Origin of the sequence: Bradyrhizobium sp. Y36, from assembly GCF_002531575.1 — a bacterium.
Lineage (GTDB): Bacteria > Pseudomonadota > Alphaproteobacteria > Rhizobiales > Xanthobacteraceae > Bradyrhizobium.
Map to the genome: position 1 here is coordinate 222,915 of NZ_NWTI01000008.1, position 46,455 is coordinate 269,369.

The 46,455-nt window shown below is 64.7% G+C and carries 43 protein-coding genes (1 of these 43 cut by a window edge); 29 read left to right on the top strand and 14 right to left on the bottom strand.

The window, feature by feature from the left end; translation table 11 throughout:
- The 8 genes from CO669_RS16880 to CO669_RS16915 all read left to right on the top strand — a co-directional run.
- A protein-coding gene (locus tag CO669_RS16880) for a cysteine desulfurase family protein (protein WP_097660919.1) crosses the window boundary here: on the top strand, positions 1–998 show its 3' portion. It extends 142 nt beyond the left edge of the window; only the last 998 of its 1,140 coding nucleotides appear in the window; the start codon falls outside the window, past its left edge; its stop codon occupies positions 996–998.
- 113 nt (positions 999–1,111) lie between these two features.
- Positions 1,112–2,608 carry a Fe-S cluster assembly protein SufB gene (sufB, locus tag CO669_RS16885; protein ID WP_097660920.1) on the top strand — a complete coding sequence of 499 codons (1,497 nt, stop codon included), beginning with the start codon at positions 1,112–1,114 and terminating at the stop codon, positions 2,606–2,608.
- Positions 2,609–2,740: 132 nt separating this feature from the next.
- A complete protein-coding gene (gene sufC, locus CO669_RS16890; protein ID WP_097660921.1) occupies positions 2,741–3,493 on the top strand; it encodes a Fe-S cluster assembly ATPase SufC in 753 nt (250 codons plus the stop codon).
- A 12-nt stretch (positions 3,494–3,505) separates the two neighbouring features.
- Positions 3,506–4,810 carry a Fe-S cluster assembly protein SufD gene (sufD, locus tag CO669_RS16895; protein ID WP_097660922.1) on the top strand — a complete coding sequence of 435 codons (1,305 nt, stop codon included), beginning with the start codon at positions 3,506–3,508 and terminating at the stop codon, positions 4,808–4,810.
- Complete coding sequence (locus CO669_RS16900) at positions 4,807–6,054, top strand: cysteine desulfurase (protein ID WP_097660923.1); 1,248 nt, start codon at positions 4,807–4,809, stop codon at positions 6,052–6,054. Before sufD ends, CO669_RS16900 begins: the two co-directional genes overlap by 4 nt.
- Positions 6,051–6,422 (top strand): SUF system Fe-S cluster assembly protein, encoded by a 372-nt coding sequence (locus tag CO669_RS16905; RefSeq protein WP_018323035.1) that lies wholly within the window; start codon positions 6,051–6,053, stop codon positions 6,420–6,422. The genes CO669_RS16900 and CO669_RS16905 overlap by 4 nt, the downstream gene beginning before the upstream one ends.
- Positions 6,423–6,485: 63 nt before the next feature.
- Entirely contained in the window at positions 6,486–6,896 is a 411-nt protein-coding gene (locus CO669_RS16910) for a HesB/IscA family protein (protein WP_097660924.1), read from the top strand.
- 182 nt (positions 6,897–7,078) lie between these two features.
- Positions 7,079–7,501 (top strand): TfoX/Sxy family protein, encoded by a 423-nt coding sequence (locus tag CO669_RS16915; protein ID WP_198964065.1) that lies wholly within the window; start codon positions 7,079–7,081, stop codon positions 7,499–7,501.
- A 92-nt stretch (positions 7,502–7,593) separates the two neighbouring features.
- Here CO669_RS16915 and fabA read toward each other — a convergent pair whose 3' ends face one another.
- The 4 genes from fabA to CO669_RS16935 form a co-directional block, all read right to left on the bottom strand.
- A complete protein-coding gene (gene fabA / locus CO669_RS16920) occupies positions 7,594–8,127 on the bottom strand; it encodes a bifunctional 3-hydroxydecanoyl-ACP dehydratase/trans-2-decenoyl-ACP isomerase (RefSeq protein WP_097660925.1) in 534 nt (177 codons plus the stop codon).
- A 211-nt stretch (positions 8,128–8,338) separates the two neighbouring features.
- Positions 8,339–9,406, bottom strand: coding sequence for a GGDEF domain-containing protein (locus CO669_RS16925; protein ID WP_097660926.1), 1,068 nt, complete (start codon positions 9,404–9,406; stop codon positions 8,339–8,341).
- Between the two features lie 167 nt (positions 9,407–9,573).
- On the bottom strand, positions 9,574–11,097 hold the full coding sequence (locus tag CO669_RS16930; RefSeq protein ID WP_097660927.1) for a DEAD/DEAH box helicase: 1,524 nt from the start codon (positions 11,095–11,097) through the stop codon (positions 9,574–9,576).
- Between the two features lie 298 nt (positions 11,098–11,395).
- Positions 11,396–12,367, bottom strand: coding sequence for an AraC family transcriptional regulator (locus CO669_RS16935; protein WP_097660928.1), 972 nt, complete (start codon positions 12,365–12,367; stop codon positions 11,396–11,398).
- 199 nt (positions 12,368–12,566) lie between these two features.
- On the opposite strand from CO669_RS16935, the gene CO669_RS16940 reads away from it, so the two are divergent.
- The 5 genes from CO669_RS16940 to CO669_RS16965 all read left to right on the top strand — a co-directional run bounded on the left by CO669_RS16940 (position 12,567) and on the right by CO669_RS16965 (position 17,987).
- On the top strand, positions 12,567–14,081 hold the full coding sequence (locus CO669_RS16940; RefSeq protein WP_097660929.1) for a caspase family protein: 1,515 nt from the start codon (positions 12,567–12,569) through the stop codon (positions 14,079–14,081).
- A 612-nt stretch (positions 14,082–14,693) separates the two neighbouring features.
- On the top strand, positions 14,694–14,894 hold the full coding sequence (locus CO669_RS36350) for a hypothetical protein (protein WP_097660931.1): 201 nt from the start codon (positions 14,694–14,696) through the stop codon (positions 14,892–14,894).
- Between the two features lie 418 nt (positions 14,895–15,312).
- Positions 15,313–16,560 carry an FAD-dependent oxidoreductase gene (locus CO669_RS16955; RefSeq protein ID WP_097660932.1) on the top strand — a complete coding sequence of 416 codons (1,248 nt, stop codon included), beginning with the start codon at positions 15,313–15,315 and terminating at the stop codon, positions 16,558–16,560.
- Between the two features lie 179 nt (positions 16,561–16,739).
- Positions 16,740–17,507 (top strand): outer membrane protein, encoded by a 768-nt coding sequence (locus CO669_RS16960; RefSeq protein WP_097660933.1) that lies wholly within the window; start codon positions 16,740–16,742, stop codon positions 17,505–17,507.
- Between the two features lie 120 nt (positions 17,508–17,627).
- Positions 17,628–17,987 (top strand): outer membrane protein, encoded by a 360-nt coding sequence (locus CO669_RS16965; protein ID WP_097660934.1) that lies wholly within the window; start codon positions 17,628–17,630, stop codon positions 17,985–17,987.
- Here CO669_RS16965 and CO669_RS16970 read toward each other — a convergent pair.
- The 4 genes from CO669_RS16970 to parE all read right to left on the bottom strand — a co-directional run bounded on the left by CO669_RS16970 (position 17,938) and on the right by parE (position 22,656).
- The gene (locus CO669_RS16970; RefSeq protein ID WP_097660935.1) at positions 17,938–18,708 is read right to left on the bottom strand and encodes an SDR family NAD(P)-dependent oxidoreductase; all 771 of its coding nucleotides are present in this window, start codon (positions 18,706–18,708) and stop codon (positions 17,938–17,940) included. The two genes, CO669_RS16965 and CO669_RS16970, sit on opposite strands and share 50 nt — an antisense overlap.
- Before the next feature lie 21 nt (positions 18,709–18,729).
- On the bottom strand, positions 18,730–18,915 hold the full coding sequence (locus CO669_RS16975; RefSeq protein ID WP_063194318.1) for a hypothetical protein: 186 nt from the start codon (positions 18,913–18,915) through the stop codon (positions 18,730–18,732).
- A gap of 325 nt (positions 18,916–19,240) precedes the next feature.
- Entirely contained in the window at positions 19,241–20,029 is a 789-nt protein-coding gene (locus tag CO669_RS16980) for an outer membrane protein (protein WP_198964066.1), read from the bottom strand.
- A 584-nt stretch (positions 20,030–20,613) separates the two neighbouring features.
- On the bottom strand, positions 20,614–22,656 hold the full coding sequence (parE, locus tag CO669_RS16985) for a DNA topoisomerase IV subunit B (protein WP_097660937.1): 2,043 nt from the start codon (positions 22,654–22,656) through the stop codon (positions 20,614–20,616).
- Positions 22,657–22,929: 273 nt separating this feature from the next.
- Between parE and CO669_RS16990 the strand changes: the two genes are divergently transcribed.
- The 5 genes from CO669_RS16990 to CO669_RS17010 all read left to right on the top strand — a co-directional run bounded on the left by CO669_RS16990 (position 22,930) and on the right by CO669_RS17010 (position 27,011).
- A complete protein-coding gene (locus tag CO669_RS16990) occupies positions 22,930–23,460 on the top strand; it encodes a DedA family protein (protein WP_097660938.1) in 531 nt (176 codons plus the stop codon).
- Positions 23,461–23,686: 226 nt separating this feature from the next.
- Entirely contained in the window at positions 23,687–24,352 is a 666-nt protein-coding gene (locus CO669_RS16995) for an FMN-binding negative transcriptional regulator (protein ID WP_097660939.1), read from the top strand.
- Entirely contained in the window at positions 24,349–25,332 is a 984-nt protein-coding gene (argC, locus tag CO669_RS17000; protein ID WP_097660940.1) for an N-acetyl-gamma-glutamyl-phosphate reductase, read from the top strand. The genes CO669_RS16995 and argC (CO669_RS17000) overlap by 4 nt, the downstream gene beginning before the upstream one ends.
- 26 nt (positions 25,333–25,358) lie before the next feature.
- Positions 25,359–26,405, top strand: coding sequence for an N-acetyl-gamma-glutamyl-phosphate reductase (argC, locus tag CO669_RS17005; protein WP_097660941.1), 1,047 nt, complete (start codon positions 25,359–25,361; stop codon positions 26,403–26,405).
- Positions 26,406–26,417: 12 nt separating this feature from the next.
- Entirely contained in the window at positions 26,418–27,011 is a 594-nt protein-coding gene (locus CO669_RS17010; RefSeq protein WP_097660942.1) for a class I SAM-dependent methyltransferase, read from the top strand.
- 13 nt (positions 27,012–27,024) lie between these two features.
- Here CO669_RS17010 and CO669_RS17015 read toward each other — a convergent pair whose 3' ends face one another.
- Both CO669_RS17015 and CO669_RS17020 read right to left on the bottom strand, forming a co-directional pair.
- Positions 27,025–27,423: an MAPEG family protein gene (locus tag CO669_RS17015; protein ID WP_097660943.1), complete on the bottom strand. Its 399-nt coding sequence runs from the start codon at positions 27,421–27,423 to the stop codon at positions 27,025–27,027.
- Positions 27,424–27,488: 65 nt separating this feature from the next.
- On the bottom strand, positions 27,489–29,294 hold the full coding sequence (locus CO669_RS17020) for a PHA/PHB synthase family protein (RefSeq protein WP_198964067.1): 1,806 nt from the start codon (positions 29,292–29,294) through the stop codon (positions 27,489–27,491).
- Between the two features lie 253 nt (positions 29,295–29,547).
- On the opposite strand from CO669_RS17020, the gene CO669_RS17025 reads away from it, so the two are divergent.
- The 5 genes from CO669_RS17025 (at position 29,548) to CO669_RS17045 (ending at position 34,559) form a co-directional block, all read left to right on the top strand.
- The gene (locus CO669_RS17025; protein WP_097660945.1) at positions 29,548–29,823 is read left to right on the top strand and encodes a hypothetical protein; all 276 of its coding nucleotides are present in this window, start codon (positions 29,548–29,550) and stop codon (positions 29,821–29,823) included.
- A 215-nt stretch (positions 29,824–30,038) separates the two neighbouring features.
- Positions 30,039–31,259 (top strand): LL-diaminopimelate aminotransferase, encoded by a 1,221-nt coding sequence (locus CO669_RS17030; RefSeq protein ID WP_097660946.1) that lies wholly within the window; start codon positions 30,039–30,041, stop codon positions 31,257–31,259.
- Positions 31,260–31,288: 29 nt separating this feature from the next.
- Positions 31,289–32,605 (top strand): homoserine dehydrogenase, encoded by a 1,317-nt coding sequence (locus tag CO669_RS17035; RefSeq protein WP_097660947.1) that lies wholly within the window; start codon positions 31,289–31,291, stop codon positions 32,603–32,605.
- An 81-nt stretch (positions 32,606–32,686) separates the two neighbouring features.
- Complete coding sequence (glpX, locus tag CO669_RS17040; RefSeq protein ID WP_097660948.1) at positions 32,687–33,688, top strand: class II fructose-bisphosphatase; 1,002 nt, start codon at positions 32,687–32,689, stop codon at positions 33,686–33,688.
- 151 nt (positions 33,689–33,839) lie between these two features.
- Positions 33,840–34,559 (top strand): haloacid dehalogenase type II, encoded by a 720-nt coding sequence (locus tag CO669_RS17045; RefSeq protein WP_097660949.1) that lies wholly within the window; start codon positions 33,840–33,842, stop codon positions 34,557–34,559.
- Positions 34,560–34,566: 7 nt separating this feature from the next.
- Here CO669_RS17045 and CO669_RS17050 read toward each other — a convergent pair whose 3' ends face one another.
- Positions 34,567–35,160 (bottom strand): TetR/AcrR family transcriptional regulator, encoded by a 594-nt coding sequence (locus CO669_RS17050; protein ID WP_097660950.1) that lies wholly within the window; start codon positions 35,158–35,160, stop codon positions 34,567–34,569.
- Positions 35,161–35,432: 272 nt separating this feature from the next.
- On the opposite strand from CO669_RS17050, the gene CO669_RS17055 reads away from it, so the two are divergent.
- From CO669_RS17055 to CO669_RS17065, 3 genes are all read left to right on the top strand, one after another.
- Positions 35,433–36,635 carry an efflux RND transporter periplasmic adaptor subunit gene (locus tag CO669_RS17055; protein ID WP_097660951.1) on the top strand — a complete coding sequence of 401 codons (1,203 nt, stop codon included), beginning with the start codon at positions 35,433–35,435 and terminating at the stop codon, positions 36,633–36,635.
- 5 nt (positions 36,636–36,640) lie between these two features.
- Complete coding sequence (locus CO669_RS17060; protein ID WP_097660952.1) at positions 36,641–39,787, top strand: efflux RND transporter permease subunit; 3,147 nt, start codon at positions 36,641–36,643, stop codon at positions 39,785–39,787.
- Between the two features lie 62 nt (positions 39,788–39,849).
- Complete coding sequence (locus tag CO669_RS17065) at positions 39,850–40,743, top strand: LysR family transcriptional regulator (protein ID WP_097660953.1); 894 nt, start codon at positions 39,850–39,852, stop codon at positions 40,741–40,743.
- 8 nt (positions 40,744–40,751) lie between these two features.
- On the opposite strand, the gene CO669_RS35645 is transcribed toward CO669_RS17065, so the two are convergent.
- From CO669_RS35645 to CO669_RS17075, 3 genes are all read right to left on the bottom strand, one after another.
- A complete protein-coding gene (locus tag CO669_RS35645) occupies positions 40,752–40,910 on the bottom strand; it encodes a hypothetical protein (RefSeq protein WP_158228772.1) in 159 nt (52 codons plus the stop codon).
- A gap of 219 nt (positions 40,911–41,129) precedes the next feature.
- The gene (locus CO669_RS17070; protein WP_097660954.1) at positions 41,130–42,113 is read right to left on the bottom strand and encodes an MBL fold metallo-hydrolase; all 984 of its coding nucleotides are present in this window, start codon (positions 42,111–42,113) and stop codon (positions 41,130–41,132) included.
- A gap of 225 nt (positions 42,114–42,338) precedes the next feature.
- Positions 42,339–43,004 carry a GntR family transcriptional regulator gene (locus CO669_RS17075; RefSeq protein ID WP_097660955.1) on the bottom strand — a complete coding sequence of 222 codons (666 nt, stop codon included), beginning with the start codon at positions 43,002–43,004 and terminating at the stop codon, positions 42,339–42,341.
- Positions 43,005–43,122: 118 nt separating this feature from the next.
- Here CO669_RS17075 and CO669_RS17080 point away from each other — a divergent pair, with 118 nt between their 5' ends.
- From CO669_RS17080 to CO669_RS17090, 3 genes are read left to right on the top strand one after another with little or no spacing between them, the layout of a single operon-like run.
- The gene (locus CO669_RS17080; RefSeq protein WP_097660956.1) at positions 43,123–43,917 is read left to right on the top strand and encodes an enoyl-CoA hydratase/isomerase family protein; all 795 of its coding nucleotides are present in this window, start codon (positions 43,123–43,125) and stop codon (positions 43,915–43,917) included.
- Between the two features lie 10 nt (positions 43,918–43,927).
- Positions 43,928–45,181, top strand: a complete 1,254-nt coding sequence (locus CO669_RS17085; protein ID WP_097660957.1) for a CaiB/BaiF CoA transferase family protein — start codon at positions 43,928–43,930, stop codon at positions 45,179–45,181.
- Between the two features lie 57 nt (positions 45,182–45,238).
- Positions 45,239–46,231 (top strand): Bug family tripartite tricarboxylate transporter substrate binding protein, encoded by a 993-nt coding sequence (locus CO669_RS17090; protein ID WP_097660958.1) that lies wholly within the window; start codon positions 45,239–45,241, stop codon positions 46,229–46,231.
- Positions 46,232–46,455: the final 224 nt, after the last annotated feature.

The window sequence follows — 46,455 nt, forward strand, 5'->3', positions numbered from 1 at the left end:
AGGAGGCCCGCGCTCTCCTTGCCGCGGCCGTGGGGGCCCTGCCGCGGAACGTGACCTTTACCTCGGCCGGAACCGAGGCCAACGCGCTGGCCCTGTCTCCGGGGCTGCGGGGGCCGTCCGGCGGACCGGTGGAGCGACTGCTGGTCTCTGCGGTCGAGCATGCCTCGGTGCTGGCGGGGGGCCGGTTCACGGGCGCCGCAATCGGTCAGATCCCGGTCACCCGTTCCGGCGTGGTCGACCTCGAGCATCTGAGAGCCCAGCTCAAGGACGGTCCGCCGGCGCTGGTTTCGATCATGGCCGCCAACAACGAGACGGGCGCAATCCAGCCGGTCGCCGAGGCGGCAACGATTGTTCACGAGGCCGGCGGCCTGCTGCATGTCGATGCGATCCAGGCGTTGGGCAAAATCCCGTTCGACATCAAGACTGTAGGCGCCGACCTTGCGACCTTTTCTGCGCACAAGATCGGCGGTCCCAAGGGTATTGGTGCACTGGTCGTGGCCGAGGGAATCGCCGGGCTGGAGCCGGTGCTGCGGGGCGGGGGGCAGGAGCAGAGCCGCCGCGCCGGAACCGAGAACGTCGCCGGCATCGCCGGCTTCGGGGCGGCGGTGAAGGTCGCGCTTCAGGCTCTCCCGGAGGATGCGGAGCGCATGGTAACCAACAGGAATCGCTTGGAAAATGGCGTCCGAGGGATCGCTGGCGCGACGATCTTCTCAAGCGAGGTTGAGAGGTTGCCAAATACCGTTCTGTTCACCGCGCCCGGCCTCAAGGCCGAGACGGCCGTGATCGGCTTCGACCTCGAAGGCATCGCCGTCTCCTCCGGTTCGGCCTGTTCCTCGGGCAAGGTCCAACCGTCGCACGTTTTGTCCGCCATGGGCTTCGATCCAACGGTCGCCCAGGGAGCGGTGCGCCTCAGTCTGGGCTGGTCCACGGAACCAGAAGACATCAACAGGGCGTTAGAGGCTTGGCGAAAGCTCGGTAATAGCCTACTTAAGACTTAAGCGATGAAACACGGCTTGAACGGTTCTAAGCCCGTGCTTTCCGCACAGAAACATCGTAATAGTCGTCCGAGATTGATCCACCGCGGTCCTTGAAACCGCGAGCGGAGGATGGAATGCCAGCCGTACAAGAGACGGTCGAGCGCGTGAAGCGCATCGACGTCGACCAGTATCGTTATGGGTTTGAGACCCTGATCGAATCCGACAAGGCTCCCAAGGGGCTGTCGGAAGACACCGTTAAGTTCATCTCGCAGAAGAAGAACGAACCCGACTGGATGCTCCAGTGGCGGCTGGAAGCCTATCGGCGCTGGCTGACCATGCAGGAGCCGACCTGGGCGCGCGTCGACTATCCCAAGATCGACTTCCAGGACCTCTATTACTATTCGGCGCCGAAGCCGAAGAAGACGGTCACGTCACTGGACGAGATCGATCCGGAAATCCTGAAGACCTACGAGAAGCTCGGCATCCCTTTGCGGGAAGTCGCCATGCTCGAAGGCGTCGAACCCAAGCCGGGCGAGGAAGATCCGAACAAGCGCAAGATCGCGGTCGACGCAGTCTTCGATTCGGTCTCGGTCGCGACCACCTTCAAGGCGGAGCTGAAGAAGGCCGGCGTGATCTTCATGCCGATCTCTGAAGCCATCCGCGAGCATCCCGAGTTGGTGCAGAAGTATCTCGGCTCGGTGGTTCCGACCTCGGACAATTTCTACGCGACGCTGAACTCGGCGGTGTTCTCCGACGGCTCGTTCGTCTACGTGCCGCCGGGCGTGCGCTGCCCGATGGAGCTGTCGACCTATTTCCGCATCAACGAGCGCAACACCGGCCAGTTCGAGCGCACGCTGATCATCGCCGACAAGGGCGCGTACGTCTCCTATCTCGAAGGCTGCACCGCGCCGCAGCGTGACGAGAACCAGCTGCACGCGGCCGTGGTCGAGCTCGTCGCGCATGACGATGCCGAGATCAAATATTCGACGGTGCAGAACTGGTATCCCGGCAATTCGGAAGGTAAGGGCGGCATCTACAATTTCGTCACCAAGCGTGGCGACTGCCGCGGCGACCGCTCCAAGATTTCCTGGACCCAGGTCGAGACCGGCTCAGCCATCACCTGGAAGTATCCGAGCTGCATCCTGCGCGGTGACAATTCGAGCGGCGAGTTCTATTCGATCGCGATCTCGAACGGCTTCCAGCAGGTCGATTCGGGCACCAAGATGATTCATCTCGGCAAGAACACGTCGAGCCGGATCATCTCCAAGGGCATCGCGGCCGGCAAGTCGCAGAACACCTATCGCGGCCTCGTCACCGCGCATCGCAAGGCGACCGGCGCACGCAACTTCACCGCCTGCGACTCGCTGCTGATCGGCGACAAATGCGGCGCGCATACCGTGCCCTATATCGAGGCCAAGAACTCCTCGGCGACGTTCGAGCACGAGGCGACGACGTCGAAGATCTCCGAGGACGTGCTGTTCTACTGCATCCAGCGCGGCCTTTCGCAGGAGGAGGCTGTCGGCCTCGTCGTCAACGGCTTCGTCAAGGACGTGCTGCAGCAACTGCCGATGGAATTCGCGGTGGAAGCGCAGAAGCTGATCTCGATCTCGCTTGAAGGATCGGTCGGCTAGCTCGGACCTCATCCTGAGGAGGCCGCGCAAGCGGCCGTCTCGAAGGACGGATCCCGGAAAGATTGTTGGCCTCAATCCTTCGAGACGCGCCTTCGGCGCTCCTCAGGATGAGGGGATAGATGGAAAAACATTATGGCTTTGCTTGAAGTGAAAGACCTCAAGGTTCGTGTCGAGGAGCGTGAGATCCTCCACGGGCTGACGCTCACCGTGAACGAAGGCGAGATCCACGCGATCATGGGGCCGAACGGCTCCGGCAAGTCGACGCTGTCCCACGTCATCGCCGGCAAGCCCGGCTATGAGGTCACCGATGGCCAGATCCTGTTCAAGGGTGAAGATCTGTTGGAGATGTCGCCGGACGAGCGCGCCGCCAAGGGCGTGTTCCTGGCGTTCCAGTATCCGGTCGAGATTCCCGGCGTCGCCACCATGAACTTCCTGCGCACCGCGCTGAACGCGCAGCGCAAGGCGCGCGGCGAGGATGAATTCTCGACCCCGGACTTCCTCAGGAAGGTCCGCGAGGTCTCGAAGTCGCTGAACATTCCGCAGGACATGCTCAAGCGCGGCGTCAATGTCGGCTTCTCCGGCGGTGAGAAGAAGCGCAACGAGGTGCTGCAGATGGCGCTGTTCGAGCCCAGCCTGTGCATCCTCGACGAGATGGATTCGGGCCTGGACATCGACGCGCTGCGCATCGCGGCCGACGGCGTCAACGCGCTGCGTTCGCCCAAGCGTTCGATGGTCGTCATCACCCACTATCAGCGGCTGCTGAACTACATCGTGCCCGACGTCGTGCACGTGATGTCGAAGGGCCGTGTCGTGAAGAGCGGCGGCAAGGAACTGGCGCTGGAGCTGGAAGCGTCCGGCTACGCCCAGTTCGAGGATGCCGCGTAAGGATTGTTTGCAATGAACGTTGCTGTGGCAAAGACCGGAAAGGGCCGCGCGGTGAGCGATCTCTTCACCAGCGCCGAAGGCCGGCTGCCAGGTTCGCCTGGGGTCACCGCCGTGCGACGCGAGGCGTTCGAGACCTATGAGCGTCTCGGCCTGCCGCACCGTCGGATCGAGGAATGGAAATACACCGACCTGCGCGCGCTGGTCGGCGAGGTGCTGCCGCTGGCAGCCGCGCCCGACGCGGCTGCGCTGAAGCGGGCTGCGGACGCCGTGAAGGCGCATGCGATCGACGGCGCCCGCAAGCTGGTGCTGGTCGACGGCGTGTTCGCGGCCGACCTGTCCGATGCGAAGGCGCTTGCCGTCGAGGTAGGCTTCAAGACTCTGCGAGAGACGCTGGAGAAGGACGCTGGTCTCCTGAAGACCGCAACCGTTGATGCCGTGATCGCGCTGAACGCGGCGATGGCGACGGACGGTGTCGTGCTGTCGATCGCCGACGGCGCCCAGCTCTCCGCGCCGATCCAGATCATTCATATCGCGACCGCCGCGTCGGCATCGGCATTCAGCCGGTCACAGGTGACGATCGGGAAGGGCTCGCGCGCCACCATCGTCGAGACCTTTGTCGCGGCGGGCGCCACTGCCTACCAGATCAACGATGCCGTCCTCGTGTCGGTCGCTGATGATTCCGACGTCGCCTACATCCGCCTGATGGACGATGCGCCCGACGCGGTGAACGTGACCTCGCAGTTCGTCACCATCGGCGCCAACGTGAAGTACAATTTCTTCAACATGACCACCGGCGCTGCGGTGAGCCGCCTGCAGGGCTTCATCACGCTGGCGGGCGAGGGCAGCGAGCTCTCCGCCAACGGCGTCAACCTGTTGAAGAAGACCGAGCATGGCGACACCACGCTGGTGGTCGATCACGCCGTGCCGAACTGCGTCAGCCGCGAAGTCTTCCGCGCCGTGCTCGACGATCGCGCCCATTCGGTGTTCCAGGGCCGCATCATCGTCCGTCCCGACGCGCAGAAGACCGACGGCAAGATGATGACCCGCGCGCTGCTGCTGTCGGACGAGGCCGAAGCCGACAACAAGCCCGAGCTCGAGATCTTCGCCGACGACGTCTCCTGCGGCCACGGCGCCACCGCCGGCGCGCTGGACGACAGCCTGCTGTTCTATCTGAAGGCCCGCGGCCTGCCGGAGAAGCAGGCTCAGGCGCTGCTGATCCAGGCTTTCGTGGGCGAGGCGATCGAGCAGATCGCCGATGACGGCCTGCGCGAGCACGTGATCGGCATTGCCGAGCGCTGGCTGGAGCGTCGCCAATGAGCACGCATCCGGCAGTCAAGAACGGCGCCTATGACGTCGCGCGCGTGCGCCAGGACTTTCCGGCGCTCGCCATGCAGGTGTACGGCAAGAAGCTGGTCTATCTCGACAACGCAGCCTCCGCGCAGAAGCCGAGCGCCGTGCTCGAGCGCATGACGCAGGCCTACCAGTCCGAATACGCCAACGTGCATCGCGGCCTGCATTACCTCGCCAACGCGGCGACGGAAGCCTATGAGGGCGGCCGGACCAAGGTGGCGCAGTTCATCAACGCGCCCCGGACCGAAGAAGTGATTTTCACCCGCAACGCGACCGAGGCGATCAATCTCGTCGCCTCGTCCTGGGGCGGGCCGAACATCAAAGAGGGCGACGAGATCGTCATCTCGATCATGGAGCACCACTCCAACATCGTGCCTTGGCATTTCCTCAGGGAGCGCCAGGGGGCGGTCATCAAGTGGGCGCCGGTCGACGATGAGGGCAATTTCCTCATCGACGAGTTCGAGAAGCTGCTGACGTCGAAGACCAAGCTGGTCGCGATCACCCAGATGTCCAATGCGCTCGGCACCATCGTGCCGGTCAAGGACGTCGTGAGGATCGCCCATGCGCGCGGCATTCCCGTGCTGGTCGACGGCAGCCAGGGCGCCGTGCATCTGCCGATCGATGTCCAGGACATCGGCTGCGATTTCTACGTCTTCACCGGCCACAAGGTCTATGGCCCCACCGGCATCGGCGTGCTCTGGGCCAAGTACGACCATCTCGTCGCGATGCGTCCCTTCAATGGCGGCGGCGAGATGATCCGCGAGGTCTCGCGCGACGTCGTCACCTATGGCGATCCCCCGCACAAATTCGAGGCGGGCACGCCGGCGATCGTCGAGGCCGTCGGCCTTGGCGCGGCCATCGACTACGTCAATTCGATCGGCAAGGAACGCATCGCCGCGCACGAGGCCGATCTCACGGCCTACGCCCAGGAGAAGCTGCGCGAGATCAACTCGCTGCGGCTGATCGGCACGGCGCGGGGCAAGGGTCCGGTGATTTCCTTCGAGCTCAAGGGCGCGCACGCCCATGACGTCGCCACCGTGATCGACCGCCAGGGCATCGCGGTGCGCGCCGGAACCCATTGCGTGATGCCGCTTTTAGAGCGGTTCAACGTGACGGCCACCTGCCGGGCCTCGTTCGGCATGTATAATACGCGGGAAGAAGTCGATCATCTGGCACAGGCGCTGTTGAAGGCGCGGGATTTGTTCGCATGAGTGACACGGCCGAAATCAAAGCTAGTCCGATGGAGACCCATTCGGCGCTTCCGCCGGAGGAGACCGAGCGCCTGACCACGGAGATCATCGCCGGGCTCAAGACCGTGTTCGACCCGGAAATCCCGGCCGACATTTACGAGCTCGGCCTGATCTACAAGGTCGAGATCAAGGACGACCGCTCGGTCGACGTCCAGATGACGCTGACGACGCCGAACTGTCCGGCCGCCGGCGAGCTGCCGACCATGGTCGAGAACGCCGTTGCCAGCGTGCCCGGCGTCGGCGTGGTCGACGTCAAGGTCGTCTGGGAGCCGCCGTGGTCGCCCGAGCGCATGAGCGACGAGGCCCGCCTCGTCCTCAACATGTGGTGACGCGTAACGCTTGCTTTGAATCCTCGGCATTGAATTCGCGCCGCAACGGACCACATCATTGACATGACCCAGATTTCGTCAGGCTCGACCCCAGCATCCACTCCGAAGCCGCGGCGTCCGCGCCCGCAGGTGATGCGGCTGACGGATGCTGCCGCCCAGCGCATCAGCGAGCTGACGAGCCGCGCTGATTCCGAGATCGTGGGCCTGCGCGTCGGCGTGAAGAACGGCGGCTGCGCCGGTCAGTCCTATACGGTCGAATACGCCCACGAGATCCGCCCGACCGACGAGGTCGTCGAGGACAAGGGCGTCAAGATCCTGGTCGACCCGAAGGCCGTGCTGTTCCTGCTCGGCACCGAGATGGACTACAAGGCCGACAAGATGCAGGCCCAGTTCGTCTTCAACAACCCCAATCAGATCTCCGCCTGCGGTTGCGGCGAGTCGGTCGAGCTGCGACCGGCCAAGATCGACGGGTAAGCCGATTCTCGCAGCTTGCTCCGCTGTCGTCCCTGCGAACGCAGGGACCCATAACGCGTGATCCCCTGGTGATGGGCGGTGTTCGCACCGAAGCTGGCGCGATGAAAAGTCTTCGTTAAACTCCTCCCTGTGGTTATGGGTCCCTGCGTTCGCAGGGACGACGCCGGGGAGAGAGTTGGGCCATGGACCGCGAATTCCTGATTGACCTGTTCGCCGATTTCGGGCCCGTCACCATCCGCAAGATGTTCTCCGGCTACGGCATCTCCGCCGACGGCATCAACTTCGCGCTGTCGCTCCGCGCCGGCCTGTTCTTCCGCGCCGACGAGGTGACCATTCCCGATTTCGAGGCGGAGGGCTCTAAGCCGTTTCAGTATTCGACCCGCGCCAAGACGGTGGTGGTCAATTCCTATTGGGAGCTGCCGGCGCGGCTGTTCGACGAGTCCGAGGATTTCGTGCAGTGGGCGAGGGCGGCGCTCGCGGCCGCCCAGCGCGCCAAGGTGAAGACGCGGCCGAAGGGTAAGAAGGCGGCGAAGAAAGCGGTGCCGAAGAAAGCCGCTGGGAAGAAGCGGTTGGTCAAGAAGGCAATCACGAAGACGGTGCGGTAGGGTGGGCAAAGCGAAGCGTGCCCACGATTGGGATTGTCATCGCGAGGAGTCGTGGGCACGGCGCGATGCGCCTTTGCCCACCCTACGAGACCTTACTCCACCGCCTGGGTCAGGCCGACCCGCATGTCCTTGGCCGTGAACACGCAGACGCCGTCCGCGAGCACGCGGCCGTCGGCAATTCCGAGTACCAGCTTGCCGCGCCTGACCATGCGCATTGAGACTTCGTAGCGCACGCTCTTTGTAGCAGGCGTGACGGTGCCGGTGCACTCCACGTCGCCGACGCCGATGGCGCGGCCCTTGCCCGGTGAGCCCGACCAGCCGAGCCAGTAGCCGACCATCTGCCACATGGCGTCGAGCCCCAGCGTCGGCGGCATCATCGCGTCGCCGCGATAGTGGCAATCGAAGAACCAGTGGTGAGGCGTGAGATCCAGCTCGCCGACGACGTGGCCTTTGCCATACGCGCCGCCGTCCAGGCTGATGTCGGTGATGCGATCCATCATCAGCATCGGCGGCGCCGGCAGTTGCGCGTTGCCGGGGCCGAAATAGCCGCCCTCGCTCGATCTCAGCAGCTCGTCCCTGGTGTATGACGGTTGCGGCGTGTGGAAGTCACGAGGGTTGTTGGGCACGACGACACGTCCTCGATGTTCAGACAGCGAGGAAGATGTTGCTCGCCACCGAAGAATGTCAAGCGGCGGTGCCGTAGGGTGGGCAAATCGACTTGTCCGCCGTAGCTCGCAGAGCGAAGGCGGAAGCGTGCTCACCATCCGGCTCGATCATGCCGAGGTCGTGGCACGGCGCTTATGCGCCTTTGCCCACCCTACGGCAGTTAGCGAAAGCCTACGCCACGCGGCTGTGGGTCTCGACCGCGTATTCCGGATCGGCTTCGCAGATCACGCGGTTGCGTCCGTTACGTTTGGCGGCGTAGAGGCAGGCATCGGCGCGCTCGATCAGGGCGTCGGGATCGTCGCCGGGCTTGAGCATGGAGACGCCGACCGAGATGGTGACGCGGCCGAGGATCTCGCCGGTGGATTTCTTCTTCAATTCTTTGGCCATCACCGCGCGGCGGATGTGGTCGGCCACCGTGAGGGCCTGACGCAGTGCGGTGTTGGGCAGCACGACCGCGAACTCCTCGCCGCCGTAACGCGCGGTGATGTCCTGGCCCTTGATGGTCTGCTTCAGCGACAGGCCGACGAGCCGCAGCACCTGGTCGCCGGTGAGATGGCCGTAGGAATCGTTGAACGACTTGAAGTGATCGATGTCGAACAGCAGCAGCGACAGCGGCTCGCCCGAGGCGAGTGCGTTCTGCACGGCCATGCCGATCATGCGGTCGAAATATTTGCGATTGCCAAGACCCGTGAGTGGATCGGTCAGGCTCTCGGCGCGGATCGCCTCGAGGCTCTGCTGGAGATTGCTGATCTCGTTCTTCGACAGCGTCAGGCGGTCTTCCAGCGCCTTGTTGGTGTCGCGCATCTCGCTGGTCGAGCGCAGCAGGGTCTCGACGATCGCCTTGATTTGGTCGCGGCTCTTGGCCGCGGACAGTTTCGCGGTCGCGCCCGACAGGCTGGCATCGTAGGAGCCGGTCATGCCGAGTGCATCGCCCAAGACCCGCATGACGTCGTCGATCTCGCCGATGACGCGCGCGCCGACCTTGTCGATGCGATCGGTGGTCTTGATATGGGAGAGATAGGTCTCGTAGATCTGCTCGAGGTCGGCTTCAGTCAGCTTGCCGCTGCGCGCCAGCGTCTCGTTGATGATCTTGTTCAGCGGCGCGTTGTAGCCGGTGGCGTAGACGTACCAGATCTCGTAATTGCGGGGAATCGCCGTCTGCCGAAGCGATCGGATCTGACCGAGCGCTACTTCAGCGAACGCCATTGTGCGTTCGTGTTCGTCGAGCACCTTGACCACGGAACATACCCCACAGCGGTCGGTGCGCCGACGACCGCAGCAATGCTTAAATTATGTTCGTAGGCTAACGGACGATCGTGAACGCCCCGTAAATATACGTCCTCGAAACGTCTAAAAACGTGTGCCTTCCATTTCCGCAACTGAAACCTGGAGCGCGCTTGCGCGCGTCAGGCACCGGCGGGAGACGAGCGCACGGGTCGGAGCAGGAACGCCGGCAGATGCGAATGATCGCCCGGCTCGGTGTCAGCCTCGCGCTGGCGGCGCGGTTCGGGACGGCCGATCGACGGCACATGCGATGCATTCGCCTGCGGACGCGAGCCATGACGCGGCTCGGATGACTGCCTGGCTTCGCGCGAAGGCCTCGGTTCACGCGCAGGCTTCGCCTCGGCGGCGGGCCGCGCTTCCGCTGCAGGACGCTCGCCACGCGGTTCGCGCGGCTCATGGCTGCGCTCACGATCGCGGCCGCCGCGCTGCGGCTTGCCGCGTCCGCCGCGGGAGCGTTCCCGATCGCGACCGCGCGCCTCGCGCGGACGGTCACTCTGCTCGCTTGCGTCGGCATTGACCTCGTAGTCGCCTTCGGCGCGCGGAATGCTCTGGCCGATCAGCTTCTCGATCGCCACCATCGACTTCTGGTCGAGCGGCGTCACGATCGAGATCGCGGTGCCGGTGCGGCCAGCGCGGCCGGTGCGGCCGATGCGGTGGACGTAATCGTCGGCGTGATGGGGGACGTCGAAATTGAAGACGTGGCTGACCTCGGGAATGTCGAGGCCGCGGGCGGCGACGTCGGAGGCGACCAGCAGGGGCAGCTCACCCTTGCGGAATTGTTCGAGGGCTGCCGTGCGCGCCGACTGGTCCATGTCGCCATGAAGCGCGCCGACGCTGAAGCCGTGCTTCTGCAGCGATTTGTGAACGATCGCGACCTCGCGCTTGCGATTGCAGAAGATGATCGCGTTCTTGAGATCCTTGGCCTCGCGCAGCAGGCGGCGCAGCAGCTCGCGCTTCTCATGTGCCTCGCGCCCGGCAGGCACCTGGACCTGCGTGACGGTGACGGCCGTAGTGGCCGGCTTCGAGACCTCGACCTTCTGCGGGTTGTGCAGGAAGGCTTCGGTGATACGCCGGATTTCCGGCGGCATGGTCGCGGTGAAGAACAGGGTCTGCCGCGTGAACGGGACGAGCTTGCAGATGCGCTCGATGTCGGGAATGAAGCCCATGTCCAGCATGCGATCGGCTTCGTCGATGACGAGCAGCTCGACGCCGGTGAGCAACAGGCCGCCGCGCTCGGTGTGGTCGAGCAGGCGGCCGGGAGTTGCGATCAGCACGTCGACGCCGCGCGTCAGCTTGGCATCCTGGTCGCCGAAGGAAACGCCGCCGATCAGAAGCGCGACGTTGAGTTTCTGGCCGGCGCCGTAGCGGTCGAAGTTTTCCTTCACCTGCGCCGCGAGCTCGCGGGTCGGCTCGAGGATCAGCGTGCGCGGCATGCGTGCCCGGGCGCGACCCTTTTCGAGGATGGTGAGCATCGGCAGCACGAAGGCCGCGGTCTTGCCGGTGCCGGTCTGGGCGATGCCGAGAACGTCCTTGCGTGCGAGGACGTGGGGGATCGCCTGTTCCTGAATGGGGGTGGGGGTGGTGTAACCGGTGGCCGCCACTGCGGCGAGGACTTTTTCGGACAGTCCGAGATCTGAAAAGGACATTGAGCCTCTGGTCGAAACCGCCGTTCGGAATCGAGGGTAATAAGGCTGTCGCGTTCCACCCCGAAACGGCGCGCTCTCAAAGAAGCTGGGGGTGCTGACTCACGCGAACAAAGCGCCAGGCTCGGGAATCGGTCTTCGATCCGAGCCGCGTCGACCCGGAACATAGGCGGGAATCGGCTAAAGTCAATGGAGCGGGCGCGGGAAGGCCCTAAAAAACCTGAGGTTTTTGCCAAATAGCGGGCGCGACTGGGGTTTTCCGCCCAAGCCCGCGCTCCAACCGGTGTCGCCAAAACGGCCGCTAGCGCCCCTCCGAGCCCTGCGCCCGGAGGTCGGATCGGAAGTCGCCTGGGGCCATGCCGTAGGCGGCATTGAAGACCCGGTAATAGGTCGCCAGGCTCTCGAAGCCGCAGGAGGCCGCGATGTCGGCGATCAACCGCTCGGGCGCTTCGCGCATCAGGCGGCGGCTCTGTTTCAGGCGTTCGTCCGTGACGGTTTGCGAGAAGCTCTTCGCCGCGGTCTCGAACAGCATGTGCAGATGGCGCACGGAGACGCCGAGCTCGTCAGCCACCGTCGTCGGCGCCAGGTCCGGGTCCTGCAAATGGCGCGCGATCAAATGGCGGGCCTGCGAGTGGCGGGCGGTCCGCAGCGCGGCCTGGCCGCGCCGGCTGCCGGGCCTGACAATGCCGCGCTCGATCAGTGCGAGATGGGCGAGGGCCTGGACGAGGGAGGACGCATCGAGCGCGGCATCATTCGCGGCCTCGTTGAGATCGGCGAAACAGGCGCCGAGCAGGGGCGCCAGGGTCGGATCGGCGAACGTTCGGGGCGAAAGCTCGCGCACGCGCTTGTGCTGCACCGGAAAGCTGCTGACGGGGATCTTGAGGATACGCAGGTGGAAGCCGCCGGCTCCCAGCGGCGCGGTGCGGTAGGGCAGATCGGTGTGGCTGGTGGCGAAGTTGCCATGGGAGATCGCAAAGTCGCTTCCGCGCATGCCGCCGAACCAGCCGCCGCTGCCGAGCTGCTGGTAGACGCAGATGGCGTCGCCCGGCGCGTAGGCGATGTCGGACGTGCTGCGTTCGACCGTGTAGGCTGAGGCCTTCAGCTCGACGAGACCGGCGCCGCCAAGCTGGCGCAGCGAGAATTCGCCGGAGAAGTCCGCGCGCCGGTCGCACTCGAGCTCCGCAGTGACGCCGAACAGGCCCTTGGAGCGCACCTCGCGCCAATAGTCGAAGCGATCGTTCGGCTCGACCTCGTCGGTACACCAGCGATACACGGCAGCCCCCGCTTGCAGCGCAATTGCCCTAGAAAGAGCAGATTCCGCGGGAATCTGCCATAGGCAGATCATGGAACCGGAGCCCGGGTTCCTTGAACCGCCGTTACGTCTGGGCCGACTATCACCCAGCGGCAGGGGGTCCAATGAACTGCCGTTCGAAGGAAGCGGCTTGGCGCCGTTCTGCAACGGGAATCTTGCGATGACGCGTCGGCTTTTCAGAATTCTGGCGGCCCTTGGCCTTGCAGCGAGCCTCGGCGGCTTTGCGCTTCCCGCTCATGCCGAGAAGCGCGTCGCGCTCGTCGTCGGCAACAACGATTACAGGAACGTTCCAAAGCTGCTCAAGGCCGTCAACGATGCCCGCACCATGGGCGACACGCTCAAGCAGCTCGGCTTCGCGGTGATGGTCGCAGAGAACCAGAACCGGCAGCAATTCTCCGAGACGCTGCTCGCCTTCGACAAGGCGATCGAGCCCGGCGATACCGCGTTCTTCTTCTACGCCGGCCACGGTTTCGAGATCGCGGGCCAGAACTATCTGCTGCCGACCGACGTTCCTGCGGCGACGGAAGGGCAGGAAGAATTGGTGCGCGATGCATCCATCCTGGCGGACCGCATCGTCGAACGCCTTCAGAACAAGAAGGCGCGGACCTCGATCCTGGTGTTCGACGCCTGCCGCAACAACCCGTTCGAGCGCAAGGGAACGCGCGCGGTCGCCGGCGCCGGCGGGCTCGCGCCGATGACGCAACTGCCCGAAGGCGTGTTCTCGGTGTTCTCGGCCGGTCCCCGCCAGACCGCGCTCGATCGTCTGTCCAATGACGACACCAATCCCAATTCGGTGTTCACGCGCACCTTCGCCAAGGAGCTGCTCCAGCCCGGCGAAAACCTGGTGCAGGTGGCGCAGCGCACCCGCCGCGCCGTCAGCGAGATGGCCGATACCGTGAAGCACAGGCAGGTGCCGGTGTATTTCGACCAGATGGTCGACGACGTTTTCCTCAGCGGCATGGCGAAAGATGCCACGGCGCGGCCGGCCGATCCGCCGCCGCAGAAGCTCGCGGCGCTGCCGCCGGTGTCGGTGCCCCAGATGCCGAAGGAGGAGGCCACCAATGCGCCGATCGCGAGCTTCTCGCGGCACAATGGCGGCTGGAGCGTGGTGTTCTCCTTTGCCGACCCGACGCTCGGCATTTCCTGGCGCATGGCCGGCAAGGGCGACTTCCGCGAGACCGGCTTCATCGACACGCTGGATCCGCGCACGCGCAAGCGGATGCCGAACCCGTCGATCGAGCTGCCGCCGGATGCGCAGGCCGGCACCATCGAGGTCCGCTATGTCGACCAGTCCGGCGACATGCAGGGACCGTTCCCGATCCGGTTCGACCCCGAGGCCGCCCTGATCCGCGACCAGCGCAAGATCCTCGACATGACCGCGACGAGCTGGCTGTCGTTCCGCGAATTCAACGGACTGCTCGTCTACTACACGCACCTCGTGTCCTATCGCTGCGCCATCCGCGAGGTGCGCATCGGCATCGACACCGCCGTACCCAACCAGGTGCTGAAGATGCCGCCGTGCGACATGCGCGACCCCAGCGCGATCACTGCCGGCATGCCGCTCTACATGAAGCTTGCCCCAAGCACGCAGTCGATCTCGGTGGAGCTGACCTATCGCGACGGCAGCGTGTCGGAGATCAAGAGTTTTAGGAGCGCGAGCCGGAGCAACAATTGAGGATTGCGCTTTGTCGGATGCGTCGCGGCAAGTGGGGTGCGTGATGACTGATGGATTACACCGACCCGGAACCGTTATTCAAAGGGCATGTTAAATCCACCTTGGAGCCACCATGCTGCCGCAACGATCCGGCATCCACGCCTGGGCTGTGGCGCCAGGAGACTCCATGGAAGAGTTCGCAATTGCTTTTGTCGCCGTCGCCTTCCTCGCTCTTGCAGCGTTTGCCGCGGTCGTTCAGCCATCATTGAGCTTCTGGCAAAACGACGAAAGCTGATAGCTTCGGCATCCTGCGACCGAGGCCGCAGAAGTCCGGCACAGTCACAGACCCTAGGAACAACTCGGCAGCTTCCTGGATTGTCCAGCAAACCAGGGAGATAATCCATGATCCGCAAGTCCCTTCTCGTCGCCTTTACCTGCGCTGCTTTCTCGACGGCGGCGGCCCTTGCCCAAGGGGGCGGTGGCGGCGGAGGAGCCGGCGGAGCGGGTGGTGGAGCCAGCGCGGGTGCCGGTGCCGGGACAGGAACGGGCGGCGCGGGATCTGCGGCGAGTTCGGCTGCCGGAACGGGCACGTCGTCCAGCAGCGCCAATTCAGGTCCGTCGGCGCCTTCAGGAATGGGGACGCATGGCACCACGACCGGGGCCAACGTCAACACCAACAACAGCCAGAACAATCCAAACGTTCAGCCTCCGACCGCCAACGGCAAGACGCCCACGGCGGCTCAAGCCGAGCGGAACTCGGGCGTCGGTCATGCGCCGAACGGGTTGCCGATCGGCAGTCCGGGCACCGGGACCAGCAACGAGGATCAGAAATAGTCTGGCCTCCGCCCGTCAAAGGTCCGCAGCGTGGGCCTTTCTCGTTGCGGGTCAGGAAACGACTGCCGTTCCGACCCGAACCGCCGATACGGCTCTTGCCGCGAGCAAGGCTAGGCCCGCGGCTCGCTCTCCTCCGCATCGCGGCTCCGGCGCGTGCGCAGATAGACGAGCGCGACGTTGATGGCCAGCCAGGCTGCCACGCCTGCGAGCAACCATGCCACGTTGAACGTTTCCTCTGATGCCCTTTTGGGTCGTATGTCCTGATAACAACGAGGCGCGCGGCTTATTCCCGGGATCGGACGCCGGCGTGATCCAGTCGGCGCTCGACCTTGAGTCGGCAGATTCAGACCCGTTCGACCGGAATCGGCGTTAGATTGCCTGCGACATCTTGGTCGATACTCACGGGATCGTGGCGGCAATGACATCCGACCAGCCAACGAACCAGACCAGGAAGGTCCGCTGCTGCATCGTCGGCGGGGGACCGGCCGGCATGATGCTCGGCTATCTCCTGGGGCGAGCCGGCATCGAGGTCGTGGTGCTGGAGAAGCATGCGGACTTTTTCCGCGACTTCCGTGGCGACACCGTGCATCCCTCGACGCTTCAGGTGATGGACGAGCTTGGCCTGATCGACGGCTTTCTGAAGCTGCCGCATCAGCGCCTGCAGAAGATGGATGGCCTGTTCGGTGGTACGCCGGTGCGCATCGCCGATCTTTCCCGGCTCCGCACCAAATACCCCTTCATCGCCTTCATGCCGCAATGGGACTTCCTGAATTTCCTGCGCGAGGCCGGCGAGGGCTTTGCCTCGCTCGAGGTGATGATGAGCACCGAGGCGGTCGATCTCATTCGCCGCGGCGAGACCATCGCCGGCGTGCGGGCGAAAACGCCTGATGGCATCCTCGACATCAAGGCCGATCTGACCATCGCCTGCGACGGCCGGCATTCGACGGTGCGCGAGCGCGCGGGCCTCAGCGTCGAGGAGGTCGGCGCACCAATGGACGTGCTGTGGTTTCGCGCCGGCCGCAACGCCGACGAGACGGAGAACGTGTTCGCGCGCGTCGAGCCGGGCAAGATGATGATCACCTTCGACCGCGGCGATTACTGGCAATGCGCCTATGTCATCGCCAAGGGACAGCACGAGGCGGTGAAGGCGAGGGGACTGCAGGCTCTGCTCGACGACGTCGTGCGCATGGCGCCGATCCTGAAGGGCGGCATCGCCGACGTGAAGAGCTTCGACGACGTCAAGCTGCTGACGGTCGCGATCAATCGGCTGACACGCTGGACGCGGCCGGGCCTGCTGTGCATCGGTGATGCCGCGCATGCGATGTCGCCGGTCGGCGGCGTCGGCGTCAATCTCGCCGTGCAGGACGCGGTCGCGACCGCCAATCTGTTGGCGGACAAGCTGCAGCACGGCTGTCCGTCCGAGGACGAGCTCGATGCCGTGCGCCGCCGCCGCGAGTTCCCGGTGAAGATGACCCAGCGCATGCAAAGGGTCGTGCAGAACAACATCATCAGCGGCGCCCTCTACGGCGGCGGTCAGCCACTGAAGGTGCCGCTGATCGTGCGCCTCATCACCGCGCTGCCGTGGCTCCAGGGCATTCCTGCACGGCTGATTGCGCTCGGCGTGCGACCCGAGCACGTGCAGTCGAAGGCGGCCGCGAGATCGTAGCGTCGCAATTCGGTAGGGATAACGTCGCGTTAAATCGCGCGTCAGCCGTTGCGCGTTGGCAACAGCGCCGATGCATCCGCACGTCGGTGCGGGCCGATGCGCCGCGTTAACTCTGTTGATTCCAATTTTAGTAACGTGCGTCTGTGACCGTGCGCCCATCAAAGGACACGGGGTGTACCATGCGTAACAAATTCATTGCCGCCTTCGCCTGCACGACCGCTCTGGTTTCGACGGGCGTGGCCTCCGCTGCCGATCTCGGCGCGCGTTACACGAAGGCGCCCGCTTATGTGGAGCCGCTGTTCAACTGGACCGGCTTCTATGTCGGTGGCCACATCGGTGGCGCATGGACCAACGAGCAATTCATCAACAACGGGACGGGGGCTGCGTTCGGCGACCTCACCCCGGGTCAGGGCTATCGTCAACGCGGATCGGGCATCATGGGCGGTGCGCAGATCGGTTACAACTGGCAGGCCAACAACTACGTGTTCGGCATGGAAGGCACCATCTCCGGCCTCGACAACAAGGGCTCGTTCACGAACACCGCGTTCGGTGCCGGCGACGACGTGTTCTCCTGGCGCGCCAACGTGCTCGCGACCGTGGTCGGTCGCGCCGGCTTCGCCGTGCAAAACAACCTCTTCTACGTCAAGGGCGGCTATGCCGGCGTGAACAATCGCCTTTCGGTGACCGACACGGTCGGCCCGGCAACGGGATCGGGCGGACAGACGCACTGGGCTAACGGCTGGACCGTCGGCGCCGGCTGGGAATACGGCGTCACCCGCAACTGGATCGTCGGTCTCGAATACAACTACGCGGCCTTCGGCAGCCAGACCTATCAGCTCGGTGGCACTTCGGGGAACTACACCTTCGATGCCAAGCCGCGCGATATCCAGTGGGCCGTCGTGCGCGCGAGCTACAAGTTCGACGCGCCGATCATCGGGCGCTACTGAGCACGTCGACGCAACGCGACCAACGATCAAGAAAAGCACTGCCAAATTCAAAAGCCCCGGCCTGGCCCGGGGCTCTTTTTTTGCGCCTGGACCACGTCAGACTGACGGACCTTTGCGTGCTTGGCGGTCAAGGCCGCGCCCATCGCGCCGCCGGTCCCGGTGTTCAACTGGATCGGCTTCGACATCGGCGGGTTTGGCGGATATGGCTGGGGCCATCACGATCGCCTCAACGACGCCGGGCTTGCCAATAGCTATGGCTCGGGCGGGCCCATCGCCGGCGGCCTTGCCCGCTACAACTGGCAGATCAGGAAGTTCGTGCTGGGTGTCGAAGGCGATTTCGCCTGGGCGGACACCAAGGGCGACCACAATTTCGTGGGCGGCACCCGCGACGAGAAAAGAGCCCCGGCATTCTTGCCGGGGCTCTTGCTTGCTAGGCCATCACGGAGAAGCCGCCATCGACGGGGATCGCGGTGCCCGTGACGAAGTTCGATGCCGGCGATGCCAGGAACACGGCGATGCCGGCGAAGTCGTCGATGTCGCCCCAGCGTCCCGCGGGCGTGCGCGCCAGCACCCGCTCGTGCAATCCCGACACCTGCTGCCGCGCGCCGCGGGTGAGATCGGTGTCGATCCAGCCCGGCAAGATGGCGTTGACCTGGATGTTGTCGGGCGCCCAGGCGTTGGCGCAGGCGCGCGTGTACTGCACGATGCCGCCCTTGCTCGCCGCATAGGCGGTCGCGAAGCTCGCGCCGAAGATCGACATCATCGAGCCGATGTTGATCACCTTGCCGTTGCCCGACGCCTTCAGCGCGGGATAGGCGAGCTTCGAGCACAGGAAGGCGCTGGTGAGGTTGGTTTGGATGACCGTGTTCCACTCGTCGAGCTCGAGCTCGTGCGGCGGTTTGCGGATGCTCATGCCGGCATTGTTGATGAGGATGTCGACGCGGCCCAGATCCTTCACCACGCGGTCTACCATCGCGGCGATCGCCGCCTTGTCGGTGACGTCGGTGGTGACGGCAATCGCCTTCACGCCGCGCGCCTTGAGATCGTCGACGGCGGCCTTGGATTTCGCCTCGTTGCGTCCGACCACGGCGATGTCAGCGCCGGCATCGGCGAGTCCGTGCGCCAGGCCGAGCCCGATGCCGCCATTGCCTCCTGTGACGATCGCGACCTTGCCGCGGAGATCGAACCGGTTGGATGTCATGCTTCTTCTTTCTGGTTTCTTCTATTGATTGCTCTGCCAGATCAGGACCAGCCCGAAACCGGCCATGGCTGCGCCATAACCCGCCCATTGCAACTGGTTGACCATGAAGCTCGACCGTGGCCAGGCGATGGTGCCCGTGCCCTGTCCGATCCAGAGCAGCCCGACGGCGAGGGCAAACAGGCCTGCTACAAGCAGAAATCTGCGCATGCGTTCCTCCCCATCGGTCCGCTTCCGTCACGGTGCGTCGATGATGGATCACCGCCGCCGCGAAAGCTTGGCCCACACTAGCCGTAGCTTCGGCCTGGATACAATGGCGGCGCCAGCCGCAAGCCGTGCGCGGGGAGATGTCCTCGTCGTCAGACGAGGACGCCAAGCAGGAGGCGACCGGAGATACCGATCTGCCGTGGCGCGAAGCGCCGTCTCGTCGGGGCGTTGCAAGCCGCGCGAAGTTCGGCGCCGGCTGTCTTGACGGGGAGATAACGAAAAAGCCCCGGACGATGCCGGGGCTTTGACGTTTGATCGTGAGATCAGATCAGTACTTCGCGACGACCGGACCGGTCCAGTTGAAGCGGTAGACCAGCGAGGTCGAGATCGTCTGGTTCCAGCTGTTGGCGCGGATGGAGTTGCCGGCCAGAGCGTTGGTGCCGTCGACCAGTTCATCCATCGTCTTGGCATTGTAGAAGGCCGAGCGATATTCGGTCTTCATGAACCAGCCGGGCGAGCTGACGCCGAAGATGTTCAGGCTGTTCTCGACGCCGCCACCGATGAACCAGCCGTTCCGGTTGTAGCTGTTGATGTGGATGCCCGCGGGCGTGCCGGCGAGGTTCGTGAAGTTGGTCTGGCCGAAGTGAGCGCCAGTGTAACCGCCGTTGACGTAGGAGAGAACGTTCGGAGCGACCAGCCAGCCGAGGCGAACGCCCGCGGCCCAGGAGGTTTCCAGCTTCTGGTTACCGGTAAGGCCGCCCACGACAGTCGGGTCCTGAAGGGTGGCGCGGATGCTGCCGAACTGACCGTCGGCGAACACACCGGCGACCCAGGTGCCGCTGAACTGCCAGTCGTAACCGGCGCCGACCGTGCCGAACCAGCCCGAGCCACCCTGGCGCTGGTCGATGGTCAGCGGAACCGCGCCGACCGTGGTCTGAACGTGCTGGTCAGCGTTCGAGAGGCCACCGCCGCCGCCGCCGAAGACGTAGAAGCCGGTCCAGTTCGCGATGGGCGCCGCGACCGGGGCCTTCACGTAGGGACGGGCAGCGAGATCAGCCGCCGAGGCCGAACCGGTCATCGCGGCAACCGCGGTCAGAGCGAGCAAAACCTTTTTCATGTCAAAATCCCCAACCTTGGTCTGTCGTAACAGGCGCGAGCGCACTGAAGTTCGTGTCATCTGATGTCCCGGACTATAGACGTTTCCATCCGAAATGCTGTTGCAGGGCAGGCACAGTCGCCGGAAAACGCGGCGCCGAGCCGATTTGGACCGTTGTCGTCAAAATCGTAGATATCCAAGTAAAATCATGCGCTTGTCGGTCTATTCGGGTGTTTGGATTTGGTAAGTTCTCGTTAGGGAATTCGGCTTTGTCCGAGATGGAGGCAGCGCTGCCTCAGCCTTGGCGCCGGTGAGTCGGTGGCCGAGTCGACTCGGAGAGCCTGAGTCGCGGCGCGATATTCCCGGAATTTCGAGCCTGCCAGGGGGAAAAACCCGCCGAGGCTGGAATTCTGACGGGGGAATCGACGTTTCCGGCCAACCGCCGGATGGCAAAGAGGCGTCGCAGGCGTCCAAGCCAACTCCTTGCACTACGCGATAGCCTCGCAGATTCGCCCGCCGCGGGACCGCCGTTGCGACCTTGATTCCGAAAACGCAAAAGGCCCCGGCGAATGACCGGGGCCTCGGCGAAGACGCAGAACGTGGCCTTAGACGTCCAGCAACTCGTCGCTGGCGAACTCGGCCTTGTCCGAGATGAAGGCGAAGCGCGCCTCAGCCTTCGTGCCCATCAGCCGCTCCACGGAATCGGCCGTGGTGTCGCGATCGTCGGGGAGGAGCACCACCTTGAGCAGCGTGCGCCTGGCTGGATCCATGGTGGTCTCCTTGAGCTGCGCCGGCATCATTTCGCCGAGGCCTTTGAAGCGATTCACCTCGACCTTGGCGTTGGCGTTGAACGCGCTCTTGATCAGCTCTTCCTTGTGCTTGTCGTCGCGTGCGTAGACCGACTTGGTGCCGTGCGTGAGTTTGTAGAGCGGCGGCACGGCGAGGAAGAGATGTCCTTCGTCGATCAGCTTCGGCATCTGCCGGTAGAAGAAGGTGATCAGGAGCGAGGCGATGTGGGCGCCGTCGACGTCGGCGTCGGTCATGATGATGATGCGCTGATAGCGCAGATCCTCTTCGCGATATTGCAGGAGCTGGCCGCAGCCGATCGCCTGCACGAGGTCGGAGAGCTGCGCATTCGCCGTCAGTTTGTCCTTCCCGGCGGAGGCGACGTTGAGGATCTTGCCGCGCAGCGGCAGCACCGCTTGCGTCTTGCGGTCGCGCGCCTGCTTGGCGCTGCCGCCGGCCGAGTCGCCCTCGACGATGAACAGCTCGGAGCCTTCGGTGCCGGCATCGGTGCAGTCGGCGAGCTTGCCGGGCAGGCGCAGCTTCTTGCCGGCCGTCTTGCGCGCGGTCTCCTTCTCCTGCCGCCGCCGCAGACGCTCCTCGGCGCGGTCGATCACAAAGTCCAGCAGCCGGTTGGCCATGTTCGGATTGCCCGACAGCCAATGGTCGAACGGATCCTTCATCGCCTGTTCGACGATGCGCTGCGCTTCGGCGGTGGCGAGACGATCCTTGGTCTGGCCCTGGAATTCCGGCTCGCGCACGAACACCGAGAGCATCACGGCGGCCCCCACCATCACGTCTTCGGACGTGATGGACGCGGCGCGCTTGCCCTGGCCGACGCGTTCGGCGTGGTCCTTCAGGCCGCGTAAGAGTGCGCTGCGCAGGCCGGATTCATGCGTGCCGCCATCGGGCGTCGGCACGGTGTTGGTGTAGGAGGACAGGAAGCCGTCGGCATCCGCGGTCCAGGCCACCGCCCATTCGCAGGCGCCGTGCGCACCGTTGCGGCCCGACTTGCCGGAGAAGATGTCGGGATGGACCAGCGTATCGGCGTGAATCGCGGCGGCGAGATAATCCTTCAACCCGCCGGGGAAGTGGAACGTCGCTTCCGCCGGCACGTCCTCGACGCCCTTGAGCAGCTCGGGCGCGCAATTCCAGCGGATCTCGACGCCGCCAAACAGGTACGCCTTCGAGCGCGTCATCTTGAACAGGCGCTGCGGCTTGAACGCGGCCTTGGCACCGAAGATGTCGGTGTCGGGCTTGAATCGGACGCGCGTGCCGCGCCGGTTGTTGATCTTGCCGAGGTCCTCGAGCTTGCCCTTGGGATGACCGCGCTCGAACGTCATGCGGTAGAGCTTCTGGCTGCGCGCGACCTCGACCTCGAGCAACGAGGAGAGGGCGTTCACCACGGAGATGCCGACGCCGTGCAGACCGCCCGAGGTCTCGTAGACCTTGCTGTCGAACTTTCCACCCGAATGCAGCGTGCACATGATGACTTCGAGCGCCGACTTCTTCGGGAACTTCGGGTGCGGATCGATCGGAATGCCGCGGCCGTTGTCGGTGACGGTCAGGAACCCGTCCGCGCTCAGCTCGACGCCGATGAAGGTCGCGTGTCCCGCAAGCGCCTCGTCCATCGAGTTGTCGATGACTTCGGCGAACAGATGATGCAGCGCCTTCTCGTCGGTGCCGCCGATATACATGCCCGGACGGCGCCGTACCGGTTCCAGGCCTTCGAGGACCTCGATGTCAGCCGCGGTGTAGTCGGCTTCCCCGCCGCCGCCGCGCGGTGCCGCCTTGGCAGCGCGGGGCTTCGGTTCGTCGCCACCGAAAAAGTCGTCTTTTGCTTTTGGCTTCAACTGCTTGGACATATATCTTGATGCGTTTTGAGGGCCGCGGGAGCGGCGAATCGATTGCGCCGACTATGCCACTTCTGACCAGGAAAGGTTATCGCAGGGCGGGTCGGGCGGTGTGGTTGGGAGCCAATCCCGGCGATTTTACGCCGCAGGCCCAGTCATTCCCGGCAATTTGACGTCCTCGCCCGGCTCGTGTCGGATTTTGTGACTTGATGTCACACAACCCCTTGGCTTACCAGTCCTTTTCATCGAGCAGCACCTTGAGACGGGGCGGGAAGGCTAATTTTGATGGAGCAGTTTGCGCACGCCCTGGCCGATTTCGTGCGCGCTCACCAGGCCTGGGCAGCTCCGATCGTGTTCCTGCTTGCCTTCGGGGAATCGCTCGCTTTCATCTCGCTGCTGGTTCCCGCCTGGGGCGCGCTGGTCGCGATCGGTGCGTTGATCGGGGTGAGCGGCATCAGCTTCTTTCCGGTCTGGATCGCCGGCGGCCTCGGGGCGGCGTTGGGGGACTGGGTCTCCTATTGGTTCGGCTATCGCTACAAGGAGAAGGTCGCCGAGATGTGGCCGCTCTCGCGCTATCCGGGACTGCTGCCCAGAGGCGAGGCTTTCGTGCGCAGCTGGGGCATCCCCAGCATCTTCATCGGCCGCTTCTTCGGCCCCTTGCGCGCCTCGGTGCCGCTCGCGGCCGGCATCTTCGAGATGCCCTATTGGAGCTTCCAGGCCGCCAATTTTGTCTCCGCCCTGGTGTGGTCGGCCGTGCTGCTGCTGTTCGGCGACGTCCTCGCCAAGATCATGGAATGGATCTGGCGCGTGATCTGACGCTCCAAACCTTGACGAAAACCAGATCCGGCCTTATAGCCGCGCGCCATGATCAACGCCGCGACCATCCTGTTCGCCCGTCGCCGCCGCCGCTCTTTAGCGGTTTGGGCGGTCGATCGCGTTTGAGATCATCGTCTTTGCCGCTGGATCCGATCCGCGGCATTCTCTCTCCTGTCAGCGCGATCTGATCCGGCGGCCCCCAAAGAAGGCCCAGCAGGAGACCACGATGTACACGCCCCCATTTTTCAAGCAGGACCGCGCCGCGAGCCTGAAATTCGCGGACGAGCGCGGCTTCGGGACCATGTGTGCCTTCGACGGCAAGAAACCGGTCGCATCCCCGCTGCCGTTCTATCTGACCTATGCGGCCGACGGCACGCCGCAGGCCGCCTTTCATGTCGCCCGTCACAATCCGCTGCTAAAGCTGGCGGGCAGCGATGCGTCCTGGCTGCTCGCGGTCAACGGCCCCGATGCGTATGTGTCGCCGGACTGGTACGTCTCGCCGGATCAGGTGCCGACCTGGCTCTACCAGTCAGTGCATCTGAGCGGGCCGGTGCGGCTGTTGTCGGACGAGGAGCTCGCGGTGCAGATCGACACGCTCAGCGACAAGTTCGAGACTTGGCTGCTGCCGAAGAAGCCGTGGACGTCGGGCAAGATAACGGCGGGACGGCTCGAGGCAATGAAGAAGGCGATCGTGGGTCTGGTCATGACCGTCGAAGAGGTCGAGGGCAGCTTCAAGCTGAACCAGCACAAATCCGACGCCGACTATGCGGCGATTGCCAATGCGCTCGGCGGCGGCGATGCCGACGCCAGGCAGATCTCACAATTGATGCGGCAGGCAAGGCCGCAGGTTTTCGCAAGCGATACGACCATGCTCGAAGGGAGTGCACCATGAGCCTCGCTGACACCACCAAAGCCCCGACCACCAGCGCGGCCAAGAAGCCCGCCACTGTCTTCGTCGACGGCGGCTCCGGCACCACCGGGCTCGGCATCAACGAGCGGCTGAAGCTCCAGAACGACGTCGTCGTGAAGACGATTGCCGACGACAAGCGCAAGGATCCCGCCGCCAAGAAGGCGCTGATGGAGGAGGTGGATCTCGTCATCCTCTGCCTGCCCGACGATGCCGCCAAGGAGACGGTCGCGCTCGTCGACAGCATGGGGGCCTCGGGCCCGAAGGTGCTGGACGCCTCGACCGCCTACCGGGTCGCGCCCGACTGGGCCTACGGCTTTCCCGAGTTGACGGCTGACCAGGCCGGCAAGATCAAGGCCGCCAAGAAGGTCTCCAATCCCGGCTGCTATCCGACCGGTACGATCGCGCTGCTGCGGCCGATCGTCGATGCCGGTCTGCTGCCGTCAGATTATCCCGTCACCGTCAACGCGGTGAGCGGCTATTCCGGTGGTGGCAAGTCGATGATCGCGAGTTTTGAAGACGGCAGCGCGCCGTCCTTCGAGCTCTACGGTCTCGGCTTCGAGCACAAGCATTTGCCCGAGATGCAGCTCTACTCGAACCTGACGCGGCGGCCGATCTTCATTCCCTCGGTCGGCAATTACCGGCAGGGCATGCTGGTCTCGGTGCCGCTCCAGCTCGACACGCTGCCGGGCCAGCCGAGCGGGGCGGACCTTCAGGCCGCGCTCGCCAAGCGCTACGCCGGCTCGAAATACGTCAAGGCGATGCCGCTCCAGAACGAGGCGGCCAAAGCCGGCCGGATCGAGCCGGAGGCGCTCAACGAGACCAACATGCTCGAGCTCTACGTCTTCGCCAGCGACAAACATCATCAGGCCGTGCTGGTCGCCCGGCTCGACAATCTTGGCAAGGGGGCCTCCGGCGCGGCTGTGCAGAACATGCGGCTGATGCTCGGTCTGGCAGACACGTAACCGGTCCAGCGCTGAGGGAACGTCTGATGAGCACGAAGAAGATCGGCATTCTCGGCGCCTCCGGCTACACCGGCGCCGACGCCGTGCGCCTGTTGGCGCGGCATCCGAATGCCGAGATCACCGCACTCACCGCCAATACCCACGCCGGCAAAGCCATGAGCGAGGTGTTTCCGCATTTCTTCATGCTGGACCTGCCTAAACTCGTGGAATGGGAGAAGGTCGACTGGAGCCGGCTCGATGCGGTGTTCTGCGGACTGCCCCACGGGACCACGCAGGACATCATCGCCGCTGTCCTGAAGGCAAATCCGCAGATCAAGGTCCTCGACATGTCCGCCGATTTCCGGCTGCGGGACAAGAACACCTATGCGCAATGGTACGGCCATGAGCATCGGGCGCTCGAATTGCAGGGCGAGGCGGTCTATGGCCTCACCGAATTCTATCGCGAGAAAATCACCTCCGCACGGCTGGTGGCCTGTCCCGGCTGCTATCCCACCGCTGCGCTGCTCGCGCTGGTACCGCTTGCGAAGGCCAAGCTGATCGACGTCGACGACATCGTCATCGACGCAAAATCGGGCGTCACCGGTGCCGGACGCGGGCTGAAGCAGAACACGTTGTTCAGCGAGGCGGGCGAGGGGCTTTCGCCGTATTCGGTCGGCACGCACCGGCACGCGCCCGAGATCGAGCAGGAGATCGGGGTGGCCGCCGGCTCCGCGGTGTCGGTGAACTTTACGCCGCATCTGATCCCGATGGCGCGCGGCGAACTCTGTACGTCCTATGTAAAACTCAATGGCGCGACGCCCGACGATTTGCGGGCCGCGCTCGAGCGGGCCTATGTCAACGAACCCTTCGTGCATGTCGCGAAAAAGGGCGTGCTGCCGCAGACGCAGAACGTTCGCGGTTCCAACTACGTGCAGATCGGCGTCGTCGCCGATCGCATCAAGAGCCGGGCGATCGTCATTTCGACGCTCGACAATCTCGTGAAGGGCTCGGCCGGTCAGGCGATCCAGAACATGAACCTGATGTTCGGATTGCCTGAGACTGCGGGCCTGGAGCAGATCGCGCTGTTTCCGTGATGTGAGGCGACAGTGGACGAAGAGACGCTGCAATTCTACCGCGGCAATGCCGAGGCCTATGCTGGGCGCGAGATCACCTCCCGCCAGGCGCGGCTGACGGCGTTTCTCGCACGGCTCGTGCCAGGCGCGTCCATTCTCGAACTCGGATGCGGCGCCGGCGGCGACACCGCGGAAATGCTGGCGCGGGGCTTTGCGGTTCGCGCGACCGACGGATCGCCTGAGATGGCCGAGGTCGCCTCGCGCCGTCTCGGCCGTCCCGTCGAGACCCTGCTGTTCGAGCAGCTCGACGAGACCGGGGCCTATGACGCCGTCTGGGCCAATGCGTGCCTGCTGCACGTGCCGAGACCCGAACTTGCCGGGATTCTTGCGCGGATCTGGCGCGCGCTGAAACCGGCCGGCTTGTTCTACGCCAGCTACAAGGCCGGCGAGGCCGATGGCCGCGACACGCTGAACCGCTATTACAATTATCCCTCGCCGGACTGGCTGCGGGCGACCTATGCGGAGGCGGGCAGCTGGAGCGGGGTGACGATCGATACCGGCGAGGTCAAGGGCTTCGACGACAAAGCCGCAGTGATGCTGTTCGTCGTCGCGCAGAAGAGCAGCTGAGCGCGGTGTGCGCTCACACCACCTTGAAGATCGCCAGCGCCAGCACGGCCTGGGCTGCGAAGCCGACGCTGAAGGCGAGGGTGCGGAACACCGGGACGCCGAGCGCATAGACGATCAGATGCGCGACGCGGGACCAGAAATAGACGGCGCAGGCGAGCACGGTCCATTTCGAGGAATAGTCGATCGCGTTGAGGATCAGCACCAGCGGCGCGAAGATGACGAGGTTCTCGACCGCGTTGTCATGCGCGAACATCAGCCGGTTCGCCCAGTCCGCTTGCGGCTTGTCGTTGCGCGAGGGATTGGCCATGGCGCCGGAAAGGCCACGAACCTGACAGCGGTTGATGATGTAGGGAATCCAGAGGATCCCGGTCAGGATCACCGTCAGTGTCAGCCAGAACAATTCGCGCGTCATAGTCCGGTCCCCTCTGTCGTCGCTGTGGTGAGCGAAGAGTCTATACGAAAGCGCGGCCGATTCCGCTATGCGCGAACCCTGACATAGCTGCCGGGCGCGTCCTCGATCGGGGGCAGGGCGTCGCTGCCGACGCTGCGCGCCGGAACCTGTTCCGGATCGAGCTCGCCCAGCCATTGCCGCCAGTCCGGCCACCACGAGCCCTTGTGCTCGACCGCGCCCTTCAACCACTGCGCGACGGTGACGTCCTTGATGTTGTCGTTGGTCCAGTACTGATACTTGTGCAAACCGGGCGGATTGACGACGCCTGCGATGTGGCCCGAGCCCGACAGCACGTATTTCACTGGGCCGCCGAAGAACTGCGAGCCGTAGAGCACCGATTCCGCCGGCGCGATGTGGTCCTCGCGGGTGGCGAGGTTGTAGACCGGAACCTTGACCTTGGAGAGGTCGAGCAGCGTGTTGTCGAGCACCATCGTGCCGGTGGAGAGCCGGTTTTCCAAATAGCAATTGCGCAGATAATAGGAATGGTTCGATGCGGTCATGCGCGTCGCGTCGGAATTCCAGTGCAAGAGGTCGAACGCGCTCGGCTGCTGGCCCTTCAGATAGTTGCTGACGACATAGGACCAGATCAGATCGTTGGAGCGCAGCATGTTGAAGGCCATCGCCATCTTCGAGCCTTCGAGCACGCCGGCCGCCTTCATGTCCTGCTCGAGCGCGGCGATCTGCTCCTCGTCCACGAACACCAGCAGGTCACCCGCGTGGGTGAAGTCGACCTGCGCGGCGAAGAACGTCGCGGACGACACGCGCTGGCGGCGCTTCTCGGCGAGCCAGGCCAGCGTGGTCGCGAGCATGGTGCCGCCGACGCAATAGCCGGCGGTGTGCACCTTCAGCTCGCCGGTGACCTTCTCGATCACGTCCATCGCCGTGAGCGGGCCTTCCTTCATGTAGTCTTCCCAGCTCTTGTTGCCGAGCCGCTTGTCGGGATTGACCCATGAGATCACGAACACGGTGATGCCCTGGTCGACGCACCACTTGATGTAGGATTTCTCCGGCTTGAGATCGAGGATGTAGAACTTGTTGATCCAGGGCGGCACGATCAGGAGCGGGGTGCGCAGCACCGTCTCCGTGGTCGGCGAATACTGGATCAGCTGCATCATCTCGTTCTGGTAGATCACCTTGCCCGGCGTCGTCGCCATGTTGACGCCGACGACGAGGTTGTCCGGGTTGGACTGGCGGATCTTCAGCATGCCCTTGCCGGCCGCGATGTCCTCGGCCAGCATCGTCAGGCCGCGCGCGAGGTTCTCGCCGCTGCTGGCGACGGTCTCGCGCAGCACCTCCGGATTGGTCAGCACGAAATTGGACGGCGACAGCGCGTTGGTGACCTGCTGGACATAGAACTCGGCCTTGCGGCGGGTGTGCGGATCGAGCTCGGCATCGCGCACCAGGTCCTGCGCCCATTTGGTCGTGAGCAGGTAGAGCTGCATCACGAAATCGAAGAACTGGTTCGACTTCCATTCCGGATCGGCAAAACGCTTGTCGCGCGGCGAGGGCGCGATCGCAGGGGGCGCGTCCTGGCCGGCCATGCGGCGCGCCGCCGAGCCCCAGAGGTCGAGATAGTCCTTGGCAAGCTTGGTCTGCAGATCGGACGAGCGGGAGGTATCCGACAGCCAATATTCGGCGACCGAGGTGAAGGTCTTGATCACTTCGGCAAGTTCGGCCGGCGGGCGGTCCTGCACCTCGCCGCTCTCGCGCGGCTTGAGATAGGCAGCCAGCGCCTTGCCGCCGCTTTCCATCGCCCGCGCGACATTCATCGCGAAGGCTTCCGCATCGAACTTCGTCTCGGGCTTGGGCGTGTCGGTCGTGGCCATACTCATGAGCAGAACAGTAACGACTCATTCCGTATTCGTCACCGCGAAGCTCGCATGTTTGACGTTAAACGCGCTCCAAGATGTGCTGCACTGCGACAAAGGTTCTTGGTTTTGTCACAATCGCGGTGCACCTCTTTAGCCGTGGGCCTTGGATGTTTTCTCGCTCGTACCATTTGTGGGCAGCAATGGTTTGAGCTTGGGCAGGTTGTCGGGTTAGTGTGCGGCAGCCTTGCATTGGGACGAGTAGGGGATTTCCCAAGTGTTGGCGTTGAGGGACCTGCAGAAGTCGCTGCTGATTTGTGGCGCGCTCTTGAGCGTGGCATTTGCGTTGGGCGGCTGTTCCAGCCAGCTCGCGGACATGACGCCCGCGGACGCGCAGGCTCATCCCAGGGAGCCCGGGAGCTATCTGCCGGTGCATGATCTGCCGCCGGACCGCGATCAAGCCGTCATCCCGCCGGAGCAGCGCGCCAAGATCGAAGCCGAGCTCGCCGCCGCGCGCGATCGCCAGGCCGCCGCCGGCAAGGACGCGAAATGAGGCCTTGCAAGGTAATCGCTGGCGCCCCCGTTTTGCCGTGCTAAAAGACCTCGGTTCAGCCGAGAGTCAGGGCGAACGACTTCAGCCTTCGTTATCGATGATTGCTCTAAGTATTTGATTTTGAGTAATTTTCGCGGCGAGTCTGAGCCTCTTTCGGAAGCGCCGTCTTGCGCTGTCGATTCTGTCCTGACCGGTTGCCCGGAGCCCAGAGAGCCATGGAAGAATTTTACCGCATCCGCCGCCTTCCGCCTTACGTGTTCGAGCAGGTCAACCGGGCCAAGGCAGCCGCACGGAATGCCGGCGCCGACATCATCGACCTCGGCATGGGCAACCCGGATCTGCCGGCCCCCGCGCATGTGCTGGAGAAGCTGAAGGAGACGCTGGGCAAGCCGCGCACCGACCGCTACTCGGCCTCCCGCGGTATTCCCGGCTTGCGTCGGGCCCAGGCTGCCTATTACGCCCGCCGTTTCGGCGTGAAGCTCAATCCGGACACCCAGGTCGTGGCCACGCTGGGGTCGAAGGAGGGCTTCGCCAACGTGGCGCAGGCGATCACGGCGCCCGGTGACGTCATCCTCTGTCCGAACCCGAGCTATCCGATTCACGCCTTCGGCTTTTTGATGGCGGGCGGCGTGATCCGCTCGGTGCCCTCCGAGCCGACGCCGCAGTTCTTCGAGGCGGTGGAGCGGGCGATCGTGCATTCGATCCCCAAGCCGCTCGCGCTCGTCGTCTGCTATCCCTCGAACCCGACCGCCTATGTCGCGAGCCTCGATTTCTACAAGGACCTCGTCGCGTTCGCCAAGAAGCACGAGATTCTGATCCTGTCCGATCTCGCCTATGCCGAGGTCTATTTCGACGAGAGCAACCCGCCGCCCTCGGTGCTCCAGGTGCCGGGTGCGATGGACGTCACGGTCGAGTTCACCTCGATGTCCAAGACCTATTCGATGGCCGGCTGGCGCATGGGCTTTGCCGTCGGCAATGAGCGCGTGATCGCCGCGCTCGCCCGCGTCAAATCCTACCTCGATTACGGCGCCTTCACGCCGGTCCAGGTCGCTGCGACCGCAGCGCTGAACGGTCCCGACGATTGCATCAAGGAGATGCGCGACACCTACCGCAAGCGCCGCGATGCGCTGGTGGAATCGTTCGGCCGTGCCGGCTGGGAGATCCCGCCGCCGGAGGCCTCGATGTTCGCCTGGGTGCCGCTGCCGGAAGCTTTCCGCAGCGTCGGCAGCATGCAGTTCGCGACCCTGATGGTGGAGAAGTCGGGCGTTGCCGTCTCGCCCGGCGTCGGCTTCGGCGAGCATGGTGAAGGATATGTCCGCATCGCCATGGTGGAAAACGAGCAACGGATCAGGCAGGCCGCCCGCGGCGTGCGCCGCTTCCTTGAAAGCGGCATCGAAACGTTGCACAACGTCGTTCCGCTCGCCAATCGGCGTTAAGTTCTCTTCGGCAGGTTTTCTAAGACATCATGGTTGCACCCCTGAAAGTGGGCATAGCGGGGCTCGGCACCGTGGGCGCCGAAGTGATCCGTTTGATCGAAACGCAAGGCCGCGTGCTCGCGGCCCGCAGCGGCCGCGGCATCCGCGTCGTTGCCGTCACCGCGCGCTCGAAGGCCAAGAAGCGCGGCATCGATCTGCGCGGCGTCGAATGGGCCAAGGATCCGATGGCGCTGGCGACGCATCCCGGCATCGACTGCTTCGTCGAGCTGATGGGCGGCGCCGGTGATCCCGCGCTCTCGGCGGTGGAAGCCGCGCTCAACGCCGGCAAGTCGGTGGTCACCGCCAACAAGGCGCTGCTGGCCAGGCATGGCCTCAAGCTCGCCAAGGCGGCCGAAAACCACGGCGGGGCGCTGAATTTCGAGGCAGCCGTCGGCGCCGCGATCCCCGTCATCAAGACGTTGCGCGAGGGGCTTGCCGGCACCGGCATCAACCGCGTCTACGGCATCCTCAACGGCACCTGCAATTACATCCTGACCCGGATGGAGCAGGAGGGGCTGTCCTTTGCCGAATGCCTCAAGGACGCGCAGCGGCTCGGCTATGCCGAGGCCAACCCGTCCTTCGACGTCGACGGTCACGATACCGCGCAAAAGCTCGCGATCCTCGCCAGCCTCGCTTTCGGCACGAAAGTTGCTCAAAGCGCGGTGTATGTCGAAGGCATCTCATCCATCGCGCCGGAAGATCTGCGCGCGGCGTCCGATCTCGGTTACCGCGTCAAGCTGCTCGGCGTTGCAGTGCGCACCGCCAAGGGCATCGAGCAGCGCGTGCATCCGACCATGGTGCCAAAATCCTCCTCGATCGCGCAGGTGATGGGTGTCACCAATGCGGTCACGATCGACGGCGAGGGCATTCCGCCGATCACGCTGGTCGGTCCCGGCGCCGGCGGCGCGGCGACGGCGTCCGCCGTGGTCGCCGACATCGCCGATGTCGCGCGCGGCATCCGCGCCAATCCCTTCGGCCGGCCGATCGCTCATTTGCGCGACACCAAGAAGGCGCCGATGGAGCGGCATGAAGGCGGCTACTACATCCGCCTCCTGGCCCGCGATTTCCCCGGCACGGCGGCCGCGATCGCGACCCGGCTTGCCGAGCAGAAGATTTCGATCGAGTCGATCGTGCAGCGCCATCCCAATGGCGGCGTTGCGCCCGCAAACGGCAAGGCGGTCCCCGTGCCCGTCATCCTGATCACCTACGCCACGCACGAGGACGCCGTGCGCCGTGCACTCGCCGCCGTGCAGAAGGACAAGGTGATCAGCGGACGGCCGCAGGTGATCCGGATCGAGAAGAACTGACACGGTTCGAACGAACTGTGGGTGCTATGAGTTGATGCGGGCGGAAATGCCCGCCCCAAACTGTTTCGAAGGAGTTAGCCGATGTCGACCCATATTTCAGTCCCGCCGCAAGCATTGCTCGAGCGCATCCTGACGCTGGAGATCGTGCGGGTGACGGAGCGGGCAGCGGTGTCGTCGGCGCGGCTGCGTGGCCACGGCAACGAGAAGGCGGCTGACCAGGCCGCCGTCGACGCCATGCGGCGCGAGCTCAACAAGCTGCCGATCCAGGGCACCATCGTGATCGGCGAGGGTGAGCGCGACGAGGCGCCGATGCTCTATATCGGCGAGCAGGTCGGCCTCAAGGCCGGTCCCGAGGTCGATATCGCCGTCGATCCGCTCGAAGGCACCACGCTGTGCGCCAAGAATATGCCGGGCTCGATCGCCACCATGGCGATGGCGGATGGCGGCACGCTGCTGCACGCCCCCGACGTCTACATGCAGAAGCTCGCGATCGGCCCCGGCTACGACAAGGGCGTCGTCGAGCTCGATGCTAGCCCTGCCGAAAACGTCCGCCGCCTCGCCAAGGCCAAGGGGGTGAAGCCCGATGGCATCACCGTTCTCGTGCTCGACCGCCCGCGCCACGCCGACATCATCACGAGCGTGCGCTCGACGGGTGCGGCCGTGCGTCTGATCACCGACGGCGACGTCGCCGGCGTGATCCATTGCGCCGATCCCGATAACACCGGCGTCGATATGTATCTCGGCACCGGCGGCGCGCCGGAAGGCGTGCTCGCGGCCGTGGCGCTGCGCTGCATCGGCGGCCAGATGCAGTGCCGGCTGATCCTCGATTCCGGCGAGAAGATCGAGCGCGCCGCCAAGATGGGCGTCAACGATCCCAAGATGATCTACGGCATCGAGGACATGGCGCGCGGCGACTGTCTGTTCGCCGCCACCGGCGTCACGACCGGTTCGCTGCTGTCGGGCGTAAAATTCCGCAAGGACGGCGTGATCGAGACCGAGACGGTGGTGATGCGCTCCGTCACCGGCACCGTGCGCTACATCAAGGCCGAGCATCGCGAGCTCGCCAAGTTCCATCTGGACTGACACGCGGCGTCATTCCGGGGCAGCGGGACCGCGCAAGCGCGGCTCGGAAAGCCCGGAATCTATCGGTCGACTGAGTCCGATGTGAAATGGATTCCGGGTTCGCGCTCTGCGCGCCCCGGAATGACAACAAGAGCAATCCCAGGAAGCGCACATGTCCGACCTTTCCGCCGTCAAAGCTCTCATCTTCGACGTGTTCGGCACGGTTGTGGACTGGCGCACCAGCCTCATCACCGACTTCATGTGGTGGAGCAAGCAGCGCGGCATCGGTGCCGACTGGACCGCGCTCGTCGACGGCTGGCGCGGCATGTACATGGCCTCGATGGACGACGTGCGCCAGCATCCCGAGCGCGGCTACGTCATGCTCGACGATCTGCACCGCCGTTCGCTGGAGAAGCTGGTCGCGCAGTTCGCGATCAAGGGCCTCACCGAGGCCGACCTCGATTACCTCACCAAGGGCTGGCATCGCCTCAACCCCTGGCCTGATAGCGTCGCCGGCCTGACGCGTCTCAAGACCAAGTTCGTGATCTCGCCGCTCTCCAACGGCAACGTGGCCCTGCTCACCAACATGGCGAAGTTCGCCGGCCTGCCGTGGGATCTCATCATGTCGGCCGAGCTGTTCGAGCACTACAAGCCGGATCCCGAGACCTATCTCGGCGCCGCTAAGCTGCTTTGCCTCAAGCCGGAAGAGGTGATGATGGTCGCCGCCCATAATGGCGATCTTGCCGCCGCACAGAAGTACGGATTGAAGACCGCCTTCGTGGCGCGGCCGACGGAATATGGCCCGCTCCAGAAGGTCGATTTCGAGGCGACCGGCAAGTGGGACATCGTCGCCAAGGATTTCGGCGGGATTGCCGACAAGCTGGGCTGCTGATCCTCGTTCAAGCCGGGCGCGGCAGATCGCCAGCCCCATCCTCAGCCGCACAGAACGTCGCGATGGCAAGATCGATCCGCCGGTCCAGCGCACGGCGGTTGAGCTTGAATCCCGTGTCCGTCAGCAGCCTGAAATGGTCGTGGCCGAACACCATGCCGAACAGCATCTCGGCGATCAGGCGGAGCGGCACGTCCTCGAAACGGCGCTCCAGGCGAACGGCCTTGAGCAGCTCGACGACGTGATCGGTGCCGGACTCCATGATGACCTCGGCGAACATGCGCCCGAGCGCGGGCGAGGCCTGGCGCTCTCCGATGATCAGGCGCTGCAGCGCGATCTCGCCCGGTGATAGCGCGACGTCTGCGGCCTCGCGAAGCATGTTGCGAAGCCGACTTACCGGTGAACCGTCGAGCGGCGCATCGGCGTAATCGGCTTCGGGCAGGCTGCGCAGCAGCATGGCGCGGAACAGCTCGGTCTTGCTCTCGAACAATTTGTAGAGCGTTTTCTTCGACATGCCGGCGGCGCTGGCGATGTCGTCCATCGTGGTCGCGGCAAAACCCTTGCTGGTGAAGGTATCCTTCGCGGCCGCCAGCAATTGCAACAAGCGCGCATCCGGCGCGGGGAGGCCGGCGGCCGGCGTGCTCCGCTCCGACGGCGGGGCCGTGCGCCTTGGACTACTGGATACTTTCGCCATGGAAACACCCACCCTGGATCTGTGCTGCTTCACGACTGCTTGAACGCCGTTGCGCAGCCAGCCTAGCACTTGACTTCACAGAAGGAAACTACCAAGTTTCCAACAGGAAACTGAATAGTTTCCAAATGTTTCCGTGCGCGTTTCCGTTGGAGGGACCGCAGCTTACCCATGGATCCGTCATCATGACTTCCCCGATCGTCCGCGCTGCTCCCTTGGTTGCTCTCCTGCTTGCGGCATGCGGCGAGCAGAGCCCGCAAGCGGGACTGCCGCAGATGGTGCCCGAGGTCGGCATCATGACCCTGAAGCCGCAGGAAGCGAAGATCTCGACGGTGCTGCCGGGCCGCGTCGTCGCCTATCAGGTTTCCGAGGTGCGGCCGCAAGTCACCGGCATTTTGCTCAAACGCGATTTCGTGGAAGGCGCCGAGGTGAAGGAAGGCGATCTGCTCTACGAGATCGATCCGGTGCAGTACAAGGCGGGTCTGGCGAGCGCCGAGGCCGCGGTGCAGAGGTCGGAGGCAACCCTCGTCAGCGTCAAGTTGAAGGCTGCGCGCAAGACCCAGCTCCTTCAAACCAACGCGGCCAGCCAGCAGGATGTCGATGATGCCGTTGCCGCCTACAAGCAGGGCGAGGCCGACCTGAAAGCCGCAGAGGCCAACCGCGACACCGCCGCGATTTCGCTGGACCGCACCAAGGTCACCGCGTCGATCTCGGGCCGGATCGGCAAGTCGAGCATCACGCCCGGCGCGCTCGTTACCGCGAGCCAGACGACGGCGATGACGACGATCCAGCAGCTCGACCCCGTCTATGTCGACCTCGATCAGTCGACCTCGGAGATGGAGAGGCTGCGCAACCAGATTGCCAGTGGTCAGCTCAAGCGTCCCGCCGAGGGCGTGCAGGTCGAGGTCCTGATGGAGAGCGGCAAGACCTATGGTCACAAGGGCAAGTACGGTTTCACCGATGCCAGCGTCAACGAGAGCACCGGCTCGGTCTCCTCGCGCGCGGTGTTCGCCAATCCCGAGCGCGCGCTGCTGCCCGGCATGTATGTGCGCGCCCGCGTCGTCGCCGGCGTCGATCCGAACGCGATCCTGGTGCCGCAGCGCGCCGTCTCGCGTAATCCGCTGGGGCAGGCGGTGGCGATGTTCGTGGGCAAGGACGGCAAGCTCGAGCAGCGCACGCTGGAGCTCGGGGAGGATGTCGGCAGCAACTGGCTGGTCCGCTCTGGCGCCAAGGCCGGCGACCGCCTGGTTCTGGAGGGAACGCAGAAGGCGCGCCCCGGTGCCCCCGTCAAGACCGTCGAGGTCGCGATCGATCCGGCAACCGGCCTGACCGTGAACCCGACGCGGCAGGCCGATGCACGGCCCGCGTCCACCACAACCGAACAATAAGTGCCATGTCCCATTTCTTCATCAAGCGGCCGATCTTCGCCTGGGTCATCGCCATCCTGATCATGCTGGGCGGCGCGCTCGCGATCATGCGGCTGCCGATCGCGCAATATCCGCAGATCGCGCCGACCGTGGTCACGATCACCGCGACCTATCCCGGCGCCAACGCCGAGACGGCCGAAAACTCGGTGACCAAGGTCATCGAGCAGAACATGACCGGGCTCGACTACCTCCAGTACATGTCGTCGTCCAGCACCTCGACCGGCCAGGTGCAGATCTCGCTGACCTTCACCAACGAGGCCGATGCCGACATCGCCCAGGTGCAGGTGCAGAACAAGCTCCAGCTCGCGACCCCCTTGCTGCCGCAGGTCGTGCAGCAGCAGGGCATCAAGGTCGTGAAGTCCTCGGCGAGCTTCCTCATGGTGCTCGGCTTCGTCTCCGAGGATGGACGGCTTGCCGCCAGCGACATCGCCGACTACGTGGCCTCGTCGGTCAACGATCCCATCAGCCGCGTTGCCGGCGTCGGGCAGGTGACGTTGTTCGGTGCCGAATACGCCATGCGCATCTGGCTCGATCCCGACAAGCTGGCGAAGTACAATCTGATGCCCGGCGACGTGACCGCCGCGATCCAGACCCAGAATACGCAGGTGACGGCCGGCCAGCTCGGGGGCCTGCCGGCGGTCGGCGGCCAGCAGCTCAATGCGACCATCACCTCGCAGAGCCGCCTGCAGACGGTCGAGCAGTTCAGGGACATCATCCTGCGCACCGCGACGTCCGGCCAGACCGTTCGCATCGGCGACGTCGCGCGCGTCGAGCTCGGCTCGAAGTCCTATGATTCCGCTGCGCGCTACAACGGCAAGCCGGCCGCGGGCATGGGCATCAGCCTTGCGACCGGCGCCAACGCGGTTGCGACCTCGGAAGCGGTGAAGGCCCGCGTGGCCCAGCTCAGCGCCACCATGCCGGAGGGGCTTCGGGTCGTGTACCCCTACGACACCACGCCCTTCGTCAAACTGTCGATCGAAAAGGTGATCCACACGCTGTTCGAGGCGATCGCGCTCGTCTTCGTCGTGATGTTCGTATTCCTGCAGAGCTGGCGCGCCACGATCATTCCGACCATCGCGGTGCCGGTGGTGCTGCTCGGGACCTTCGGCGTGCTCTCGCTCGCCGGCTATTCCATCAACACGCTGACGATGTTCGCGATGGTGCTGGCGATCGGCCTTCTGGTCGATGATGCCATCGTCGTGGTCGAGAACGTCGAGCGGGTGATGGCCGAGGAGCAGCTCTCCCCGCGCGAGGCGACCGAAAAGTCGATGCGCGAGATCACCGGCGCGCTGGTCGGGATCGGCGTCGTGCTCTCGGCGGTGTTCATCCCGATGGCGTTCTTCAACGGCTCGGTCGGCATCATCTATCGTCAATTCGCGCTCACCATCGTCACGGCGATGCTGCTGTCGGTGCTGGTGGCGCTGGTGCTGACGCCGGCGCTGTGCGTCACGATCCTCAAGCCAGCGGAGCATCATGGCAGCCAGCGCGGCTTCTTCGGCCTGTTCAACCGCGGCTTCGACCGCATGGCCGACGGCTATCAGCGCAGCGCGAATGGAGTGGTCCGGCGCAGCGCCGGGATGTTGCTGGCCTTCGCCGCGATCGTCGCCGGCATGGTCTTGCTGTTCCAGCGGCTGCCGAGCTCGTTCCTGCCCGAGGAGGACCAGGGCACGATCATGACGCTGATCCAGCTTCCGGTCGGCGCGACCTCGACGCGCACGCTCGACGTCATCAAGCAGGTCGAGCATCAGTATCTCGACAACGAGAAGGACGCCGTCGACGGCGTGTTCGCGGTCAGCGGCTTCAGCTTCGCGGGGCAGGGGCAGAATGTCGGCCTTGCCTTCGTCAGCCTGAAGCCGTTCGACGAGCGCAGGAGCCCGGCGGCGTCGGCGCAGGCGGTGGCCGGCCGCGCCATGGGTGCGTTCATGAAGATCCGCGACGCCATGGTGTTCGCCGTGCTGCCGCCGTCGATCCCGGGCTTCGGCAATGCCGGCGGTTTCGACCTCTATCTCCAGGACACCGGCGGCAACGGCCACGAGGCGCTGATCCAGGCCCGCAACCAGCTGCTCGGCCAGCTGGCGGCGGACCCACGCGTCGCGCAGGCGCGGCCGAACGGCCAGGACGACACGCCGCAATTCAACCTCGACGTCGATCAGGCCAAGGCCACCGCGCTCGGCGTCAATCTCAGCGATCTCAACGCCACGCTGTCGGCGGCGTGGGGCGGTGCCTATGTCAACGACTTCATCGATCGTGGTCGCGTCAAGCAGGTCTATGTGCAGAGCGATGCGCCGTTCCGGATGGACATCAGCGACATCGGCCGCTGGTACGTCCGCAATGCTTCGGGCTCGATGGTGCCGTTCTCGGCGCTCGCCACCGATCGCTGGAGCTTTGGCTCGCCGCGCCTCGAGCGCTACAACGGCGTCGCCGCGGTGGAGCTGCAGGGCCAGGCGGCGCCGGGCATCAGTTCGGGCGTTGCCATGCAGGCTGTGGAGGAGCAGATGGCCAAGCTCCCCACGGGCTACGGCCACGAATGGACCGGTCTGTCGTTCCAGGAGCGGCTGACCGGCAGCCAGACCCTCTACCTCTATTCGATTTCGCTGCTGATCGTCTTCCTGAGCCTTGCCGCGCTGTACGAGAGTTGGTCCGTCCCGCTTGCGGTGATGCTGACGGTGCCGATCGGCGTGCTCGGCGCGCTGCTGGCGGCAACACTGTTCAGTCAGGCCAACGACGTCTATTTCCAGGTCGGCCTGCTCACGACCATCGGTCTTGCCTCGAAGAACGCGATCCTGATCGTCGAATTCGCGCTGGACCAGATTGCGTCCGGCCGCAGCCTCGTGGACGCGACGCTGCACGCGGCGCGTCAGCGCCTGCGTCCGATCCTGATGACCTCGCTCGCCTTCATCCTCGGCGTGCTGCCGCTCGCGGTTGCGACGGGGGCGGGCTCGGCCAGCCAGAACGCCGTCGGCATCGGCGTTGCCGGCGGCATGATCGCGGCAACAGCGCTCGGCATCTTCTTCGTGCCCGCGCTGTTCGTGCTGGTGAAGCGGATATTCCCGGGCGGCCGGGCGGATGCTGTGCTGCCGGGATCGGCGCCGGCCGCCGAGCCGGCAGAATAGGCCGTTTGACATCCTTGATGCGAGCGCCTTTCATATCGAAAAGATCGATGTGAGGGGCGCCCGTGGACACCGAGCTCGCGCGGACATTTTTGACGGTGGTCGCGACCGGCAATTTCATCACGGCCGCCGAGCGGCTTCACGTCAGCCAGTCCACCGTGAGCACCCGGATCCGCTCTCTTGAAGAGCTGCTCGGCTGCACGCTGTTCGTGCGCAACAAGGCCGGTGCCGCCCTGACGGCGGCGGGGCGCCAGTTTCAGCGTCACGCCTCCACGCTGGTGCGCACCGTCGAACAGGCCCGGCACGACGTCGGTATTCCCAAAGGCTTCAGCGGCGCGCTGGTGGTCGGCGGACGCATCGGCCTGTGGGAGGAGTTTTTGCTGCTATGGGTCCCGCGCATGCAGGAGGCCAATCCGCAGATCTCGATCCGCGCCGAGAGCGCGCTCGAGCCGGAGCTGATGCAAGGGCTGGTCGAGGGACGCCTCGACATCGGCGTGATGTACACGCCGCAAAGCCGTCCGGGTCTCAAGGTCGAGCTGCTGTTCGAGGAGCAGCTCGTGCTGGTCTCGACCAACCCGAAGAGCGGGCCGGAGCCGCAGGACGGCTACGTCTATGTCGACTGGGGCCCGGAATTCTACGCCCGCCACGGCGCGATGTTCCCGAATTTCGCCGGCCCCGCGCTGACGGCGAATATCGGCTGGCTCGGGCTGCAGCATGTTCTGGCGAACGGCGGCGCCGGCTATTTCGCGCAGCGGATCGTCGAGCCGCTGCTGAGGGCTCGGCGGCTGCACCTCGTCGGCGGCGCGCCGAGATTCTCGATGCCGGCCTATGTCGTTTACTCGGTCGACCCGCCCGACGAGCATATGCAGAGCGCGATCGCGATCATGCGCGACCTTGCCGCCGAGCAAACCCGTCGCGCGACGGAGGCGCCGCCGCGCGGCCTGCGCAAGCGCCGCTGACGGTCGGTTTAGGCCCCGCAGGGATTGTTGCTCGCCGCGGCTGCGGCCGCAATGTCGCTGGCGCGGTGCAGGGGCGAGAGTGCCGCCATCGTCAGCGAGAGCCGATAGGCGATCCAGCGGAGCAGCAGTTGGGAGAATGACGCCGCGTGCTGTGATGTCGTGGTCATGGTCGCTCCTGGTGTGCGCGTGAGGCGTCTGCCGGGCAGGACCGTTTGCGGTCGGCCGTCGATGCCACGCTGCTCAGGCTACGCAGGAGAATGATTTTGACAAACGAATAATATCAACGGTTGCAATCGGCTTCTTCGATATTAGGAAGAGCAGGAATGATGGGCATATGCGGGTTGACGGTCCGGGCAACGCGCGCCGCCCGGACCTGATCGCGAAGACTACAACGTCATCTGCATCGGCTGGGGATAGTAGTGGAAGCCGTCGCCGGCCTTGGCGACATGACCGTAGCCCGGCCAGGCGAAGTGATACGACATCACGGGAATCTTGTTCGCCGCGAGCATCGTGAGCAGCTTCACCCGCGACTCCGCCGCCTGCTTGGGGTCGGTGTCGTAGGAGAACTCCATGCGCGGCCGCTCCAGCAGCAGCACGGAGTGGTGCGAGAGGTCGCCGAGGAAGGCGAAGGACTTGCCGGCCGACGACACCATGAAGATGGTGTGACCGACGGTGTGGCCGGGCGCCGAGATCGCCTGCACGCCAGGCAGGAATTCCTCGCCGTCCTTGAAGAACTTGATCCGCTCGCGGACCGGCAGCAGGTTCTTGCGGGCGTGAACGACGAAGTCCTTGGCGGGGCTGCCGAGCTTGCCTTCGTCGGTCCAGAAATCGAAATCGGTCTGGGAGATGTAGATCTGCGCATTCGGGAACAGCGGCTTGTCGTTGGCGTCCACAATGCCGCCGATGTGGTCGATATGGGCATGCGAGCAGACCACGGCGTCGATGTCCTCCGGCTTGATGCCGGCCTCCATCATGCTCTTCTGCTGCCGTCCGGTGGTGGCGCCGAACATCTTGGAAGAGCCCATGCCGGTATCGAACAGGATCAGCTTGTCGCCGGTGTTCACGATCGGCGAGTTCTGTTCAAGCACGACGTTGTCCGGCGACAGGAAATTGTCCGCCAGCATCTTCTTGACCTCTTCCTTGGGAACGCCGGTGAAGGTCCCGGAGGGATCGCCGAGCGGCAGCGGCCCGTCGGACACGACGGTCACCTCGGCATCGCCGAGAACGAAACGGTGCCAGTACGGCGTCTGGGTGCCGAGCTTGGGTGCCCGTGCCAATGCGCTGCTGCCGAGCATCGCGCTGGCGCCAAGGCCAGCTCCGAGGCTGGCGCCGAGTGCGAGTAGGGATCGACGGGAGACATCGATTGTCATGCGTTTCCTCCGCTTTTGTCTTTTAGCTTGCGCGATTGTTCGCGCGTTGGGGCCGGCTTGAACGGCCATGCGGCCGCAGGTCGGCGGAGAAGTATGCTGCGCCGGCCGCGACAAGCTAGCAAGTGGAATTAGTGCGCAGGGTCACACGGAGCGAGAATCAATTGCAGAGCGGGAAGGCCACGTGTGGATGCGCTCTGCGCCGGCCAGGACGATGCGAATTGCGTCTTACGCAATTCTCAGCGTGAGGTCGTTGGTTTCCGTCTCGGCAAAGCCCGCCTGCAACACCTCTTCGCGCTTGTGGCGCAGATGCGCGCGCAGAATGTGGGAGAGTCCGGCGCCGTCGCGCCTCTGCAGCGCGTTCAGTATGGCTTCGTGCTCCCTCACGGCGAGCGCCCAGCGCTGCGGTGTCATCGGCGTGACATAACGCGCCCGGCGGATGCGCGCCGTTACGGATGTGTAAAGCCCCGCGAGCACGGGATTTCCGGCCGCGGTGACGATGGCTTCGTGGATGGCGCGGTTGCCGCGATAATACTGGATCAGATCGCCCTCGCGATAATGCTGGACCATGTCCGCATGCGCCGCGGCGATCGCGTCGATCTCCGTGTCGGTGATGCGCTCACAGGCGAGCTCGCCGGCGAGGGCCTCGAGACCCTGGCAGACCTCGAACAGGTCGCGCATGTCCTTGTCGGTCAGTTTCGCCGCGCGCGAGCCGCGATGCGGCAGCAATTGCACGAGTCCCTCGGCGGCCAGCACCTTGAGCGCCTCGCGCAACGGCGTGCGCGAGATCTCGAGCCGCTCGCACAGCTCGCGCTCGGGAATCCGCGCGCCCGGCGGGATCTCGCCGTCGAGCAGGATGGTGCGGATACGCCCGACGACCTCCTCATGCAGCATGGGACCGGCACTCCAATTTGAATGCAAAACCTGGACAATGGTCTGAAATCTGGAAGTTTCAGCTTGCTAATCGCAGATTTTGCATTCAAAAATGTAAAAAACAAGAGGACATGAGGAAATGGACCTGGCGGCGGAGGCGGATGGCCTCGTTTTTGAATGCAATGACGGTATCGGGCGGGTCACCTTCAACCGCCCGCAGGCGCGGAACGCCTTCACCTTCGCCATGTACGAGCGGCTCGCTGCGATCTGCGAGGAAGCCAATCGCGACCACGCGATCAAGGTGCTGGTGCTGCGCGGGGCCGGCGACAAGGCCTTTGCCGCGGGCACAGATATCAATCAGTTCCGCGAATTTGCGACGCCCCAGGACGCGATCGACTACGAGAGCCGCATCGATCGGGTCCTGACCACGCTCGAACAGTGCCGGGTGCCGACGATCGCCGCGATCAACGGTTTCTGCACCGGCGGCGGGGCGGGAATCGCCGCAGCCTGCGACCTGCGCATTGGCACGAAAAGCGCGAAGATGGGTTTTCCCATCGCGCGGACGCTCGGCAATTGCCTGTCGATGTCCAATGTCAGCCGTCTCATCGCGCTGATTGGTGCCGCGCGCGTCAAGGACCTCATTTTTACAGCGCGTCTCGTTGACGCCGCGGAGGCCGCAAGTGTCGGGCTGCTCGGCGAGGTGGTCGAGGATCTCGCCGCGCTGGACAAGCGGGCTGACGAGGTCGCCCGGCTCGTCGCCAGTCACGCACCGCTGACGCTGAATGCGACCAAGCAGGCGGTCGCCCGCCTGCAACAGCGGCTGGCGCAGGACGAGGGCGAGGACCTCATCCTGATGTGCTACACGAGCCAGGATTTTCGCGAAGGGCTCGATGCTTTCCTCAACAAGCGCGCGCCGCAATGGCGCGGCGAATAGGACGCCCCTGATGCCAAGCTCGCAAAGTCGCTCTCGCCGCTCGGGACCGCTCGCCGGCCTCAAGGTCGTCGATCTCACCCACGTCATGGCCGGACCGACCTGCACCCTGATGCTCGCCGACATGGGCGCCGACGTCATCAAGATCGAGAAATCGCCGAACGGCGACGACACCCGTCATTCGGTGCCGCCGAAGATCGGCGATGAGGCGGCGTCGTTCCTGATGATGAACCGCAACAAGCGCGGCATCGTGCTGGACCTCAAGACCGAGGGGGGCAAGCAGGTGCTGCGGCGCCTGATCGCGGACGCGGACGTGCTGGTCGAGAACTTTGCGCCGGGCGCGATGGAGCGCCTGGGCTTCGGTTATGAAGAGCTTCACAAGCAGTATCCATCGCTGATCTACTGCTCGCTCTCCGGCTTCGGCCGCACCGGCCCCTACAAGCACCGCCGCGGCTTCGACCTCGTCGCGCAGGCGATGAGCGGCATCATGAGCTTCACCGGCGAGCGGCCGGACGGCCCGCCCGTGAAATGCGGCCCGCCGCTGTCTGACATCACGGCCGGCCTGCTCGCCAGCATGGGCATTCTCGCGGCCTACACCCACCGCCTCAAGACCGGGGAAGGGCAGTGGGTCGAGACCTCGCTCTACGAGGCTGCCCTGGTGCAGACCTATTGGCAGTCGACCATCGCGCTCGCCGCGGGCACCGCGCCGCGCGCGATGGGCTCGGCCCATCCGCTCAACGCGCCGTACCAGGCCTTTGAGGCCTCGGACGGCTGGCTCGTGGTCGGCGGCGCCAACAAGAAGCACTGGCTGCTGATGCTGGAAGCGCTCGGGTCGAGCGAGCTCGCCGCCGATCCGCGCTTCGTCAATGGTTCCGACCGCATGGCGAACCTGAAGGAGCTCGAAGCCGTCCTGAGCGAGCGCTTCCGCACCAAGTCGCGGGCGCATTGGCTGGCGGCGCTGGACGAGAAGGGTGTGCCCTGCGGCCCCGTGCACGACATGCTGGAGGCCCTGAGCGATCCCCAAACGCTGGCGCGCGAGATGGTCGTCGAGGTCGAGCATTCCACGCTCGGTCCGGTCAAGACGATCGGGCTTCCCGTCAAGTTTTCGGAGACCCCGGGCAAAGTGCGATCAGGCGCGCCGGTCTATGGTGAGCACACGCGCGAGGTTCTGGCCGAGCATGGGTTCGACCGAAACCAGATCGAGGCGCTCGAAAAGGAAGGCGCCATCGTGCTGGCATCAGGAGGACGCGAGGAGCGCGTCGCCTGAGCGGACGTCGATACGACAAGAACAACGACAAAATACAAAAATCAGCTGGAGGAAATCATGGGTCGGACGTCGATATTCTTGCTCTCCGCAGCCGCAACCGTGCTCGCCGGCACCATGCCGGCGCTCGCCGCCTGGCAACCGCAAAAGCCGATCGAGTTCGTCGCGACCGCCGGGCCCGGCGGCGGCACCGACAATCTCGCGCGTGCGGTGCAGAACATCATCACCAAGCACAAGCTGACGGAACAGCCGATCGTCGTCGTCAACAAGGGTGGCGGCAGCGGCGCCGAAGGCTACGTCTACGGCAAGGCCTCCGCCGGTGATCCCTACAAGGTGATCTTCGGCACCTCGAACGCCTGGCAGCAACCGCTCGTCTCCAAGGTCGCCTTCAACTACACCGATCTCACGCCCATAGCTGCGATGGCGCAGGACGAATTCCTGCTCTGGGTCAAGCAGGACGCGCCCTACAAGAATGCGGGCGACTATCTGAAGGCGGCCGCATCGAGCGAATTCAAGATGGGCGGCGCGCAGTCCAAAGACACCGACGAGGTGCTGACGCGCATGATCGAGAAGGCCGGCAAGGTCAAGCTGACCTACATTCCCTTCAAGAGCGGCGCCGAGACCGCCGTGCAGCTCGCCGGCGGACATCTCGATTCCCACGTCAACAATCCCAGCGAAAGCCTCGGCCAATGGCGCGGCGGCACCCAGCGCCCGCTCTGCGTGTTCAGCCCCAAGCGGTTGCCGCAAGGCGCCAAGGTCACCGCAAGCGAAGGCTGGGGCGACGTTCCGACCTGCGTCGAGCAAGGACTCGACATCAAGCAATATGAGCAGCCGCGCACGGTGTGGCTGCCCGGCAAGGTCACCCCGGACCAGGCCGCGTTCTATGTCGACCTCATGAAGAAGGTGCAGGCAACGCCGGAGTGGAAGGACTACATCGAGAAGACGTCCCAGGTCGACACGTTCCTGACCGGCGCCGAGTTCGACAAGTTCATCAAGGAGGACCTCGAGCACGTCAAGCAGGTCGCGGGCGAGCAAGGCTGGCTGGTCAAGTGAGGCGGGGCGCGCCTCAAACTCCGCCGTCGTCCCTGCCTAGCGCGCAATTGCGCGCGGAGGCGCAGGGACCCATACCGCGTGACCTATCGGTAGGCATTGGTCGTCGTACCGGCGAGAAGGAAACCTCCAGTCTTCGTCAAACTCCTCCCTGGGGTTATGGGTCCCTGCGTTCGCACTAGGGCATGCACAAATCTGGTTTGGCAGGAAGTTGCCGGGGGGATTCC

What these genes read in the sequence shown, in the direction of transcription:
- sufB (WP_097660920.1), top strand. Translation starts at nt 1,112, where the DNA reads ATGCCAGCCGTACAAGAGACGGTCGAGCGCGTGAAGCGCATCGACGTC.
- sufC (WP_097660921.1), top strand. Translation starts at nt 2,741, where the DNA reads ATGGCTTTGCTTGAAGTGAAAGACCTCAAGGTTCGTGTCGAGGAGCGT.
- sufD (WP_097660922.1), top strand. Translation starts at nt 3,506, where the DNA reads ATGAACGTTGCTGTGGCAAAGACCGGAAAGGGCCGCGCGGTGAGCGAT.
- CO669_RS16900 (WP_097660923.1), top strand. Translation starts at nt 4,807, where the DNA reads ATGAGCACGCATCCGGCAGTCAAGAACGGCGCCTATGACGTCGCGCGC.
- CO669_RS16905 (WP_018323035.1), top strand. Translation starts at nt 6,051, where the DNA reads ATGAGTGACACGGCCGAAATCAAAGCTAGTCCGATGGAGACCCATTCG.
- CO669_RS16910 (WP_097660924.1), top strand. Translation starts at nt 6,486, where the DNA reads ATGACCCAGATTTCGTCAGGCTCGACCCCAGCATCCACTCCGAAGCCG.
- CO669_RS16915 (WP_198964065.1), top strand. Translation starts at nt 7,079, where the DNA reads ATGGACCGCGAATTCCTGATTGACCTGTTCGCCGATTTCGGGCCCGTC.
- CO669_RS16930 (WP_097660927.1), bottom strand. Translation starts at nt 11,097, where the DNA reads ATGTCCTTTTCAGATCTCGGACTGTCCGAAAAAGTCCTCGCCGCAGTG.
- CO669_RS16940 (WP_097660929.1), top strand. Translation starts at nt 12,567, where the DNA reads ATGACGCGTCGGCTTTTCAGAATTCTGGCGGCCCTTGGCCTTGCAGCG.
- CO669_RS36350 (WP_097660931.1), top strand. Translation starts at nt 14,694, where the DNA reads ATGGGGACGCATGGCACCACGACCGGGGCCAACGTCAACACCAACAAC.
- CO669_RS16955 (WP_097660932.1), top strand. Translation starts at nt 15,313, where the DNA reads ATGACATCCGACCAGCCAACGAACCAGACCAGGAAGGTCCGCTGCTGC.
- CO669_RS16960 (WP_097660933.1), top strand. Translation starts at nt 16,740, where the DNA reads ATGCGTAACAAATTCATTGCCGCCTTCGCCTGCACGACCGCTCTGGTT.
- CO669_RS16970 (WP_097660935.1), bottom strand. Translation starts at nt 18,708, where the DNA reads ATGACATCCAACCGGTTCGATCTCCGCGGCAAGGTCGCGATCGTCACA.
- CO669_RS16975 (WP_063194318.1), bottom strand. Translation starts at nt 18,915, where the DNA reads ATGCGCAGATTTCTGCTTGTAGCAGGCCTGTTTGCCCTCGCCGTCGGG.
- CO669_RS16980 (WP_198964066.1), bottom strand. Translation starts at nt 20,029, where the DNA reads ATGAAAAAGGTTTTGCTCGCTCTGACCGCGGTTGCCGCGATGACCGGT.
- parE (WP_097660937.1), bottom strand. Translation starts at nt 22,656, where the DNA reads ATGTCCAAGCAGTTGAAGCCAAAAGCAAAAGACGACTTTTTCGGTGGC.
- CO669_RS16990 (WP_097660938.1), top strand. Translation starts at nt 22,930, where the DNA reads ATGGAGCAGTTTGCGCACGCCCTGGCCGATTTCGTGCGCGCTCACCAG.
- CO669_RS16995 (WP_097660939.1), top strand. Translation starts at nt 23,687, where the DNA reads ATGTACACGCCCCCATTTTTCAAGCAGGACCGCGCCGCGAGCCTGAAA.
- argC (WP_097660940.1), top strand. Translation starts at nt 24,349, where the DNA reads ATGAGCCTCGCTGACACCACCAAAGCCCCGACCACCAGCGCGGCCAAG.
- argC (WP_097660941.1), top strand. Translation starts at nt 25,359, where the DNA reads ATGAGCACGAAGAAGATCGGCATTCTCGGCGCCTCCGGCTACACCGGC.
- CO669_RS17015 (WP_097660943.1), bottom strand. Translation starts at nt 27,423, where the DNA reads ATGACGCGCGAATTGTTCTGGCTGACACTGACGGTGATCCTGACCGGG.
- CO669_RS17020 (WP_198964067.1), bottom strand. Translation starts at nt 29,294, where the DNA reads ATGAGTATGGCCACGACCGACACGCCCAAGCCCGAGACGAAGTTCGAT.
- CO669_RS17030 (WP_097660946.1), top strand. Translation starts at nt 30,039, where the DNA reads ATGGAAGAATTTTACCGCATCCGCCGCCTTCCGCCTTACGTGTTCGAG.
- CO669_RS17035 (WP_097660947.1), top strand. Translation starts at nt 31,289, where the DNA reads ATGGTTGCACCCCTGAAAGTGGGCATAGCGGGGCTCGGCACCGTGGGC.
- glpX (WP_097660948.1), top strand. Translation starts at nt 32,687, where the DNA reads ATGTCGACCCATATTTCAGTCCCGCCGCAAGCATTGCTCGAGCGCATC.
- CO669_RS17045 (WP_097660949.1), top strand. Translation starts at nt 33,840, where the DNA reads ATGTCCGACCTTTCCGCCGTCAAAGCTCTCATCTTCGACGTGTTCGGC.
- CO669_RS17055 (WP_097660951.1), top strand. Translation starts at nt 35,433, where the DNA reads ATGACTTCCCCGATCGTCCGCGCTGCTCCCTTGGTTGCTCTCCTGCTT.
- CO669_RS17060 (WP_097660952.1), top strand. Translation starts at nt 36,641, where the DNA reads ATGTCCCATTTCTTCATCAAGCGGCCGATCTTCGCCTGGGTCATCGCC.
- CO669_RS35645 (WP_158228772.1), bottom strand. Translation starts at nt 40,910, where the DNA reads ATGACCACGACATCACAGCACGCGGCGTCATTCTCCCAACTGCTGCTC.
- CO669_RS17070 (WP_097660954.1), bottom strand. Translation starts at nt 42,113, where the DNA reads ATGACAATCGATGTCTCCCGTCGATCCCTACTCGCACTCGGCGCCAGC.
- CO669_RS17075 (WP_097660955.1), bottom strand. Translation starts at nt 43,004, where the DNA reads ATGCTGCATGAGGAGGTCGTCGGGCGTATCCGCACCATCCTGCTCGAC.
- CO669_RS17080 (WP_097660956.1), top strand. Translation starts at nt 43,123, where the DNA reads ATGGACCTGGCGGCGGAGGCGGATGGCCTCGTTTTTGAATGCAATGAC.
- CO669_RS17085 (WP_097660957.1), top strand. Translation starts at nt 43,928, where the DNA reads ATGCCAAGCTCGCAAAGTCGCTCTCGCCGCTCGGGACCGCTCGCCGGC.
- CO669_RS17090 (WP_097660958.1), top strand. Translation starts at nt 45,239, where the DNA reads ATGGGTCGGACGTCGATATTCTTGCTCTCCGCAGCCGCAACCGTGCTC.